Raw genomic sequence first — 57,671 nt, 5'->3', positions numbered from 1 at the left:
GCCTGGCCGTGGCGGTCGGCTTCCGGATGAACCTCTTCAACATCGGCGTCGAGGGCCAGTACCGGATCGCGGCCATCTGCGCCGCGTTCGTCGGCTCCCAGTTCGCCGCGCCCGCCCCGATCCAGATCCTCGTGATCATCGTGGTCGCGGCGGCCGTCGGCGGCCTGTACGCGCTGATCCCGGCCGTGATGAAGGTCACCCGCGGCGTGAACGAGGTCATCTCGACCATCATGCTCAACTACATCGCCATCAACCTGGCGGCGTTCCTCGTCCGCGGCCCGTTCACCGGCGAGCGCGCCAAGGGACAGCTCACGACGAGCACGCCCACGCTGCCCGAGTCGGCCTGGTTCCCCAACCTCAACGGGATCTTCGAGCTGCTCGGGCTGCCCGCGCCGCGCGGCGGCGGCCTGTGGGGCTTCCTGATCGTGGCGATCCTGCTCGGCGTGGCCGTCTGGGTGGTCCTGGAGCGGACCGGGTTCGGCTTCGACGTCAAGGCGAGCGGCCTCAACCCGTCGGCCGCGCTGGCCTCGGGCGTCAACCCGAAGAAGATGGTCATCGCCGCGATGGTGCTGTCCGGCGCGATCGCGGGCCTGATCGGACTGCCGGAGATCCTCGGCGACAAGCACAACTTCGGCTCGAACTTCACCCCCGGCCTCGGCTTCCTCGGCATCGCCGTCGCCCTGCTCGGCCGTAACCGGCCCGTGGGCATCGCGGTCGCCGCGCTGCTGTTCGGCTTCCTCGACCGGGCGCAGGGGCCGCTGCAGTTCGCCGACGTGCCGCCCTCGGTCATCGCGATCATGCAGGGCGCGATCGTGCTCCTGGTGGTCGTCGCCAACGAGATCACCAGCAGGATGGCGCTGCGGCGCGAGGAACGGCGGGCCGCGCGGCAGCTCGGCAGGGACACTCCGGTTGAGGTGGCAGCATGACGACCGTCGCGGGCTCGACCCGGATCCGCAAGTATCACCTGGCGCTCATCGGCGTCGCCGTCCTCGTCCTGCTCATGTCGCTCGTCCGGGTGATCTCCGGGCAGAACGACCTCACCTCCTCCGGCACGTTCGCCGCCGCGCTGATGCTGGCGGTGCCGATCGGGCTGGCCGGCCTCGGCGGGCTGTGGGCCGAGCGGGCCGGCGTGGTCAACATCGGCCTCGAAGGCATGATGGTGCTCGGCACCTGGTTCGCCGGCTGGGCGGGCTACCAGTGGGGGCCGTGGGCCGCACTGGTCGCCGGTCTGCTCGCGGGCGCGCTCGGCGGGCTCGTCCACGCGGTCGCGACCGTGACCTTCGGCGTCGACCACATCATCAGCGGCGTCGCCATCAACCTGCTCGGCCCCGGCATCACCCGCTTCCTGTCGGAGGTCTTCTTCAAGGAGGGCACCTCGGCGGCCGCGGCGGGTGCCGGCATCACCACCTCGCCGCCGCTGCAGTCGCAGGCGCCCACCCCGAGCCTGCCGCTGTTCTCCTCCGGCCCCGACTGGCTGGGCGGTCTGGAGCGCACCCACTGGTTCCTCGTGTCGGACGTGGCGGGGATCCTGCGCGGCCTGACGCACAATGTGAACGTGCTGGTCATCCTGGCCGTGCTGCTGCTGCCGCTGACGTTCTTCGTGCTCTGGCACACGGCGTTCGGCCTGCGCCTGCGCTCGGCGGGCGAGAACCCGTGGGCCGCCGAGTCGCTGGGCGTCAACGTCTACCTCATCAAGTACGTCGCGGTCGTCATCTCCGGCGCCTTGGCCGGGCTCGGCGGCGTGTTCCTGGTCTTCATCAGCACCAAGTACGTCGAGGGGCAGACCCAGGGCCGCGGCTTCATCGGCCTGGCCGCCATGATCTTCGGCAACTGGCGGCCCGGCGGGCTCGCGGCCGGCGCCGCGCTGTTCGGCTACGCCGAGGGCCTGAAGCTGCGCAGCTCGGATGCCGTCACCTCGATCCTGCTGTTCGGCGCCATCCTGCTGCTGATCTACATCGGCATGCGGATCCGGGCCATGCTCGCACCGGTCCAGGCCGAGGTGGTCGTCACCCGGACCCCCAAGGACTACACGGTGCTGGCCGGGGCCGCGGTGGCCGCCGTCGTGCTCCTGTGGCTCTGGATCGTGGTCGACAAGCTGCCGAACGAGTTCGTCTTCATCACGCCACACGTGCTCACGCTGCTCGTGCTCCTGGTCGCCTCGCAGCGCCTGCGGATGCCCAAGGCCGACGGCGTGCGCTACCGCCGGGGGGAGCAACACTGATGGGTACCGACACGAGTTTTGACTGGGACGGGCTGCGGGCCGCCGCCACGGAGGCCATGCACCGGGCCTACGCCCCGTACTCCAAGTTCCCCGTAGGGGCCGCGGCCCTGGTGGACGACGGCCGCGTCGTGACGGGCTGCAACGTGGAGAACGCCTCGTACGGGGTCGGCCTGTGCGCCGAGTGCGGCCTGGTGTCGGCGCTGCACGCCTCGGGCGGCGGCCGGCTGGTGGCCTTCACCTGCGTGGACGGCCACGGCGAGCTGCTGATGCCGTGCGGGCGCTGCCGGCAGCTGCTGTTCGAGTTCGGCGGCGCCGGCCTGCTGGTGGAGACCGTGGACGGACCGAAGCGGATGGACGAGATCCTGCCCTACGCGTTCGGCCCCGACGACCTGTCGCGCAGCTCCTGATGGACGCCATCGAGGTCATCGTCGCCAAGCGGGACGGCCGCGAGCTGACGACCGCGCAGATCGACTGGGTGATCGACGCCTACACCCGGGGCGAGGTCGCCGACGAGCAGATGTCGGCGCTGGCCATGGCGATCCTGCTCAACGGCATGGACCGCGGGGAGATCGCCGCCTGGACCCAGGCCATGATCCGCTCCGGCGAGCGCATGGACTGGTCCGGGCTCGACCGGCCGACCGCCGACAAGCACTCGACCGGCGGCGTCGGCGACAAGATCACGCTGCCGCTGGCGCCGCTCGTGGCCGCGTGCGGCGCGTACGTGCCGCAGCTCTCGGGCCGCGGCCTCGGCCACACCGGCGGCACGCTCGACAAGCTGGAGTCGATCCCCGGCTGGCGGGCCTCGCTGTCCAACGACGAGATGCTGGCGGTCCTGCGCTCCGCCGGCGCGGTGGTGTGCGCGGCGGGCTCCGGCCTGGCGCCCGCCGACAAGAAGCTGTACGCGCTGCGCGACGTCACCGGCACGGTCGAGTCGATCCCGCTCATCGCCTCGTCCATCATGTCCAAGAAGATCGCCGAGGGCACGGGCTCGCTGGTGCTCGACGTGAAGGTCGGCTCCGGGGCGTTCATGAAGACCACGGAGCGGGCCCGCGAGCTGGCCGAGACGATGGTCGCGCTCGGCACCGGCGCGGGCGTGCGCACGGTGGCGCTGCTGACCGCCATGGACCGGCCGCTCGGCCTGGCCGTGGGTAACGCGCTGGAGGTCGAGGAGTCGGTCGAGGTGCTCGCCGGGGGCGGGCCGGCCGACGTCGTCGAGCTCACCGTACGGCTGGCGCGGGAGATGCTGGAGGCCGCCGGGATCGCCGGCAAGGACCCCGAGCAGGCGCTCAAGGACGGCTCGGCGATGGACCACTGGCGCCGCATGATCGCCGCCCAGGGCGGCGACCCCGACGCGCCGCTGCCCCGGGCGGCCGAGACCATGACCGTCGCGGCCCCCGCGTCAGGCGTGCTGGCCGGCCTCGACGCCTACGCGGTGGGCCTGGCCGCCTGGCGGCTCGGGGCGGGCCGGGCCCGCAAGGAGGACCCGGTGTCGGCCGGCGCCGGCGTCACCCTGCACGCCAAGCCGGGCGACGTGGTCCGTGAGGGGCAGCCGCTCATGACCCTGCACGCGGACGAGGCCGCCCGCTTCGAGCGGGCCCTGGCGGCCCTGGAGGGCGGCTACGCGGTCGGTCCGGCGGCGGGGGAGCACCTGCCGCTGGTCATCGACCGCATCACGGCCTGACGCGACGCCCGCACGGGGTCGGCCCCGTCAGGACCCCGGCGGCTCAGGCGACGGGGACGGCCGTGCCGGCGAAGACCTCGGCGAGGACCGCGCGGTGGGTCGGCAGCGCCGCCGCGTGGCGGGTGCGCCCCTCGTCGGTCAGGCACACGAACACGCCGCGCCGGTCGATGTCGCAGGCGCCGCGCAGGACGAGCCCGGCCTTCTCCAGCCGGGCGACCACGCGTGACAGCGCGCTCTGGCTGAGGTGGACCTCGTCGCACAGCTCCTGGAGCCGCAGCTTGCGCTCGTGACCGGCGAGCCGGTCGAGCACCTCGAACTCGCTGGCGCCGAGCCCGTGCCTGTCGCCCAGCTCGCGCTCCAGCATGCACATGGTCCTGGCGTGCTTGGCCAGGACGTCATGCCAGATCCCGACGACGAAGTCCTCGTCCATGACGCGGAGGTTACCACCTCGCGAAATCCTATGCAATGGAATTAAATTCCCTTGCATTAGATGCGGATGCATGTAATGTTCTGGCTCATGTCGTCTTCCTCATCTCGTTGGGGCGCGCTCGCCGTGCTCTGTGCTGTGATCTTCCTTGACGCCCTTGACGTGTCGATGGTCGGCGTGGCGTTGCCCTCCATCCAGCACGATCTGAACTTGTCCACGTCCTCGCTGCAGTGGGTGGTCAGCGGCTACGTGCTCGGCTACGGCGGCTTGCTGCTGCTCGGCGGCAGGACCGCCGACCTGCTCGGGCGGCGCAGGGTGTTCCTGGTCGCCTTGGGCGTCTTCGCCGTGGCCTCGCTGCTCGGCGGACTCGTGGACGACGGGACCTTGCTGATCGCGGCCCGGTTCGTGAAGGGCGTGGCCGCCGCCTTCACCGCCCCGGCCGCCTTGTCGATCATCACGACGACGTTCCCCGAGGGACCGGAGCGCAACAGGGCGTTGAGCATCTTCACCGCCTGCGGCGCCAGCGGCTACTCCCTCGGACTGGTGATCTCCGGCCTGCTCACCGAGATCGGCTGGCGCTGGACCCTGCTGATGCCCGTGCCGATCGCGATCATCGCGCTCGTCGCGGCGCTGAAGCTGCTGCCCCGCGTCGCCGAGGACCGCGCCGAGGGCGGCCACGACCTGGTCGGCGCCGTGCTGATCACCGCCTCGATGCTGCTGCTCGTCTTCACCGTCGTGCAGGCGCCCGAGGCCGGCTGGGCCTCCGTCCGCACCATCGGCTCGCTCGTGGCCAGCGCCGCGCTGCTCGGCCTGTTCGTCCTCGCCGAGCTGCGGATGCGCCACCCGCTGGTGCGTCTCGGCATCCTGCGCTCCGGCTCGCTCGTCCGCGCCAACCTCGGCCTGCTCATCCTCATGGGCTCGTACGTGGCCTTCCAGTTCGTCGCCATGCAGTACTTCCAGAACCTGCTCGGCTGGTCCGCCCTCGGCACGGCCCTCGCCTTCCTGCCCGCCGGGCTGCTCGTCGCGGTGACCTCCACCAAGATGGGAGACTTCGCCGACCGGTTCGGCACCGGCAAGCTCATCGTCATCGGCGCCGCGGCGCTGGCCGGCGGCTACGCGATGTTCCTCGGCATCGACGAGCGGCCCAGCCTGGGCGGCCTGGTCATCCCGGGCATGCTGCTGCTGGGCGTGGCGTTCGCGCTGTCGTTCCCGTCGCTGAACATCCAGGCCACCAACGGCGTGGACGACGACGAGCAGGGCCTGGCCTCCGGCCTGCTCAACACCTCCGGCCAGGTGGGCGGCGCCATCGTGCTGGCCGTGGTCACCGCTGTCCTCACCTCCGGCCCGGCCGGCGGCCTGTCGATCGGGGCGCTGCGGTCCGCGATCGTGGTGTCGCTGGCCCTGGCCGTGATCGGGCTCGGGATCTCCGCCTTCGGACTGCGCCCCGCCAGGCCGGCCCTGGTGGAGGAGCCCGAGGTCAAGGCGTACGAGACGGTCTGACGGCCGAAGCGGCCGGGTGGGCTTCGCGGGGGCGCGGGCCGGGCATCCCCACGGTATGAGCACGTCATCCCCGGCCCGGCCGCGCCCGGCGGGAGACCGCCGCCTGCCGGGTGTCACCGGGCGGCTCCTCCCGCACCCCGTCCTGCGACTCCTCCGGCGGCCCCTGCCGCGGCTCCTCCCGCGGTCCTCCCCACGGCCCCTCCTGCGGGTCCTCGGAGGGCTCGCGGTCCTGGCCGCCGTGGCGTCCTCGGCCGCCTGCGGCGCCGGCCCCGGAGGCGTCGCGACCGCGACCGTCTCGCCCGAGCCCGGCGCCCCCGTACGGCCCGGTGGGACCACCACGACCCCCGGCCGGGCCACCACCGGTGGCCCGGCGGCGGCCACCCCCGGCGCGTCCGCCGCCTCCGCGCGCCCCGACGAGCTCGCCGCCACGGCCCGCCCGACCGGCACCGCCCCCGTGGAGGTCGAGCGCGACCGGGGCGAGCCCACCCTGGTGACCGGCGTCCGCACCGGGCGCCACGACGGGTTCGACCGCGTCGTGGTGGACGTCAAGGGCGGCCTGCCCGGCTACACCGTCCGCTGGGTGGACGAGCTGCAGCAGGACGGCTCCGGCAAGCCGCTCGCCCTGCGCGGCCACCCCTGCCTGTACGTCCTGCTCACCCCCGCCGAGGCGCACACCGAGGACGGCGCCCCCACCTGGACCGGCACCCCGATCGACCAGCCGCTCGGCAACGTCACCGGCATCCTCAAGGCGGGCGACTTCGAGGGCCGGGTGAGCATCGGGATCGTCGCCGCGTCGAAGACCCCCTTCCGGGTACGCGAGTACACCCGTCCTGACCGCCTGGTCATCGACGTGGCACACTGACACGGTGGTGAGAAGGATCGAAGGACCCACGCGGATCCCGGTGCCCGGCGGCAAGCTCATCGACGAGCACGTCGGCCGGGTCAACAGCGGCGACGAGGCGGTCTCCATCGCCCACATGGTCGCCCCGCCCGGCTGGGAGGAGCCCGCGCAGACCCCGTCGTTCACCGAGTACACCGTCGTGCTGCGCGGGACCGTCCTCGTCGAGCACGCCGAGGGCGTCATCGAGGTGGCGGCCGGGCAGAGCGTGGTGTCAGAGCCGGGCGAGAAGATCCGCTACAGCGCCGGGCCCGAGGGCGCGGAGTACATCGCGGTCTGCCTGCCCGCCTTCAGCCCCGAGACGGCCGGCCGCGACTGAGGCCCGTGTCCCGCCCGCGTGGCGGGGCACGCCGTACGTGCTCCCTGAGGCGGGGGAGAGGCCACATATCATGGCCTGATGAGCCCCACGATTGACGAGATCCGCCGGGCGCCCAAGGTGCTGCTCCACGACCACCTCGACGGCGGCCTGCGGGCCGAGACGATCGTGGAGCTGGCGCGCGAGGCCGGTTACGGCGGGCTGCCCACGACCGACCCCGGCGAGCTGCGGCAGTGGTTCGAGGAGGCGTCCGACTCCGGTTCGCTGGAGCGCTACCTCACGACGTTCGACCACACGGTGGGCGTCATGCAGACCCGCGAGGCGCTGGTCCGCGTGGCCGCCGAGTGCGCCGAGGACCTGGCCGCCGACGGCGTCGTCTACGCCGAGGTGCGCTTCGCGCCCGAGCAGCACACCACCGCCGGGCTCAGCCTCGACCAGGTGGTGGAGGCGGTGCTGGAGGGGTTCCGGGAGGGCTCGCGGGGCCGCGGCATCCGCGTCGGCACGCTGCTGACCGCGATGCGCCACGCCGCCCGCTCGATGGAGATCGCCGAGCTGGCCGTGCGCTACCGCGACGTCGGCGTGGTCGGCTTCGACATCGCCGGCGCCGAGGCCGGCTACCCGCCCACCCGCCACCTCGACGCCTTCGAGTACCTCCAGCGGGAGAACGCCCACTTCACCATCCACGCCGGCGAGGCGTTCGGGCTGCCGTCGATCTGGCAGGCCATCCAGTGGTGCGGCGCCGACCGGCTGGGGCACGGCGTGCGGATCATCGACGACATCTCCGTGGCCGAGGACGGCACCGCCAAGCTGGGCCGCCTCGCCGCGTACGTACGCGACAAGCGCATCCCGCTGGAGATGTGCCCCACCTCCAACCTGCAGACCGGCGCCGCCCGCTCGATCGCCGAGCACCCCATCGGGCTGCTGCGCCGCCTCTACTTCCGCGTCACCGTCAACACCGACAACCGGCTGATGAGCTCGACCTGCCTGTCCCAGGAGTTCGCCAAGCTGGCCGAGGCGTTCGGCTACGGCTGGGACGACCTCCAGTGGTTCACGGTCAACGCCATGAAGTCGGCGTTCCTGCCGTTCGACGAGCGGCTGGCGCTGATCAACGGCGTCATCAAGCCCGGCTTCGCGCGGCTGAAGTGGCAGCCGTGAGGCAGGCGTACCGGTCGAGGTCCGCGTTCATCCTCGGGTGGGTGTGGGTGGCGTTCGCCGCGCTGAACGTCTTCGATCTGATCGTCCGCTACAACGGCAAGGCGTCGCTGGTCGCGCTGGCCGTGCTCGCGGTGCTGACGGCGCTCGTGTACCTGGCCGCGCTCAGGCCGGTCACCCTCTTCACCGAGACCGCGCTCGTCGGCCGCAACCCACTGCGCACGACCACCCTGCCGTGGGAGTCGATCGAGGAGGCCACCGTCTCCCACTCCATCAACGTCCGCTACGACGGCCGGCTGCTGCGCCTGTGGACGCCGATCAGCGGCGCCCGCGAGCGGGCCAAGGCCCAGCGCCGGGGCGCGGCGCCGCCGCGGCGCGGCCGCTTCGACACCGAGCCGGTGCTGAGCCCGGCGGAGCAGGCCGCGGCGCAGGCGTTGGCCGGCAAGACCCACGCCGACTGGGTGGGGGAGCAGATCGCCGAGCGCGCCGAGTCCGCCAGACGGCGCGAGCAGGACGCGGGGCCGGTGCGCGTGTCGTGGGCGTTCGACTCGTTCGCGGCCCTCGCCGTCGCCCTGGTCATGGTGGTCGTCGCCGTGGTCGCGGGCTGACGGACCGCCCCCGGCGTTGACCCTGACACCGTGTGAGGCCCTACACCTGGGGAGGTCATGTTCGGCATCGGAGACTTCGCCAGGCTCGGGCTCGTGTCGGTGCGCATGCTGCGCCACTACGACGCCCTCGGCCTGCTGCGGCCCGCGCACGTGGACCCGGTCACGGGCTACCGCTCCTACGAGGCGGTCCAGCTCTCCCGCCTCAACCGCGTCGTCGCGCTCAAGGACCTCGGCTTCACGCTGGAGCAGGTCAGGGCGATCCTCGACGACGCGGTGAGCTCGGAGGAGCTGCACGGCATGGTGCGGCTGCGCCGCGCCGAGCTGGAGGCGCGCATCAGCGCCGACCGGGCCCGGCTGCGCGGCGTCGAGGCGAGGCTCCGCGCGATCGAGAAGGAGGGCGGCATGGGAGCCGTCGACGTGGTGGTCAAGAAGGTGCCCGCGACCAGGGTGGCGGAGCTGAGCGCGATCGCCGCGAGCTACGAGCCGGAGCACATCGGGCCGGTCATCAAGCCGCTCTACCGCGAGCTGGGCGCGCGGCTGGAGGCGGCGGGCGTCCCGGCGGCCGGCCCGGGCATCGCGTACTACCTCCCGGAGGAGGACGGCACGGTGCGGGTCCACGCCACGGTGCCCGTCGCGGCCGGGACCCCGACCGGTCATGATCTGCGGGTCGTCACCCTGCCGGGCGTCGGGACGGCGGCCACGGTCATCCACCACGGGTCCATGGACGGCGTGGGAGCGACGTTCCAGGCGCTGGCGCACTGGATCGAGGAGAACGGCTACCGGTCCCTGTCGCTCGGCAGGGAGGTGTACCTGGACTGCCCGGAGGAGGAGGACGCGTGGGTGACGGAGCTCCAGATCGAGGTGACGGCGGCGGACACGGCCCCGCGGACCTCGAACGCCACCGCGCCGAGCTGACCGGCCACTGCTACCGCATGCTCGGCTCCGGGTTCGAGGCCGAGGACGCGGTGCAGGAGACCCTGGTCAAGGCGTGGCGAAGCCTCGACCGCTACGACCCGGGCCGCGCCTCCCTCCGGTCCTGGCTGTTCGGCATCGCCACGAACGTCTGCCTCGACATGCTCCGCGGCCCCCAGCGGCGGGCTCGTGCCATGGACCTCGCCCCGGCGGCGGCGCCCGGCACGGGCCTGGGCGCGCCGCTGCCCGAGGAGCGGTGGGTCCTGCCCGTCCCCGACGGCCGCGTGCTGCCCGCCGACCCGGCCGAGCAGGCCGTCGCCAGGGAGACGGTGCGGCTGGCGTTCGTGGCCGCGCTGCAGCGCCTGCCGCCGCGGCAGCGGGCCGTGCTGATCCTGCGCGACGTGCTGCGCTGGCGCGCCGCGGAGGTGTCCGTCCTGCTCGGCGTGAGCGTCGCCGCGGTCAACAGCGCGCTGCAACGCGCCAGGGCCGTCCTGCCCGCCCCGCCGGACGGCTCGTCCGGGGAGGCGGACGGGGAGGTGGACGAGAAGCTGCTCGGCCGGTACGTGGACGCGTTCGAGCGGTACGACGTCGAGACCCTCGTCGCGCTGCTGCACGAGGACGCCACGATGTCGATGCCGCCGTACACGTGGTGGCTGCGCGGCCGGGACGCCGTCGGCGCGGTCCTGCGGGCGGCCGGGGCGCCCTGCGCGGGGTCCCGGCTGGTGCCCGCCGGGCGGGCGAACGGTGCCGCGGCCTTCGGCCAGTACCGGGAGGGGCGGCCGTTCGCGCTGGTGCTGTTCGAGACCTCGGGCGGGCTGGTCACGGGCCAGACCACCTATCTCGGGGACCGGCTGTTCCCGATGTTCGGCCTGCCGATGAGTTCGGCGCCCCGGCTCCGTACCCATGGGTGAGAGAAGGAGGAACCCATGACCATGCCCCACATCGTGGACCATCCCGACCGTCCCTACGTCGGCGTGATCAGGACCATCACCATGACGACCTTCGGCGAGGTGGCCGACCGCATCCCCGAGCTGATCGCCTGGCTGGGACGGCAGGGCCTCGCCCTGGCCGGCGCCCCGTTCCTCAGGTACCGGGTGATCGAGATGGCCGCCGACCGCCTGGAGGTGGAGGCGGGCGTGCCGATCGCCCGGCCCGTGGACGGGGCCCTGGCGGAGGAGGCCGGCTTCTTCGCCGCCGCGCTCCCGGCCGGGCGCTACGCCACGGTCACCCACCACGGGCACCCCGACCGCCTGGCCGGCGTCATCGGCGACCTGCTGGCTTGGGCGGACAAGGAGGGCCTGACGTGGGACCTCGCGGAGCGCGACGGTGTCGAGCGCTGGGGCTGCCGCCTGGAGCTCTACGAGACCGACCCGCGCGTCGAGCCCGACCCGGCGAACTGGGACACCACGCTGGAGTTCCGCCTCGCCTGAGCGCCACCACGGCACCCGCCCGCCCGCACCGGTGATCGAGGTCACGTCCCCCGGTCCGCCGGCTCGCCCGCCCGCCATGTCACAGGCGGGCGGGCTGTCTCGTCTCGGGTGACGGAGACAGACATGCGCGTCGGGAAGGTGATGGTCATGCGAGTGTTCGTGGCCGGCGGGGCCGGAGTGTTGGGGCGGCGGCTGCTGCCGCGGCTCGTGGCGCGGGGCCACGAGGTGACGGCGACCACGACCAGCCCGGCAAGGCTCAGCCTGCTGAAGCGGCTGGGCGCCGAGGCGGTCGTGATGGACGGGCTGGACGCGCGCTCGGTCGGTGAGGCGGTGGCCCATGCCCGTCCGGACGTGATCGTGCACCAGATGACGGCTATTTCCGGCAAGCCCGATATCAAGCACTTCGACCGCTGGTTCGCCGTCACCAACCGGCTGCGCACCGAGGGGACGGACCACCTGCTGGCCGCCGCCGAGGCGACCGGGGTGTCGCACGTCGTCGCGCAGGGCTACGCCTCCTGGAACGGCATCCGCCAGGGCGGATGGATCAAGACCGAGGAGGACCCGCTGGACCCCACCAGCACCGGCCAGGGGGCGCGGGCGATCCGGCACCTGGAGGACGTGGTGGTCAAGGCCGGGGGCGCGGTCCTGCGCTACGGCTCGTTCTACGGGCCGGGCGCCACGGACGACCAGGTCGAGCTGGTGCGCAGGCGGCAGTACCCGGTGATCGGCGACGGCGGCGGTTACAGCTCGTGGGTGCACCTGGACGACGCGGCCGGCGCCACCGTGCTGGCGGTGGAGCAGCGGGTCAAGGGCGTGTTCAACATCGTGGACGACGAGCCGGCCCCGGCCCGCGATTGGCTGCCCCATCTGGCGGTGTGCGCCGGGGCGAAGCCGCCCATGCGGATCCCCGTCTGGCTGGCCCGGCTGCTGGCCGGCCCGACGGCGGTCGCGATGATGACCGAGGGGCGCGGCTTCTCCAACGCCAAGGCCAAGCGCGAGCTCGGCTGGGAGCTGCGCCACCCGTCCTGGCGGCAGGGGTTCGAGGAGGAGCTGGCATGAGCAGGGCGCAGGAGTTCCAGGAGCTGCGGCCGTTGCTGTTCTCGATCGCCTACCGGATTCTCGGCAGCGTGAGCGAGGCGGAGGACGCGGTGCAGGAGACCTGGCTGCGCTACGCGTCCTCCGCGACCCGGCCCGCCTCGGTCAAGGCGTTCCTGTCGGCCACGGTGTCGCGGATCGCGATCGACGTGCTGCGCTCGGCGCGCGTGCGGCGGGAGGAGTACGCCGGGCAGTGGTTCCCCGAGCCGCTGCTGGCCGACCCGTACGAGGACCCGGAGCGGTCGGCGGAGCTGGCCGACTCGGTGTCGATGGCGGCCCTGCTGCTGCTGGAGCGGCTCAGCCCGCTGGAGCGGGCGGTCTTCGTGCTGCGGGAGGTGTTCGGGTTCGGCTTCGCGGAGGTCGCCTCGGCGGTGGGCCGCTCGGAGGCGGCGTGCCGCCAGCTCGCGGTGCGGGCCCGCCGCCACATGGACGCCGGACGCGCCCGGTTCGCGGCGGATCGCCGCGAGCGGGAGGAGCTCGCCGGACGGTTCTTCGACGCCTTCCAGAAAGGGGACGTCGACGGGCTGCGGGAGCTGCTGGCCGCCGACGTGCAGATGGCCGGCGACAGCGGCGGCAAGGCCCCGCTGTGGGGCAAGGGCGTCTTCGGCGCCGAGAACGTCGCCCGGACGCTGGCCTCGATCGTCGCGCCGTTCCTGCGGATCGGCGGCACGGTGGAGCCGCACGAGATGAACGGCCAGCCGGGCGCGATCTTCCGCGACCGCGACGGCAAGGTCGTCAACGCCCTGGCGCTCGACGTCCTGGACGGGCGGGTCCAGATGATCCGTGCCGTGATCAACCCCGACAAGCTGCGGCACCTGGGCCCGGTGGCGGATGCCTGGGCGGTCGTCCGCGAGGCCAACCAGGCCCGCCGGCCCATTCGATGACGAACAGGAGATCCTCACCATGATTCTGGTAACCGGTGGCACCGGCAACGTCGGCGCCGAGGTCGTCCGCCGGCTCCTCGACGCGGGCGAGAAGGTACGCGTCATGAGCCGCGACCCCGCCGCCCGCTCCTTCCCGGCGGACGCCGAGGTCCTGCCCGGCGACCTGACCCGGCCGGAGACCCTGACGCGGGCGCTGTCCGGCGTCGAGCGGGCGTTCCTGTTCCCCGTCTTCACCGGGGTCGGCGGATTCCTCGACGCGGCCCGGGACGCCGGTCTGCGGCACGTCGTGCTGCTGTCCTCGCAGACCGTCACGTTCTCCACGCCCGGGTGGATCGGGGAGCAGCACCTGCGGCTGGAACGGGCCGTCGAGGCGTCAGGGTTGCCGTGGACGTTCGTGCGCCCCGGCGCGTTCATGACCAACGACCTCGTCTGGGCGCCCCAGATCCGCGACGACGGGGTCGTCCGCGGTATACACGGCGAGTCCGCCCTGGCGCCCGTCGATCCGCGCGACATCGCCGCGGTCGCCGTGCGCGCCCTCCTCGACCGGCGTACCGGCGAGTCGTTCCTCCTGACCGGGCCCCAGGCGTTGACCCAGATCGAGCGCGTGCGGATCATCGCGGAGACGATCGGGCGGCCGCTGCGGTTCGAGGAGCTGCCCCGCGCGGAGTTCCGGGAGCGGATGCTGCGCCACGGGATGCCCGCACCGGTGGTCGACGAGCTCATCGACGGGTTCGCCGCGAGAGTCGGCGAGCCGGAGGAGGTGGTGCCGACGGTCGAGGAGGTCACCGGGCGGCCGGCGTTCACCTACGCCCAATGGGTGACCCACCGCGCGGCGGCGTTCGGCGCGACACCGGCCTGACACCGCCCGACCCCGACCGCCCCGGCCGGGCGTCCCAGGGGCGCGCGGCCGGGGTGCGGGGCGTCCGGCCGGGCGTCTCAGGGGCGCGCGGCCGGGGAGTGGCACGTCCGTCCGGCCGGGTGCGACGGTCGCCCGGCCGATCCGCGGACGTCAGTGCAGGTCGAGGGCCTTCGTCAGGTCGGCCCTGAGGGCGTCGAGGGCGCGGGCGGCTTCGGCGCGGGCCGTCGGTACGTCGTCCGTGACCGGGACCACCACCTCCAGGTAGCACTTGAGCTTGGGCTCCGTGCCGGAGGGGCGCACCACGACGCGGGCGCCGCCCGACAGCGTGTAGCGCAGGCCGTCGGTCGGCGGCAGGCCGCCGTCGCCGCGGCTCAGGTCGTCGGCCCGCTCGACCGTGCGTCCGCCAAGCGTGGCCGGAGGGTGGGTCCGGAGGCGGGCCATGGCGCCGGCGATCAGCGACAGGTCCTCGACCCGGGCCGAGAGCTGGGCCGTGGCGTGCAGGCCGTAGCGGCGGGCCTGGTCGTCCAGGAGGTCGAGGAGCGTGCGGCCGTCGCGCCGGGCCGCCGCGGCGATGGCCGCGACCGTGAGCGCGGCGCCGATGCCGTCCTTGTCGCGCACCGGCAGCCCCGCGCCGGACCCGACGCTGTAGCCGATGGCCTCCTCGTAGCCGAAGACCAGTCCCGGCCCCGCCTTGATGATCCACTTGAAGCCGGTCAGGGTCTCGCCGTAGCGGACGCCGTGGGCACGGGCGATCTTGCTCAGCAGGGTGGAGGAGACGATCGTGGTGGCCACCATGCGGTCGCCCGTGGTGTGGGTGATCACGTGTTCGGCCAGCAGCCCGCCCACCTCGTCGCCCGTCAGCATGCGCACCGAGCCGCCGGGCAGCGGGACGCCCACCGCGCACCGGTCGGCGTCGGGGTCGTTGGCCAGCACCAGGTCGGCCTCCATGCGCGCCGCCAGCGCGGACGCGAGGTCCATCGCGCCGGGCTCCTCCGGGTTGGGGAAGGCGACCGTGGGGAAGCCGGGGTCGGCGTTGCGCTGCTCCTCGACGGCCGTCGGGCTCTCGAATCCCGCCCGCAGGAAAGCGTCGGTCAGCGTGCCGCCGCCGACCCCGTGCAGCGGCGTGTACGCCACCCGCAGCTCACGGGCGTCGCCGAGGGGCAGGGCGGTGATCGCGTCGATGTAGTCGTCGACGATGTCCTCGCCCAGCTCCGTCAGCGTGCCCGGCGAGCCGAGCGGCAGCTCGTCGACGCGGCCCACGGCGTCGATCGCGGCGGAGATCTCGCTGTCGATCGGCGGGGTGATCTGCGAGCCGTCGCCCCAGTAGACCTTGTAGCCGTTGTCGCGGGGCGGGTTGTGGCTGGCCGTGACCATGACGCCGGCGTCGGCCTCCAGGTGGAGCACGGAGAAGGCGAGCACCGGGGTGGGCAGCGGGCAGGGCAGGATCGAGGCGTGCACGCCCGCGCCGGTCAGCACGGCCGCCGTGTCGCGGGCGAACACGTCGGAGTTGTGCCGGGCGTCGTAGCCGATGACCACGTGCCTGCCGGGGCCGAGCACGGCGGCCAGGCCGGCGGCGGCGCGCATGACGGTGACCCGGTTCATGCGGTTGGGGCCCGCGCCGAGCTCGCCCCGCAGCCCCGCCGTGCCGAACTCCAGCTTGCGCCCGAACCGGTCGAGCAGCGCCTCGGAGTCGCCCGAGTCGAGGAGGGCCGACAGCTCGGCCCGGGTCTCGGGGTCGGGGTCCTGGAGCAGCCACGCGCGGGCGGCCGCCACGAGGTCCTGGCCGGCGACCGGATCCGGCCCGGCGGCGGGACGCGGGGTCGTGCCCGGCTCCGGGGCCGGGCGCGGGTCCGAGGTGGGGCGGGGGCCGGGTGTCATGCGCGGGTCCGATGTCATAGCCGGTCGACGACCTTGGCGAGCAGGACGCCCATGCGGGCGGCCGTGGCGCGGCCGACCTCCAGGACCTCCTTGTGGTCGAGCACCTGGTCCGACAGGCCCGCGGCCGGGTTGGTGACCAGGGAGACGCCGAGCACCTCCAGCCCGGCCTCCCGCGCGGCGATGGCCTCCAGCACCGTGGACATGCCGATGAGGTCGCCACCGAGCGTGCGCAGCATGCGGATCTCTGCCGGCGTCTCGTAGGTGGGGCCGCGGAAGGCGACGTAGACACCCTCCGCGATGGACGGGTCCACCTCGTGGACGAGCGCCCGCAGCCGCCTGGAGTAGACCTCGGACAGGTCGATGAAGGTGGTGCCGGTGATCGGGTTGGCGCCCGTCAGGTTGATGTGGTCGCTGATCAGCACCGGGTCGCCCACCTGCTGCGTCTCGGGGCGCAGGCCGCCGGCGGCGTTGGTGAGGACGACCGTCCGGACGCCCGCCGCGGCGGCGGTGCGCACGCCGTGGACCACAGCGTCGACCGGCCGCCCCTCGTAGAGGTGGGTGCGGCCGAGGAGGACGAGCGCGTGCCGGCCGGCGCCGGTGCGGACGACGCGGATCCTGCCGCCGTGTCCGGCCACGGCCGGGGCCGCGAAACCGGGCAGGTCGGTGAGCGGGATCTCCGCCACGACCTCCCCGAGCGCGTCGGCGGCCGGGACCCAGCCGGAGCCCATCACGAGCGCCACGTCGAAGCTGTCGAGGCCGCTCGCCGCCTTCAGCGCCGCGGCGGCCTCATCGGCCAGTTTGTACGGGTCGTTGGTCACCTCAGTAGTTTAGGAGCAGCCTGTCGAGCACCCGCACGCCGAACTGGAGCGCGTCCACCGGCACCCGCTCGTCCACGCCGTGGAACATCGACGCGAAGTCCATGTCGCCGGGCAGCCGCAGCGGCACGAAGCCGAACCCGCGCACCCCCAGGTCGGCGAAGAAGGTCTTGTTGTCGGTGCCGCCCGACATGCAGTACGGCACCGCCCGCGCCGTCGGGTCCTCGGCCTTCAGGGCCGCGATCATCGACTCGACCAGGGCGCCGTCGAACGACGTCTCCAGCGCGATGTCGTGGTGGACGAACTCCCGGCGCACCTTCGGGCCGATGAGCTCGTCGATGGTCTTGAAGAACTCGTCCTCGTGGCCGGGCAGGAAGCGGCCGTCGATGACGGCGCTCGCCTGGCCGGGGATCACGTTGGACTTGTAGCCGGCGTCGAGCTGGGTGGGGTTGGCGGTGTGGTTGAGAGTGGCGCCGACGAAGCGGACCAGTGGCCCGATCTTGTCGAGGACGGGCGCGGGGTCGTTCTCGTCGAAGGGGATGCCGAAGGCGGCGGCGACCTCGGTGAGGAACGTGCGGACGGTCGGGGTGAGCGTGATGGGCCACTCGTGGGCGCCGACCCGGGCGACGGCCTTGGCGATCTCGGTGACGGCGTTGTCGGGGTTGAGCATGGAGCCGTGCCCGGCGGTGCCGTCGGCGATCAGCCGCATCCAGCCGAGGCCCTTCTGGGCCGTCTCGATGAGGTAGAGCCGCAGCGACGGGTCCACTTCCAGGGAGTACCCGCCGACCTCGCTGATGGCCTCGGTGACGCCCTCGAACAGCTCGGGGTGGTGCTTGGTGAGGTGCTTGGCGCCGTACACGCCGCCGGCCTCCTCGTCGGCGACCCAGGCGAAGACCAGGTCGCGGCGCGGACGGCGGCCGTCGCGGGTGAGCTGGCGCAGGACGGCGAGCATCATCGCGTCCATGTCCTTCATGTCCACGGCGCCGCGGCCCCAGATGTAGCCGTCGCGGACCTCGCCGCCGAAGGGGTCCACGGACCAGTCGGCCGCGTTGGCGGGCACCACGTCCAGGTGGCCGTGCACGAGCAGCGCGGGCAGCGACGGGTCGGTGCCCTCCACACGGGTGATCACGTTGCCGCGGCCGGGCTCGCTCTCGATGTAGGCGGCCTCGATGCCGACCTCGGCCAGCCGGGCCATGACCGCCTCGGCGGCCGCGCGCTCCCCGGGACCGCTGCCGTCGCCGTAGTTGCTGCTGTCGATCCGGATCAGCTCGGAGCAGAGCTCGGCGACCTCGTTCTCGGCGGGAGTGGCGGCAGGAGTGGCGGCGGGAGTCTCGGCGGGAGTCATGGTGTCCTTTCCAGGGTGAGAAGGCCGGACTTGCGGAGGTGGCCGCGCTTGTAGGCGCGGGTGATGAGGGTGACGTCGGTGCCGGTGACCTCGTCGAGGCCGCCGACGACACCCGTGAGCAGACGGTAGAGGGCGGCCTCGTGGGCCACCGCCACCTGCACGATGAGGGAGTGGGTGCCCGCCGTCGCGGCGCAGTAACGCACGTGGGGGTGGGCGGCCAGGGTGCGGCCGACCGCGTCCAGCCCGCCCGGGCGGACCTTGAGCCAGAGCTGGGCCTCCACCTCCAGGTCGAGCAGGGCCGGCTCGGCCTCGGCGCGCAGCAGCAGGAGCCGGCGTTCGAGGAGCGAGGCGACGCGCCGCCGGGCGGTGGGGACGGAGACGTCGAGCCGTTCGGCGATGGCGGTGAAGGCGATGCGGCCGTCGGTGACGAGCAGCGCGGCGATCTCCTGCTCCAGGGGCGACATGCCGTCCTCGTCGGGCAGCGGGTGGCTCGCGGCGGCCGGGCGCAGCTCGGCCACCTCCTGCTCGGTGAGGTACGGCGCGTGCCACTCGGCCACGGTCCGGAACGTGTGCAGCACGACCTGGGTCTGCGTCTGGAGGACGCCGTCGATCTCGGGCACCTGCGCGGAGATGATGTCGTGCAGCGCCTCGCGCGACGGCGACACGAGCTCGCAGCCGATGTCGGCGACGCCGGTGAGCGAGTAGACCGAGCGGGTGTCCGGCCGGTCGGCCAGCGACTTGGCGACGGACGCGGCCGTGCCGGGACGGACCTGGACGTGCAGGTGAACGGGGCGCCCGTGGCCGGAGCGGAGGTCGTCGTAGATCGCGGTGACGCGTATCGCGCCGTCGGAGATCAGGCGTTGCAGCCGGCGCGCGACCGTGCGCTCGTGCTCGCCGACCGCCCTGCCGATCTCACCCCACGTGGCGCGCGGGCTGACCTGGAGGGCGGCGACCAGCCTTCGGTCGAGAACGTCCACTCAGAGCCGTTTCTGTGTCGGGTTTGTAAATATATGCCTTGCTATTTGACTGTTTCGGTCGTCCAATTGCACAGTAAGCCATACCGCACCTTTCAGCAAAGGAGCCCCTGTGGCGACCTCCCCCGTTGCGCCGTCCCCTGTCGGCATCCCCCGAAGCCGCGTCCGTCAGCTCATGGCGGCCAGCGTCGGGAACGTCGTCGAGTGGTTCGACTGGTACACCTACAGCTTCCTGGCGATCTACTTCTCCAAGCAGATCTTCCCGGACACGGGCGACTCGCTCGTCCCCCTGCTCAGCAGCTTCGCCGTCTTCGCCGTCGGCTTCTTCATGCGCCCGCTGGGCGGGCTGGTCGTGGGCGCCTTCGCCGACCGGTTCGGCCGCAAGGCCGCCATGACGTTCACGATCATCCTGATGGGCGCCGGGTCGCTGCTGCTGGCGGTCACGCCGACGTACGCCGCGGCCGGACTGCTCGCGCCGATCATCCTGGTGCTCGCGCGGCTCATCCAGGGACTGTCGGTCGGCGGCGAGTTCGCCGCCGCCACCACGTTCCTCGTGGAGTCGGCGCCTCCCGGCCGCCGCGGCCTGTTCTCCAGCTTCCAGTACGTCAGCACCACGATCGGCCAGCTCCTGGCCTCCGGTCTGGCCGCCGTGCTCGCCAACGTGCTCAGCGACGGCGACATGAACTCGTACGGCTGGCGCATCCCGTTCGTGATCGGCGCCGTCATCAGCCTCGTGGGCCTGTGGATCCGCAAGGGCGCCGAGGAGACCAGCACGGTCGCCGAGGACATCCGTCAGGGCAGGGTCGAGCGGCCGAAGATGTTCGAGTTCCTGCTCCGTTACCCGACCAAGGCGGCGCTGATCGTCGGCATCACGGTCGCGGGCACCGTCTCCTACTACACCTGGACGACGTTCCTGCCCACCTACGCCCAGCTCACCGTGAAGTTCGACAAGGCGGCATCGCTGGAGGTCGGCACGATCTCGCTGCTCTTCTTCATGATCCTGCAGCCGCTGCTCGGCATGCTGTCGGACAAGGTCGGCCGCAGGCCGATGCTCATCACCTTCGGTCTGGGCTTCCTCATCCTGCCGGTGCCGCTGCTCGGCATGCTGTCGAACTCGTTCGCCAGCCTGCTGCTCATCCAGTGCCTCGGGATGGTCTTCCTCGCCTGCTACACGTCGATCGCGGCCGCGATCAACTCCGAGCTCTTCCCGACCCGGGTGCGCGCGGCCGGCGTGGGCTTCCCGTACTCGCTGACCGTCGCGATCTTCGGCGGCACGGCGCCGCTTATCGGCACGGCGCTGCAGGACGCCAAGGCGATGTACCTCTTCCCGTGGTACGTCTCGGCGCTGGCGCTGGTCTCCACCTGCGTGTACGTGTTCGCGCTGAAGGAGACGAAGGACCAGCCGCTCGCCTAGCTCAGCTGCCGAGGGACTTGCAGGGGCGGCCGCGGAGCCCCTTGACGTAGTCGTCGGGGGCGCCCGCCCGCTCCGCCGCGTCGGCCAGGATGCCGAGGTAGCGGGCGGAGGGCAGGCCGCCCTCGTAGCCGTTGAGGACGTAGAACCAGGGCACCAGGTCGCCGTCCAGGGTCTGCACCCGCAGCCGTACCTTGTGGTACAGGCCACGGACCGCGCCCTCCCACTGGTCGAGCGAGGTCTCGTCCACCTCGGGCACGTCGTACAGGACGACGAAGACGTGCTCGTCGGGGTCCTCGACGATGGTGGACAGCGCGCCTTCCCAGCCGATGTCCTCACCGCCGAACGTCAGTCGCCAGCCCTGCAGCCAGCCGACGCCCCGGATCGGAGAGTGCGGGGCGCGCATGGCCATCTGCTCGGGGTCCATGTTGCTGCCGTAGGCGGCGTAGACAGGCACAGCTGACAAGGGTAGCGCGGTGAGGACCGCCCCGTTCGTCGGCGGGCCGGACGATGCGGGAGAATGGTACACGTGACGAAGATCGTGATCATCGGCGGCGGACCAGGCGGATACGAGTCGGCCCTCGTGGCCGCGCAACTAGGCGCGCAGGTCACGATGGTCGAGCAGGACGGCCCGGGCGGCGCCTGCGTGCTGACCGACTGCGTGCCGTCCAAGACGCTGATCGCGACCTCCGTCCGCAAACAGGCCCTGCTCGACGCCCCGTCGCTGGGCGTGGGCTTCTCCGGCGGCGGCGACGGCGACATCGGCGCGGCGACCGTGGACCTGCCGCTGGTCAACAAACGCGTCAAGGAGCTGGCCCAGGCGCAGTCGGCCGACATCGCGGCGCGCGTCGCCGCCGAGGGCGTCGAGATCGTCAAGGCGCGCGGCAGGCTCGTCGACCCGCAGGTGGTCAAGGCGGGCGACCGCACGATCCGGGCCGACGTGGTGCTCGTCGCCACCGGCGCCACCCCGCGCGTCCTGCCGGGCGCCGAGCCCGACGGCGAGCGCATTCTCACCTGGCGCCAGCTCTACGACCTGGAGGAGCTGCCCGAGCACCTCATCGTGGTCGGCTCCGGCGTCACCGGCGCGGAGTTCGCGGGCGCCTACCGCTCGCTCGGCGCCGAGGTCACGCTCGTCTCCAGCCGCGACCGCATGATGCCCAACGAGGACGCCGACGGCGCCGAGGTGCTCGAAGAGGTCTACCGCCGCCGCGGCATGAACGTCATGGGCCGCTCGCGCGCCGCCTCCGTCAAGCGCACGGCCGACGGCGTCGTGGTGACGCTGGAGGACGGCCGCACCGCCGAGGGCTCCCACGCGCTCATGACGGTCGGCATGGTGCCCAACACGGGCGGCATGGGCCTGGAGGAGGCCGGGGTGCAGCTCGACCGGGGCGGCTTCGTCAAGGTCGACAAGGTCTCGCGCACCTCCGCGCCCGGCGTCTACGCCGCGGGCGACTGCACCGGCGTGCTCATGCTCGCCTCGGTGGCGGCCATGCAGGGCCGCATCGCCGTCTGGCACGCGCTCGGCGAGGCCGTCCAGCCGCTGCGGCTGGCCACCGTGGCCTCCAACATCTTCACCGACCCCGAGATCGCCGCCGTCGGCGTGGCGCAGCGGGCCATCGAGGCCGGTGAGATCGAGGCCAACGTCGTCAAGCTGCCGCTCGCGACCAACGCGCGGGCCAAGATGTCGGGCTTCAACGACGGCTTCGTCAAGCTGTTCTGCCGGCCGCACACCGGCATCGTGCTGGGCGGCGTGGTGGTGGCGCCGCGCGCGTCGGAGCTGATCCTCGCCGTGTCGGTGGCGGTCCAGCAGCGGCTGACCGTGGACCAGCTCGCGCATACGTTCGCGGTCTACCCGTCGCTGTCGGGGTCGATCACGGAGGCGGCCCGCCGGCTCATGCAGCCCGAGGCCGCCATCGGCATCTAGGCCCACAGCGAGGCGACGCGGGACAGGATCTCCTGGAGGTTGGCGGGGCTGGTCGCGAAGTTGAGCCTCGCGAACGAGGCCGTGTCGACCCCGGTGTGCTCGGAGAACTCGGCCCCCTCGCTGAGCTTCACCCCGGCCCGGCGCTCCAGCAGGGCGCCGGGACCGCCGTCGGCCGGCGGCATGCCGGCGAAGTCGAGCCAGGCGAGGTACGTCGCCTCCGGGGTGTGGTGGCGCAGGTCCCACGGCGAGGCCGCCGCCCACCGCGCGACCGCGCGCCGGTTGTCGTCGAGGGTCAGCATGAGCTGCTCCAGCCAGGCCTCCCCCTCCCGCCAGGCGGCCACGGTGGCGACCCGGCTGAGGACGCTCGGCGTGCCGAAGTAGTCCAGCGGGGCCTCGGCCAGCGACTTCCAGACGCGGTCCGGCCCGATGTGGGCGACGGCGCACCGCAGGCCGGCGATGTTGAACGCCTTGGTGGCCGACGTCGCGGTGATCGTCCGCGCCGCGGCGTCCGCGCCGAGCGAGGCGAACGGCACATGGCGGTGCGGCGAGAAGACCAGGTCGGCGTGGATCTCGTCGGCCAGGACCACCAGGTCCAGCTCCTCGGCCGCCTCGGCCAGCGGGGCGAGCTCCGCGCGCGTGAACACGCGGCCGGTCGGGTTGTGCGGGTCGACCAGGACGATCATCCTGCAGCCCTGCTCGCGCAGCCGGGCGGTCAGCCCCTCGGCCGCGAAGCCCCAGCCCGTCTCGCTCCACACCATCGGCAGGGGCACGATCCGGCGGCCCGAGCGGGCGATGCTCGCCAGGAACGGCGGGTAGGACGGCACGTGGATCGCGATGCCGTCGCCCGGATCGGTGGCGTGCTCGATCATGACCTGGAGGATCTGGATGAGGTCGGTGAACACGCGGGTCCGGCCGGGCCGCGGGGTCCATCCGTGACGGCCGGCCATCCGCTCCTCGAACGCCTCGACCACCGGATCCTGTCCGGGCCAGAACGGATACCCGAAGTCCTCGCGCTCGGTGACGCGGACGATGCTCTCGCGCACGGCGGGCGGGACCCCGAAGTCCATGTCGGCCACCCACGCGCCGATGGTGGCGGCGGGCAGCGATCCCCACTTCACGCCGTGCCCCGAGCGCAGGCGGGCGACGTCGACGGTCTCGAACGGCCCGCTCATCGGGGGAGTCCCGCCGGCTCGCCGGCCAGGAGGGCGTCGCGCAGGATCTCCATCTGGCCGTGGTGCTGCGCCAGCTCCTCGTAGACGTGGAGCAGGGCCGCGCCCTGGGTGAGCTCCCGGTCGGGGCCGAGGAAGGCGGCCGGCGGGGCGGCCCGCAGCGGCGCGTCCGGCTCGGCGGAGCGCACGTCCTCGGCGAGCTGTGCGCGCACCGCCGCCGCCCGGTCGAGCAGCGGGCGCACCGGGCCCGCGCTGCCGAACTCGGCGTCGCGGTCGCGGTCGACCGCACGCCCCGCGACCAGCGCGCCGGCCCAGTAGGAGACCACTCCGAGGCAGTGGGTGAGCAGCGCGTACGGCGAGTTGGCCCCCGGGAGGGCCGGCCTGGTGTTGGCCAGCTCGTCGCCCAGGCCGGCCACGATGCCGGTCATGCCGTCGAGGGCCCGGTTGGCGAAGTACAGGTAGTCGTCATCGGTGATCAAAGTGGCTCCTGGTCCGTGCGTCACCTGCTTGGCAGGTGACGCAAACATTGCGCCTCTCGGCCGTCACCTGTCAAGATGGTGACGTGAGCTTCGTCTTCGTCAGCGGCGACCTCGCGCTCGACCTCGCCGGCACGCTGAAGTGGCGGCGGAGCGAGCCCGAGGAGCTCCTGCGGACCCCCGCCGACCTGGCGCGATGGGCCGTCGAGGCGGGCGTGCTCACCGAGGAGCCCGCCCTCGACGTCGCGGACCTGCGCCGGCTGCGCGCGCTGCGCGAGGCGGTCTACCGGCTCGCCACCCACGGCATGCAGGGGCTGCCCTGGCCCGGCGACGACCTGCGCCTGGTCAACGAGGAGGCGGGCGGCACGCCGGCCCGGATGTCGCTGACCCCCTCCGGCGTCGCGCGGACCGGGGACGCCGGGGCCGTCGCCGCCGACGTGGCCCGCTCGGCGGTCCGGCTGCTGGGCGGGATCGACGCGCTGCGGGTCCGCGAGTGCGGCCGCGAGGCGTGCACCCGGGTCTTCGTCGACCGCTCCCGCGCCGGCAACCGGCAGTGGTGCGGCATGGAGGAGTGCGGCAACCGCGTCAAGGCGGCGAACTACCGCTCCCGCAAGAGCCGGGCGTCCACGGACCGCTGATTCGAGCAGCGGCACGCCCGGTAGTCATCCGGCGAACCGTACATTCCGGGCCCCCGAATCGTTGACGTTTGTTGGTATGGACAGCAAACTAATCCACGAGCTGGCGCAAGCCGTGGAAGGAGCCTCCATGCCGTACCGCCCCCCGCTGGTCGCGCACGAGTACTTTGTCGCCGACCCGCCCGAGCTGCCGGTGCGCGAGCACGGAGAGGGCGGCCTGTCCGCGGTGACCGCCGCCGAGCCGGTCGCCGTGGGCGAGGCGGGCGTCATGCTGAAGGCGACCACCAGCGCCGAGGAGACCCTGGTCGTGCAGGTCGGCGTGGCCGGTGAGGGGGTGATCCGGGTACGGCTGAGCGAGGACGCCGACGCCCGCCCCCGCTCCGAACGGGCCCTCACGCTCGTCACCCCCGGCACGTACGAGGGGGCCCGGGCCGAGGCGGTTCCCGGCGGCCCGATCGTCGTGGACGCCGGCTCGCTGCGGGCCGAGATCAGCCTGTCGCCGTGGCACCTGCGCTTCACCGACGCCTCCGGCCGGACCCTCGTCGAGCAGGACCGGGGCCACACCGACATCAGCGGGCGGATGCGCACACTGCCGTTCGGCCGCTCCGCCGCGGGCGGCGCGCCGGCCGCCTATCACGAGAGCTTCGGCGCGGCCCCCGACGAGGCGTTCGCCGGGTTCGGCGAGTCGTTCACGCCGCTGGACAAGCGCGGGCAGCGCCCGGTCATGTGGAACTTCGACGCCTTCGGCGCCGAGTCGCAGCGCGCGTACAAGAACGTGCCCCTGTACGTGTCGAGCAGGGGGTACGGCGTGCTGCTCGACAGCGGCGCCCCGGCGGAGTTCGACGTGTGCCAGTCCACCCACAGCGTCGTGCAGGTCCTCGTGCCCGACGACGTCCTCGACTACTACGTGCTGGCCGGGCCGACCCCGCCGGAGGTGCTCGACCGGTACGACCGGCTGACCTGCCGGCCCGCGCTGCCGCCGAAGTGGGCGTTCGGCACCTGGATCTCCTCGGGGTTCTTCGTGGACAGCCAGGAGCGGGTGCTCGCCCGGGCACGCACGATCCGGGAGCGGGGCATCCCGTGCGACGTGCTCCACCTGGACACGTACTGGCAGGCCGAGGGCCACTGGTCGGACCTGCGCTGGGACCCGGAGACGTTCCCGGACCCGGAGGCGATGCTCGCGGAGCTGGACGGCATGGGGTTCAAGGTCTGCCTCTGGATGAACCCGTACATCTCCCACCTCAGTCCCGCCTTCCTGGAAGCGGCCAACGCCGGATATTTCCTGAAAACGGCGGCGGGGGAGGCGTACGTCGCCGACTGCTGGCACGGCTCGTTCCCGCCCTGCGGCATCGTCGACTTCACCAACCCCGAGGCCGTCGCCTGGTTCCAGGGCCTGCTGCGCCCGCTCCTGCGGCAGGGCGTGCAGGCGTTCAAGACCGACTTCGCCGAGGGCGTGCCGCGCGACGCCGTCGCCTACAACGGCATGACCGGCACCGACCTGCACAACGTCTACACGCTGCTGTTCAACGACGCCGTCGCCGAGGTCACCCGCGAGGTCCACGGGCACGGTCTGGTCTGGGCGCGCTCGTCGTTCCTCGGCGGCCAGCGGCACAGCGCCCAGTGGGGCGGCGACACCTACACCAGCTACGCGGCCATGGGCAGCACGCTGCGCGGCGGTCTGGCGCACGGCCTGTCGGGCGTGCCGTTCTGGAGCCACGACGCGGGCGGCTTCACCGGCCGCCCCACCGACGACCTGTACGTGCGCTGGACCCAGTTCGGCGCGCTGTCGCCGCTGCTGCGCCTGCACGGCACGACCAGCCGCGAGCCGTGGGAGTTCCCGGCGGTCGAGAAGCACGCGGTCGAGGCGCTGCGGCTGCGCTACCGGCTCATGCCGTACCTGTACTCGGCGGCCGTCGAGGCGGCCAGGACCGGCGCGCCGATGATGCGCGCCCTGTGCGTGGACCACCCGGACGACCCGGTCGCCTGGCAGGCCGACCTGGAGTACCTGCTGGGGCGGGACCTCCTCGTCGCCCCCATGACCTCACCGGACGGCACGCGCCAGGTCTACCTGCCGCGTGGCGAGTGGGTCGACTACTGGACCGGCGAGGTGCTGGCCGGCCCCCGCTACGTCCCCGTCGCCAAGCCGCTGGAGCAGGTCCCGCTGTTCGTCCGGCACGGCGCGCTCATCCCGGTCACCGTCCCCGGTGACACGGTCGGCACGCCGGCCGAGCTCACCCTGGTCGCCTTCGGGGGCGGCGACAGCCGTACAGAGATCCACGACACCGATGGCGAGACCGTCGTCGTGGCCACCCGGGACGGCGACACGCTGCGCGTGGCCGTCACCGGACCGAAACGGATCGCCACGGTCGAGTTCGCCCCGGTGGAGGGCGCGCCCGGTCGGGCCGTCATCACTCAGGAGAGATCATGAACAAGTCGATGGGCGTCGCGGCGCTGGCCGCCGTGGCGCTGGTGCTCGCGGCCTGCGGAGGCTCGGGCGGCTCGGGCGACGGCGGCAAGAGCGCCGCGAGCGGCCAGCCGCGCGTGCTCAAGCTCTGGCACTACGAGACCGCCGACAGCGCCATGGGCAAGGCGTGGGCCGAGGCGGTCAAGCGGTTCGAGGCGTCGCACCCCGGCGTGACGGTGAAGTTCGAGGAGAAGGGCTTCGAGCAGATCCAGAAGACCGCCAGCATGGTGCTCAACTCCGACGAGGCGCCCGACGTCATGGAGTACAACAAGGGCAACGCCACCGCCGGCCTGCTGTCCAAGCAGGGGCTGCTGGCCGACCTGAGCGAGCAGGCCACCAAGCGCGGCTGGGACAAGCTGCTGCCGGGCGGCCTCCAGGTGACCGCGAAGTACGACGACCGGGGCGTCATGGGCTCCGGCAAGTGGTACGGCGTGCCGAACTACGGCGAGTTCGTGATGGTCTACTACAACAAGGAGCTGTTCGACAAGCACGGCGTCAAGGTGCCCACCACGTTCGACGAGCTCACGGCGGCCCTGGACACATTCGTCAAGGCCGGCGTGACGCCCATCGCCACGGCCGGCGCCGAGTACCCCGCCCAGCAGATCTTCTACCAGCTCGCGCTGACCAAGGCGCAGCGGCCGTGGGTTGACGCCTTCCAGTCGTACAAGGGCAAGGTGGACTTCCACGGGCCCGAGCTCACCTACGGCGCCCAGACCCTGGCCGACTGGGTGAAGAAGGGCTACCTCGACAAGAACTCGGCCGGGCTCAAGGCCGAGGACATGGGCGTGGCCTTCATGAAGGGCACGTACCCCATGATGATCAGCGGGAGCTGGTGGTACGGCCGGTTCGCCTCCGAGATCAAGAAGTTCGAGTGGGGCCACTTCCTGTTCCCCGGCGCCACCATGTCGCCCGGCTCCAGCGGCAACGTGTGGGTCGTGCCGGAGAAGTCGGAGAACAAGGACCTCGCCTACGACTTCATCGACATCACGATGAGCAAGGACATCCAGAACCTGCTCGGCAACTCCGGCGGCGTCCCGGTGGCCGCCGACCCCGCCGCGATCACCGACCCGAAGAGCAAGGAGCTCATCGAGAGCTTCAACAAGCTCACCTCCGCCGACGGCCTGGCCTTCTACCCCGACTGGCCGGCGCCGGGCTACTACGACGTGATGGTGGCCGGCGTGCAGAACCTCGTCAACGGCAGCAAGACGCCCGCCCAGGTGCTGGACGAGCTCGCCAAGCCGTACGAGGACAACCTCGCCGACATCGGCAACTAGATGCGCGCTCGCACCAAGGGCTACTGGTGGTACCTGGTCCCCAGTCTGGTCCTGTTCCTCGCCGTGATCGTGGCGCCGTTCCTCATGAACGTCGCCACGAGCTTCACCCGCTGGTCAGGCGTGGGCACGCCGCGCTGGATCGGCCTGGACAACTACACGCGGCTGCTGGGCGACGAGCGCTTCTGGCAGTCGTTCCAGCACAACGTCGGCCTCATCGTGGCCATGGCGATCGTCCCGACGGCGCTCGGCCTGGTGCTGGCGGCCGTCCTGTTCGACTACATCGGCCGCAGGTTCGGCTCCCGCACGGCGGCCGCGCTGCGGGCCGCGTACTACCTGCCGCAGGTGCTGCCCGTGGCGGTGGCCGGAGTCGTATGGGGGTGGATGCTGCACCCGTCGTACGGCGCGGTCAACCAGATCTTCGGCCTCAAGCTGGACTGGCTCGGCGACCCCGACCTCGCGCTGGCCACGGTGATGGCCGTCATGGTGTGGTTCCAGCTCGGCTACCCCGTGGTCATCTTCATGGCCGGGCTCCAGCGGGTGGACCCGGCCCTGCACGAGGCGGCGCAGATCGACGGGGCGTCGTGGTGGCGCAGGTTCTGGCACATCACGATCCCGCAGATCCGGCCGGAGACGTTCGTGGTGCTGCTGACCTGCACGATCGCGGCGCTCAAGGTGTTCGGGCCGATCTACGTGCTCACGCGCGGCGGGCCGGGCAACGCCACGATGGTGCCGTCGTACTTCTCGTACCTGAACTTCTTCCAGAAGAGCAACGTCGGGTACGGCTCGGCCATCGCCACGGTGCTGGCCCTGATCATCATCGTGGTGACGTTCCTGTTCCTGCGTGTGCAGGAGCGTGAGCGATGAGGGCGGGGCCGGGCCGGTGGGCCGTGCTGGCGGCGCTCGTCCTGCTGGCCGCGGTCATGCTGTTCCCGTTCCTCATCGTGGCGGTCAACGCGGTCAAGTCGCCGGCGGAGTACGGCGCGGAGGGGCCGCTGAGCCTGCCGGGCGAGCTGTACCTCCAGGGCATCGCCGACTTCTGGCAGCGTGTGAACTTCGGCGGCAAGCTCTGGAACAGCTTCGTCATCAGCGCCTCGGTGGCGGTGCTCGCCGTCGTGCTGTCGGTGCTCAACGCGTACGCGCTGGGCATCGGGCGGGTGCGCGGCCGGCTGTGGATCCTCGTGCTGTTCCTCGTGGGCAACACCCTGCCGCAGGAGGCGCTGGCCTACCCCCTCTACTACCTGTCGAAGGAGGTGGGCCTCTACGACTCCAAGCTCGCGGTGATCATCGTGTTCACCGCGATCCAGGCGGCGTTCGGCACCTACCTGCTCAGCGCCGTGCTCGGCCAGTTCCCCAGGGAGATCCTGGAGGCGGCGGCCATCGACGGCGCGGGCCGCTTCCGGGCCCTGTGGCGGATCGTGGTGCCCATCAGCCGTCCCACGCTCAGCGTCCTGGTGATCTTCTTCTTCATCTGGACGTGGAACGAGTTCTTCCTGCCGCTGATCTTCCTCATCTCCAACGACAACCAGACGGTGCCCGTCGCCCTCGGCGTCCTGCAGGGCGAGAAGTACATGGACGCCACCATGTCCAGCGCCTCGGCGCTGCTCGGCATCGTCCCGGCGGTCGCGTTCTTCCTGATCTTCCAACGAACGCTCACCCGAGGCGTCACGGTCGGCGCCGTCAAGTGAGCCTCCCGCTCTGGAGAATCCATGCCCCTACGCTTACGCCGCACCCCCCTGCTGGCCGCCCTCGCGCTGGCGGCGTCGTTCCTCTCCGCGCCCGCGCAGGCGGCCGACGAGCCGCCCTTCCGTGATCCGGCCCTGCCGCTGGAGCAGCGCGTCGACGACCTGCTCGGCCGGCTCACATTGCCCGAGAAGCTGGGCCTGCTGCACCAGTCGCAGCAGGCCATCCCGCGCCTCGGCATCCCGTACCACAAGAACGGCACCGAGGCGCTGCACGGCGTCGGCTGGTCCAACGACCTCGGCGACAGCTGGAAGCAGAAGTTCGCGAGCGGCACCGTCTTCCCGCAGGCCGTCGGGCTGGCCAGCACGTGGGACCCGGAGCTGGTCAAGCGGGTCGGCGCGGCCGTGGGCGACGAGGCGCGCGGCTACAACGCCGTCAACCCGACGCTGTGGGGCCTCCAGGTGTGGGCTCCGGTCGTGGACCTGCTGCGCGACCCGCGGGCCGGCCGCAACGAGGAGGGCTACTCCGAGGACCCGCTGCTGACCGGCGCCATCTCCACCGCGTACGGCAAGGGTCTGCAGGGCGACGACCCGTTCTACCTGAAGACCGCGCCGGTGCTGAAGCACTACCTCGCCTACAACAACGAGACCAACCGCGGCGTCACCTCCTCCAACCTGACGCCCAAGCTGAGGAACGAGTACTACCAGAAGGCGTTCCGGGCCGCGATCTCGGCCGACGCCGCGACCGGCGTGATGGCCTCCTACAACCTGGTCAACGGCCGGCCCAACCACGTCAACCCCGACCTGGACGAGGTCGTCCGGTCGTGGACGGGCAAGACGCTCTACAACGTCAGCGACGCCTGGGGCCCGTACGCGCTGACCGAGCAGGAGAAGTACTACGACGACAAGGCTGAGGCGTTCGCCTCCGTGCTCAAGGCCGGCCTCGACAGCTACACCGTGGACGACAGCAACGCGGGGCCGACCGCCCAGCTCCTCTCGACCGCCCTGGACCGCGGCCTCATCACCCAGGCCGACGTGGACGACGCCGTGCGGCACGTGCTGTCGATCAGGTTCCGGCTCGGCCACTTCGACCCGGACGGCGGGCCGTACAAGAAGATCACCAAGGACGTGATCGACAGCCCCGCGCACCGGAAGCTGAACCGCGAGACCGCCGGCAAGGCGGCCGTGCTGCTGCGCAACTCCGGTGTGCTGCCACTGGCGAGCCCGAAGAGCGCCGCCGTCGTCGGCCCGCTGGCCGACCGCCTCTACCGCGACTGGTACGGCGGGCAGGCGCCCTACCAGGTGACCCCGCTCGACGGGATCAAGGAGCGCGTCGCCGACGTCACGAGTGGCGCCGGGCTGGAGCGGATCGCGCTCAAGCACCTCGGCTCCGGCAGGTACCTCACCGCCACCGGCTCCGGCCCGGACGACAACGTCGCGCTCACCGACACCGCCCCCACCTCCGCCTCGCAGTGGGACCTGACCGACTGGACCGGCGGCGTGTCCACGCTGCGCAACGCGGGCAACGGCAAGCTCCTCGGCGGCGACTGGCGCTCTCTCGACACCGACGACGCCGAGCCCGACGGCTGGTACGTCCAGCAGCAGTTCGCCCTGGAGCGGCAGGCCGACGGCTCCTACCTGATCCGCTACGCCGGCTACGAGAGCGTCGAGGGCTGGTACGGCCTGCCCGACCCGTACGTGACCGTGAACGCCGACGGCACGCCCGGCCTGGCCCCGAAGGCGCAGGCGGCCCGCTTCGCCAAGGAGGTCGTCTCCGACGGCGTCGCCGCGGCGGCCGAGCAGGCCCGCAAGGCGGAGGTGGCGGTCGTGGTGGTCGGCAGCCACCCGTTCGTGGCGGCCCGCGAGTTCCACGACCGGGACGATCTTCAGCTCGGCGAGGGGCAGCGGCGGCTGATCGAGGCGGTCCGCAAGGCCAACCCGAGGACCGTGGTCGTCCTGGAGACCAGCTACCCCGTCATCGTGGACGCGCCGACGCTGCTGTGGACCACCCACGCCGGCGCCGAGACCGGCCACGCGGTCGCCGACGTGCTCTTCGGCGACGTCAACCCGGCCGGGCGGCTCACCCAGACGTGGTACGCCACCGACAAGCTGCCGAGCATCCACGACTACGACCTGGTCAGGACCGGCATGACGTACCTGTACCAGCGGGGCCGGCCGCTCTACCCCTTCGGCCACGGCCTCAGCTACACCACCTTCGGCTACCAGGGCCTGCGCGTCCAGGGCGAGCAGGTCAGCGTCAAGGTCACCAACACCGGCAAGGTGAAGGGCGAGGAGGTCGTGCAGCTCTACACCCACCAGCGGCGCTCCCGCTTCCCGCAGCCGGTCGAGCAGTTGCGCGGCTTCCAGCGGGTCGCGCTGGGCCCCGGCGAGAGCAGGACGGTGACGTTCCCCCTGAAGCGGTCCGACCTGGCCGTGTGGGACCACACGCGCGGCCGGTGGGTCGTCGAGACGGCCGCGCACGACGTGCTCGTGGGGTCGTCGTCCGAGCAGGTCCGCGCCCGGACGACGCTCCAGGTGACCGGCGAGACCGTCCCGGTCCGGGACCTCACGCAGGCCACGCGCGCCATGGACTTCGACGGCTACTCCGGTGTGGAGTTCGCCGACGAGTCGAAGGTCCGCGGGGAGGTCGTGGCCGGCTCCGCGGGGGACTGGATCTCCTTCACCGGCTCCTCCTGGGGGGCCCGCCTCACCGCGGGCGTCGCCTCGGTGAGCGGCGGCTCCGTCGAGCTGCGGCTCGGCTCGCCCACCGGCGCCCTGCTCGGCACCGTCCAGGCGCCGGCGACCGGCGACGTCTACCGGTACGGCACGGCGAGCGCCACGGTGAAGCCCGGCAAGGGCGACCTGTACGTCGTCTTCAAGGGCGACCTGCGGCTCAGGGACCTGCGCCTCACTCGATGATTGGTTGTGAGTCCAAACTATTGACCTGACGTGAGACGTGTGTGAGCCTCAAGGTCGAGGCTCATGCGCGAAGGCGAAGGCGACGGTCAGGGTCCCCCAGACCTGGTCGTGCATGGAGGCCATCCGGGCGGGCGGCACCTTTGGGCACGCGTGCCCGGAAAGGGTAACCCCCCATGCCAAGACGGTTGTTCAGCACGCTCCTGATCGTCGCCGTCGCCCTCGCGGCGGTCGTCGTCAGGATGGCGCCGGTGTCCGCCGTCGCCGCCGATCCCTACGCGTTCAAGAACGTCAGGATCGACGGCGGCGGCTTCGTCCCCGGCATCGTCTTCAACCCCACCGAGCGCAATCTCGTCTACGCCCGCACCGACATCGGCGGCGCCTACCGCTGGAACCAGTCCACCAAGTCCTGGACGCCGCTCCTCGACTGGGCCGGATGGGACAAGTGGGGCTACAACGGCGTGGTCAGCCTCGCCACCGACCCCGTCGACACCAACCGCGTGTACGTCGCGGCCGGCATGTACACCAACTCCTGGGACCCGAACAACGGCGCGATCCTGCGCTCTGCGGACAAGGGCGCGACCTGGCAGGCGACGCCGCTGCCGTTCAAGCTCGGCGGCAACATGCCGGGCCGCGGCATGGGCGAGGCGCTGTCCGTCGACCCGAACAAGAACAGCGTCCTCTACCTCGGCACCCCCAACGGCAACGGCCTGTGGCGCAGCACCGACTACGGCGCCACCTGGGCCAAGGTGACGAGCTTCCCCAACGCCGGCGACTACGCCCAGGACCCGAGCGACCCCAACGGCTACCTGAGCCACCGGCCGGGCGTGGTCTGGGTGACCTACGACCCGCGCTCCTCCGCCAAGGGCGCCGCCACCAAGACGATCTACGTCGGCGTGGCCGACAAGGCCAACAGCGTCTACCGCACCACCGACTCCGGCGCGACCTGGCAGCGGGTGCCCGGCCAGCCGACCGGCTACCTGGCGCACAAGGGCGTGCTCGACACCGCCAACGGCTACCTGTTCATCGCCACCAGCGACACCGGCGGGCCGTACGACGGGGCCAAGGGCGACGTGTGGCGCTACGCCACCGCCACCGGTGTCTGGACCCAGGTCAGCCCGATCCCGTCGTCCAGCTCCGACGACTACTTCGGCTACAGCGGCCTGACCCTGGACCGGCAGAAGCCGGGCACGCTCATGGTCGCCACCCAGATCTCCTGGTGGCCGGACGTGATCTTCTTCCGGTCCACCAACTCGGGCGCCACCTGGACCCGCGTGTGGGACTGGACCTCGTACCCCAGTCGCAGCTTCCGCTACAAGCAGGACATCTCCGAGAACCCGTGGCTGACCTTCGGCGCCAACCCGCAGCCGCCCGAGGTGGCGCCCAAGCTCGGCTGGATGACCGAGTCGCTGGAGATCGACCCGTTCGACTCCAACCGCATGATGTACGGCACCGGCGCGACGCTCTACGGCACCGAGGACCTCACCAAGTGGGACTCGGGCGGCCAGTTCACCATCAGGCCCATGGCCAAGGGCCTGGAGGAGACCGCGGTGCTCGACCTGATCAGCCCGCCCAGCGGCGCCCCGCTGGTCAGCGGCCTCGGTGACATCGGCGGCTTCCGGCACACCAACCTGGACGCCGTGCCGTCGATGATGTTCACCTCGCCTGTCTTCACCACGACCACCAGCCTGGACTACGCGGAGAAGTCCCCGTCGATCATGGTGCGGGCGGGGAACTTCAAGGACTCCGACCGTCCCAACGACAGCCACGTGGCCTTCTCCACGGACGGCGGCGCGAACTGGTTCCAGGGCACCGAGCCCGGCGGGATCGACGAGGGCGGCACGGTGGCCGCCGCGGCCGACGGCTCCCGCTTCGTGTGGGCGCCCAAGGGCGTCACCCCGGTCTACTCGGTGGGCTACGGCAACTCGTGGCAGCAGGCGCAGGGCCTGCCCACGGGCGCGATCGTCGAGTCCGACCGGGTCAACCCGATGACGTTCTACGGCTACAGCGGCGGGCGCCTCTACCTCAGCACCAACGGCGGCGCCACCTTCACCGCCACGGCCGCGACCGGCCTGCCCGCCACCGGCACGGTCCACGTCAAGGCGCTGCCCGGCAAGGAGGGCGACGTGTGGCTGGCCGGCGAGACGGGGCTGTTCCACTCCACGAACGGCGGCGCGGCCTTCACCCGGCTCGGCAACGTCGCCGGCGCGATCAACGTCGGCTTCGGCAAGGCGGCCCCCGGCCAGAGCTACCCGGCGGTGTTCGCGGTGGCCACGATCGACGGCGTCGCCGGCGTGTTCCGGTCGGACGACGCGGGCTCGGCCTGGGTGCGGATCAACGACGACAAGCACCAGTACGGCAACATGGGCGAGGCCCTGACCGGTGACCCGAGGATCTACGGCCGGGTCTATCTGGGCACGAACGGCCGCGGGATCATCTACGGCGACCGCACCGGCCCGACCCCGACGGCCACGCCCACGGTCACCCCGACCGTCACCCCGACCGCGACTCCCACGGTCACTCCGACCGTGACCCCGACGACGGGCAACGGGTGCGCCGCCACCTACACCGTCGGCAACCAGTGGCCCGGCGGCTTCGGGGCCGAGGTCACGGTCAAGAACACCGGCTCCGCGGCCACCACCGGCTGGAAGGTCACCTGGACGTACGGCGGCGACCAGAAGATCAGCCAGCTGTGGAGCGGCACGCTGAGCCAGTCCGGCGCCGCCGTCACCGTGACCAACGCGGGCTACAACGGCGCCCTCCAGCCGAACGCGACCACCTCGTTCGGCTTCAACGCCACCTTCACCGGCACCAACACCAATCCGGTCGTGACCTGCGCGGCGTCGTGACCTGACAGGGGTGACCGGGACGGCCCGGTCACCCCTTGACCGCTCCGACGAGCACGCCCTTGGTGAAGTGCCGCTGCACGAACGGGTAGACGAACAGCACCGGCACCAGCGCGATCACCACGATCGACATCTGGATCGCCAGGTTCGGCGGCGGGCTCTGCCCGGCGGCCACCACGTCGGCGCTCTGGCCCACGAACATCGACTGGCCCTGGTAGACGTACTGCCGCAGCACGAGCTGGAGCGGCCACTTGGCCGTGTCGTTCAGGTACAGCACGGCGTCGAAGAACGCGTTCCAGTACCCGACGGCGTACAGCAGCCCGATCACCGCGATCACGCCCCGGGACATCGGCAGCACGATCCGCCGCAGGATCGTGAACTCGCCCGCCCCGTCGATGCGCGCGCTGTCGGTGACCTCGCCCGGGATGCTCATGAAGAACGCCCGCATCACCACCAGGTTGAACGCCGTGACCGCCACCGGCAGGATCAGCGACCAGTACGAGTCGATCAGCCCGAGCCCGCTGACCACCAGGTACTTCGGGATCAGCCCCGGCCCGAACAGGAACGTCAGCAGGACCAGGAACAGCAGCGGCCGGTGCAGCAGCGAGCCGGGCCGCGACAGCCCGTACGCGGCGAGCGTGGTGACGGTCAGGCTGAGGAGCGTGCCCACCACCGTCACGCCCAGGCTCACCAGCACGGCCCGCGTCACCACGCCGCCGGCGAACAGCTCCTCGTAGGCGGCGAACGACAGCTCGCCCGGCACGGTCACCAGGCCGCCCGCCCGGGTGACCTCCTCCTGTGTCGACAGGCTGGTCACCACCACCATGTACACGGGGAAGACGACGGCGACGACGATCGCGGCCAGCACGGCCGTCTTCCCCGTCCGGCCGATCACGGTGGGCCGCTCCGCCCAGGATGCCGCATTCATGATCTCTTGTAGATTCCCTGCTCGCCGAACCGGTGGGCGACCTTGTTGGCCACCAGGATGAGGATGAGCCCGACCACGCCCTTGACCAGGCCCGCCGCCGCGCCGTAGCTCCACTCGCCGGTCAGCAGCGTGCGCCAGTAGACGAACGTGTCGAGCACCTCGGCCGCGTCGCGGCCCACCGCGTCGCGCTGGATGAAGAACTGCTCGAAGCCGACGTTGAGCGCGTCGCCCAGCCGCAGGATGAGCAGCAGGATGACCACCGGGCGCAGGCCGGGCAGCGTGACGTGCCACATGCGCCGCAGGCGGCCCGCGCCGTCCACCGCCGCCGCCTCGTACAGGTTCTGGTCGATCGCGGCGAGCGCGGCCAGGAAGATGATGGCGCCCCAGCCGGCGTCCTTCCAGATGGTCTCGCTGGTGACGAGCAGCAAGAACGTATCCGGATTTGTCATGATGTCGAGGCCGGAGCGGCCGTGGTCGCGCAGGATCTGCGCCAGCAGCCCGGCCCCGCCGAACATCTGCTGGAACAGCGTCACGACCAGCACCCACGAGAAGAAGTGCGGCATGTACACGATGCTCTGGAGCAGCAGCCGCAGCCGGGGCCGGATGACGCTGTCCAGCAGGAGCGCCAGCACGATCGGCACCGGGAAGTAGAAGACGAGCTGGAAGGCGGTGATGGTCAGCGTGTTGAGCGTCGCGTCCCAGAAGCTCTCGTCCAGCATCAGCCACTGGAAGTTCGCCATCCCCACCCACGGGCTGTCCTTGACGCCCACGTACGGCGAGTAGTCCTGGAAGGCGATCACGTTGCCGAGCAGCGGCACGTAGTGGAAGACGATCAGCAGCCCGATCGCCGGGACCGTCATCAGCAGGAGCTGCCAGTCGCGCCGCAGCCGGGCCCGCAGGCTCGCCGGCCGGGCTCCGCCCGTGCCGCTCGGTGCTGTGCTGTCCGGGGCGGCGGGCGCGGTCAGGTCCCCCGCCGCCCCGGAGTCTACGGAGTCCCTAAGCACGACCGTTGTCCTGCAGGACCTTCAGGTAGAACGCGCGGGCCTCGTCGCCGCCGTCGCGCCGCCACTCGGCCGCGATCTGCTTGACGTCGCTGACGGGCCGCCGCCCGCGCATGATGTCCGTGAACTTGTCCTCCGTCGGCACCTGCAGGCCCGCGTACTTGCCCGGCCGCTGGATCCTGATGCCGTCGAACGGGGTCTTCTCGATGTACGGGAACGAGGCGTTCTGCCAGGCCAGGTTGGCCTGCACCGCGTCCGGGAACGGCCAGTCCACGTACAGCGGGCGCCCGCCGAGGAAGCCGTAGGTGTAGGCGACCTCCTTGGTGCCGAGCTCGGTCGGCTTGGGCACGCCGTCGGAGCCGAGCTCGAAGTGCTTGCCCTTGACCCCGTAGGTGGACAGCTCGTACTCCCTGGTGCCGTACGGCGCCGCGCACCAGTCGAGGATCGACAGCAGCTCCTCCACCTGCGCCTTGGGCAGGCCCTTCTTGATGAAGGTGAAGATGCCGGCCGCGTTGTTGTGGTACATGATCGGCTTGCTGCCGTCGTGCGAGAAGAGGGGGAAGGCGCCCATCGCGAAGCCGGGGTTCTTGGGCCGGTGCTGCTGGAGCAGCTCCTTCCAGCCGCCGAAGCCGTCCCGGTAGATCACGATCTGGCCCGCGCCGATGAGCTCCTTCTCGTTGGCGCCCTTGCTGCTGGTGACGCTCGGGTGGATCAGCTCCTCGGCGAACAGCTTGCGCATCCAGGCGAGCATGAGCTCGAACTCGGGCGTCTCGTACTTGTGGACCAGCTTGCCGCCCTCGTAGCGCCACTCCTGCGGCACCTTGAAGATCGGCCAGGCCATCTCGTGGATGTCGCCGAACGCCCACCGCTTGGCCTTCGCGTCGGTGATCTCCTTGCCGAGCTGGTAGAGCTCCTCGGCGTTCTTGGGATTCTGGTTCCAGCCGTTCTTGTCGAACAGGTCCTTGCGGTAGAGCAGCCCGTACGGGTACGGCTCGGTGGGGTACGGCACCGCCATCAGTTTGCCGTTCCACACCGACCACTGCCAGGCGGCCGTGGGCAGGTTGGCCAGCAGCGCGTACGTCTTGACCCGGTCGCCCTGGAGGTACGGCGTCAGGTCCTCGAAGGCCTGGTCGACGGCCTTGTTGAAGTCGGCCATCTTCTCGATCTCCCAGTTCGGGATGACCATGAGGTCCGGGATGTCCCGGGCCGCGAGCCGGGCGATGGCCTTGTCGACGTAGGTGACGCCGTCGGTGATCTGGAACTCCACGGTGGCGCCGATGTCGGCGTTGACCGCCTGGAAGTAGGAGTTGCTCGCCAGGCCGGGCGGCGGAGGGCCCCACAGCGGGGTCATGGCCTTGTAGCTGCCGCCCTTGCCGGCCTTCCGGGTGAGCGCGGGCACCGGCTCGGCCGGGTAGGAGCTGAACCCGCCGCTGATGTCGGGGACGCCGGGCAGGTTGGACGTGGTGCCGGGCAGGTCGGGCTTGACTGCGGCGAAGGGCACGTAGGTGGGCGTGAGGGTCTTGAGCTTGTCCCCGGCGGCGGCGGTGGCGCCGCCGGAGCCGGGCCGGGGGGTGCTGGGCGCGCTGCAGGCCGACAGCATCCCCGCTGCCGTCAGGCCCACCAGTCCGAGGAATCCGCGCCGGGTGGTCGAAGCGCCTTGAGCGGTAAGTGTCACGGCGCGCTCCCTTCGCCTGTTCAGGGGTTGTCGAGGCAGGTGACATCGCGGTTAGAATTAGTTCGTCTTCCGACCAAACAAATTAGTGGAGTGTGACCGCGGCCACAAGGGAGCGCCCGGGTCACAGGTTGGTGAAGGGCGCCCGCGATACGGCATGCTGGGGACACCTCCTTGGCGGGAACGGGGCTGATTTTGATCACATCCACGACCGGCCCTCAGCCGGCCGACTTCGCCGATGTGCGCGCGACCAACCTCGCGGTGGTGCTGCGCTTCGTGCGCGAACACGCGCCGTGCTCGCGCGCCGACATCGCGGCCTCGACCGGGCTGAACAAGGCGACGGTCTCCAGCCTCGTCGCCGACCTCATCGACCGCCGTCTGGTGCGGGAGACCGGCCTCACCGAGAACCGCGTCGGCCGCCCGGCCACGATGCTCGTCCTCGACGGCTCGCCGTACGCCGCCATCGGCATCGAGATCAACGTCGACCACGTCTCCGCGGTCGCCACCGGCCTCGCGGGGGAGCGGCTGCTCACCTGGCGCCGCGCCTTCGCCGCCGGCGGGTCCGCCAGCCAGGACGTGGCCGCCGTCGCCGCCATCGTCAGGCGCGTCGTCGCCCGCATGGCCCGCGAGGAGCGGCAGGTGCTCGGACTGGCCGTGGCCGTGCCCGGCCTGGTCGACGTGCAGGGCGTCGTGCGCATCGCGCCCAACCTCGGCTGGCGCGACGCCGACCTCGCCGGCGACCTGGCCAAGGCGCTCCGCGACCCCGGCTTCGCCGTCCAGGTGGACAACGACGCCAACCTCGCCGCCCTGGCCGAGCAGCGCTTCGGCGCCCGCGCCGGCGCCGCCGACCTCGTCTACCTGACCGGCGAGATCGGGGTGGGCGCCGGCATCATCCTCGACGGGCGGCTGCGCCGCGGCGGCCTCGGCTACAGCGGCGAGATCGGCCACGTGCAGCTCGATCCCGACGGCCCCGCGTGCCGCTGCGGGCGCCGCGGCTGCCTGGAGGCCGTCGCCGGCATCGGCGCCATCCTGCGCCGCGACCTGTCGCCGAGCGAGATCCCCGTCGAGATCGAGGACGCCGTACGCTCCGCCCGCGCCGGCCACCCCGGCACCCTGGCCGCCCTCGACGCCGCCGGCCGCGGCCTCGGCCGGGGCGTGTCCGTCCTGGCCAACCTGCTCAACCCCGAGGTCGTCGTCCTCGGCGGCTACTACGTGCCGCTCGCGCCGTGGCTGCTGCCGGCGGTGCGGGAGGAGGTGTCGGGCCGGGCGATCGCGCCGGGGGGAGGAGGCTGCGAGGTCGTGGCCTCGACGCTCGGCCTCGACGCGGCGGCGCTGGGCGGCGCGGCCCGGGTGCTCGACTCGGTCGACTCGGGCCGGCTGCCCGGCGCAATATCGCGAATCTCCTGACCTGACTCTTGACCTCGGTCACGGGGACGGGCACCCTTCAGGGAACCCACCGAAATCCCCCCGTAACTTCCCCGGCCGGTCGTCGAAGCGCTTCGACAGTCTCAGAGGGATGGCCATGCACGAACCGTTCCGCGCCCCCTTGCGCGACCTCCCCCGCGACGTCTCCCACGACCTCCCTCCTGATCTCTCTGTCTTCCGGGACCCTGGCGCCCCGCTTCCGGAACGCGTCGCCGACCTGGCCCGCAGGCTCACCCTCGACGAGAAGCTCGGCCTGCTGCACCAGTACCAGGCGCCCGTCGAGCGGCTCGGCCTGGGCCCGTTCCGCACCGGCACCGAGGCGCTGCACGGGCTCGCCTGGCTCGGCCCCGCCACCGTCTTCCCGCAGGCCATCGGCCTCGCCTCCACCTGGGACCCCGAGCTGGTGCGCCGGGTCGGCGAGGCCACCGGCGACGAGGTGCTCGCCTTCCACCACAAGGACCCGTCCGGCGCCGGGCGCAACGTCTGGGCGCCGGTGGTCAACCCGCTGCGCGACCCGCGCTGGGGCCGCAACGAGGAGGGCTACTCCGAGGACCCCTGGCTGACCGGCCTCATGGGTGAGGCGTATGCCCATGGGCTTCGTGGGAGCGATCCCACGGTGCTGCGCACCGCCCCCACGCTCAAGCACTTCCTCGCGTACAACAACGAGACCGACCGCTGCTCCACCTCCAGCAACCTGCCGCCGCGCGTCCTGCACGAGTACGAGCTGCCCGCCTTCCGGCCCGCCATCGAGAGCGGCGCCGCCGTCGCCGTCATGCCGTCGTACAACCTGGTCAACGGCCGGCCCGCGCACCTCAGCCCGCTGATCGAGCGGGTCCTGCGCGCCTGGGCGCCCGACGACCTCCTCGTGGTCAGCGACGCCTACGCCCCCGCCAACCTGACCGGCGTCCAGGGTTACCACGAGACCCTGCCCGAGGCGTACGCGCACGCCGTCAAGGCCGGGCTCGACAGCTTCACCCAGGACGACGACCGGCCCGAGGCCACGCTCGGCCACCTCCGGGAGGCGGTGCGCCGCGGCCTGCTCACCGAGGCCGACGTGGACCGGGCCGTCCGGCACGTCCTGTCGATCCGGTTCCGGCTCGGCGAGTTCGACCCCGCCACGCCGTACGACGACGTCACCGAGGAGGTCGTCAACTGCCCCGCGCACCAGGACCTCGCCCGGGAGGCCGCGCGGCGCTCCATCGTGCTGCTGGCCAACGACGGGCTGCTGCCCCTCGGACCCGTCACCAGGGTCGCGGTCATCGGGCAGCTCGGCGACACGCTCATGGAGGACTGGTACAGCGGCACGCTGCCGTACTCCGTGACCGCCCGCGCCGGGCTGGCCGAGCGGTGCGCGACCGTGTTCTGCGAGGGCGTGGACCGGGTGACGCTCACCGCCGAGGCCGGGCCCGTGACCGCCGACCCGGCCGGCGGGCCGCTGAGCGTCGCGGCCGGCTCCGGAGGCTCGGCGGACCTGTTCGACGTGTTCGACTGGGGCGGCGGCGCCTACGCGCTGCGGGCCGCCGCCACCGGCCGCTTCGTGTCGGCCGAGGACGGGGTGCTCGTCAACGACCAGCCCGGCCCCAACGGCTGGGAGGTGCGCCAGACGTTCCGCGTCGAGGACCGGCCGCGCGGCCTGCTCGCCCTGCGGCACATCGCCACCGGCTGCTACGTCGGCCTCGGTGACGACGGCGTGCTCCGTCTCGTGGACGACGCCGACCAGGCCGCCTGGCTGGCCATGGACGTGGTCAGGAGCGGCGCCCGGCAGGCGGCGGAGCTGGCCGCGGGCGCCGACGTCGCCGTCGTCGTGGTCGGCGACCACCCGCTGGTCAACGGCCGCGAGACCGAGGACCGCACGAGCCTCGCCCTCGCCCCGGCCCAGGACGCCGTCCTCGCCGCCGTCCGCGCCGCCAACCCGCGCACCGTCATGGTCGTCACCAGCGGCTACCCCCTCACCTGGACCACCCCGGACGTGCCCGCCGTCCTGTGGTCGGCCCACGGCGGCCAGGAGTACGGCCACGCCCTGGCCGAGGTGCTGTTCGGCGACGCCGACCCCGAGGGCCGGCTCACCCAGACGTGGTACCGCTCGGCCCAGGAGCTGCCCGACCTGCTCGACTACGACATCATCACGGCCGACGCCACCTACCTGTACTTCCGCGGCACCCCGCTCCACCCGTTCGGGCACGGCCTCAGCTACACCACCTTCGGCTTCGCCGACCTGGGCGTCCGGCTCGTGGACGGGGTGCTGACCGCCGAGGTCACGGTCACCAACACCGGCGCCCGCGAGGGCGTCGAGGTCGTCCAGTTCTACACGCGCCAGCGGCGCTCCCGCGTCAAACAGCCGCTGCGCAGGCTGCGCGGCTTCGAGAAGGTGCGGCTCGCGCCCGGCGAGAGCCGCACCGTGACGCTCCGCCTGCCGGTGGAGGAGCTGGCGTTCTGGGACGTGACGCGGGGCCGGCTCGTCGTGGAGGACGCGCCGCACCGGCTCATGGTCGGCCGCAGCGCCACCGACCTGCGGCTGTGCGCCGACTTCGAGGTGCCCGGCGAGACCGTCCCGCCCCGCACCGGGCCCCTGCGGGCCGTGGACCACGACGAGTACGACGCGGTCGCGTTCGTGGACGCCGACCCGGTCGAGGGCGAGGCGGTCCGCTCGGAGGTCGAGGGCGCCTGGATCGCGTTCCGGCAGGTGGACCTGGCCGGCGCCGCCTCGTGCGCGGTGACGGCCGGCTCGGCCGAGGGCGGAGTGATCACCCTGCGGCTCGGTGACCCCCTCTACGGCGAGGCGCTGGCCGCCTTCCCCGTGCCCCGCACCGGCCGCCACGCCCTCCAGACCCTCACCGCACCGCTTGCGGGCCCCGGCGGGGTCCACGATGTTTATGTCGTGTTCGAGAACGACGGCGTCACGCTCGCCGGCCTCACCTGGGAGCCGGCCGGCCCGTCCATCGGCGGAGCGGGCGATTGAGCGGGCGCGCCGTCACCATCGCCGAGGTCGCCCGGCACGCCGGCGTCGCCGTCAGCACCGTCTCGTACGTGCTCAGCGGCAAGCGGACGATCTCGGCCGACACCCGCAGGCGGGTGCTCGACAGCATCAGCACGCTCGGCTACCACCCGCACGCCGGAGCCCGCTCCCTGGCCAGCAAGCGGTCCAACGTGATCGCCCTGGTGCTGCCGTTACGAGCCGGCATGCACGTGCCGGTCCTCATGCGCTTCGCCACCGCCGTGGTGACGGCCGCCCGCCGCTTCGACCACGACGTGCTGCTGCTGACGGCCGACGAGGGCCCCGAGGGCATCCGGCGGGTGGCGGCCAGCGCGCTCGTCGACGCCCTCGTGCTCATGGACGTCGAGCTGCACGACCGCCGCGCGCCGCTGCTGAGGGAGCTGGCCGAGCCCAGCGTGCTCATCGGCTTCCCCGCCGAGCCGGCCGGCCTCACCTGCGTCGACCTGGACTTCGCCGCCGCCGGCGCCCGCTGCGTCGCCCATCTCGCGGAGCGGGGACACCGGCAGATCGCGTTGCTGGGCGCCCCGCACGTCGTCTACGACCGGGGCACGGGCTTCGCCCGCCGTACCAGGGAGGGCTTCACCGAGGCGGTCGCCGCGCACGGGCTGGACGGGCTCGCGCTGCCGTGCGAGGAGACGTTCGACGAGGTCCACACGACCATCACCCGCCTGCTCACCGAACGGCCGGCGCTGTCGGGCCTGGTCGTCCACAACGAGTCGGCCGTCAACCACGTGCTCGGCGCGCTGCGCCAGCTCGGGCGGCGGGTGCCGGAGGACGTCGCCGTGGTCGCCATCTGCCCGGACGACGTGGCCGAACGCGCCAGCCCCCCGCTCACCTCGGTCCTGATCCCGGCGGAGGAGGTCGGCAGGGAGGCGGTGCGCCTGGTGATGGAGAAACTCGAAGGCCGCGAGGTCCCGGACGCCACCCTCCTCCCACCCCACCTCGCCATCCGCTCCAGCACCTGACCAGGCCGGGCGCTCCTCGGGGTCGGGGGACCGGCTGGGACGGCGGACCCGTGGCGGCCCCGGCCGGCTATGCCGCCACCCCCTCGTCCAGTTTCAGCCGGGAGCCGGTGAAGGAGGCCCGCAGGCGCCGATCGTGCGTCACGACGACCAGCGCGCCGTCGTAAGAGACGAGCGCCTCCTGCAGTTGCTCCACGAGCATCGGCGACAGGTGGTTGGTCGGCTCGTCCAGCAGCAGCAGGTCCACGGGCTCGCTCACCAGCCGTGCCAGCTCGATCCGGCGCCGCTGCCCGTAGGACAGCTCTCCGACGCGCAGCCCCAGGTCCGACGGCCGGAACAACCCCAGGGCGAGCAGCGCGTCCGCGTGCTCGTCCAGGCTCCCGAGCCGTCCGTGCGCGTAGGCCCGCAGCACGGTCCACTCCGCCGTCCCGGCCGGCCCGTCCTGTCGAAGACCCTTGGCCCTGCCGGCCGGCCGCACGTCGCCGGTGTCCGGCTCGTCCTGCCGGAAGAACCCGACCCGGCCGGCCCGCCGTACCTCGCCCGCGTCCGGCCGCAGCTCTCCGGCGAGTACGCGCATCAGCGTGGTCTTGCCCGCCCCGTTCGGGCCGGTGACGAGCAGCCGCTCACCGGCGTGGACGGCCAGGGACTCCAGGCGGAGCCGCCCCGTCACTTCCACGCCGTCGAGCGTGACCACTTCGGTCCCGGCAGCGGCTCCCGAGGTGGCGAGGGCGGCGGTGAAGCGCAGCGGCTCGGGCGGCGGCAGCGCCGGGCGCTCGGTGAGCCACCGTAGCCGCTGCTGGGACTGCCGGATGCGCCCGGCGGCCCCGTGTGTACGCGAGCGTGCCCGCCAGGTCCCGGTCCCCATGCCCGCCTTGGGCGTCTTGCGCGGGATCGCCGAGAGTCGCCCCGCGTTGGCCGCCACCAGCGTGGCATGCCGGTCCAGCTCCGTCTTCCACTCCTCGTGGGCCCGCGCCTGTGCGGCGCGTTCGGCGGCCTTGGCCGCCAGGTATCCGGCGTACCCGTCGCCGTAGCGGCGCACCTGCCCGTCGGCGACCTCCAGGATGGCGGTGGTCACCCGCTCCAGGAACACCCGGTCGTGCGTGATCGCCACGATCGTGCCCCGGTGGGCGCGCAGGCGCTGTTCGAGCCAGGCCACCGCCCGGTCGTCCAGGTCGTTGGTCGGCTCGTCGAGCAGCAGCAGCTCAGGAGCGGATGCCAGCGTGGCGGCCAGGGCGAGCCTGGAGCGTTCGCCACCGGAGAGCGTGCCCAGCGGGCGGCTCCGGTCCAGCCCGGGCAGCCCCAGCCCGTGCAGCGCGACGTCCACACGGGCGTCGGCCTCGTAGCCGCCCCGCGCCTCGAACTCCGCCACCAGGCGGGCGTAGACGTCCAGCGCCGGCAGGCCCGAGCAGGCCTCTGCCCCCGCGTGGACATCCTGGTCGGCGCGCGCCTCCGTGCCGGTCTCCGCGAGTGACCGCTCGGCCGCCCGCATCCGGGCTTCGAGCTCTCGCAGGTCGGCCAGCGCCAGATCGACGGCATCGGCCACCGTCGCGTGCGGCGGCAGCGCGAGCGACTGCGGCAGGTAGCCGACGCCGCCGGGCGCGACGACCACGAGCTCGCCGTTGTCCGGCCGTTCGGCGTCCGCCATCAGCCTGATCAGCGTGGACTTTCCCGAACCGTTGTCGCCGATCACCCCGATCCGCTCGCCGGACTTGATGGTGAGTGACACGCGGTCCAGGACGACGCGGGTGCCGTAACGCTTGGTGATCTCGGTCAGTGCCAGTTGGGCGGCGGTACGTATGGGGCCCATCTCCTCTTCTCGGCGCGGTTGACTCCTCGGGTCCACGGCTCGGCTCGTTCCCGACGCGTGGACTGACGCCCGCCTCAGCCCGGAGCCTGCCGGCTGAGGTGCTCCCAGGCCCGGTACTCCTCCGTGCGGGCCTGGTCCATCTGCTGGACCATGTCGTAGGAGGCGCCGCCGACGATCAGCCGCAGCGGCGGCTCCGCCAGGCCGGCCAGCTCCATGACCACCGGCGCTGCGGTGCTCGGGTCGGGACCGGCGTCCTCGCCCCACATCTCGGCCAGCCTGGCGCGCAGCGGCTCGTACTCCGGGAGCGGCTCTGTCGTCGTGGTGCCCCGCGTGAACAGGTCCGTGCCGTACCCGCCCGGCTGCACGATCGTCACTTTGATCCCGAACGGCGCCACCTCCATGGCCAGCGCCTGGCTCATCGAGTCGAGCGCGCTCTTGCTCGCCGCGTAGAAACCGACGGACGCGAACCCGCCGCCGGTCCCCATCGAGGTGACCTGCAGGATGTGGCCGGACCCTTGCGCCCGCAGGTACGGCACGACGGCCTGGGCCACCCAGACCGCGCCGAAGAAGTTCACCTCGAACTGGGCGCGGATCTGCTCCTCGGTGGCCTCCTCCACCATGCCGAACAGCATCGTGCCGGCGTTGTTGACCACGATGTCCAGCCGTCCGAACGCCTGCGCCGCCCGGCCCACCACGTCCCGCACGGCCGCGCGGTCGGAGACGTCCAGCGTCAGCCGTACGAGGCTGTCGGGGTGCGCGGCGGCGAGGTCGCCGAGCGGCCCGAGGTCGCGCGCGGCGGCCACGACGCGGTCTCCGGCGGCGAGCGCCGCCTCGGCGAAGGCCCGGCCCAGGCCTCTGGAAGCGCCGGTGATGAACCATACGCGGGGGGTTGTCACGTGGTCTCCTCGCATTCATGAGACGAGACGGTTCGCCTCGTGAAAGCAGAGTCTGCAGGCGTGACGGTCCGCTGTCAAGACGAGACGTATCGTCTCGTTTGGTGGTACGCTTGGGGCGTGCCCAACCCCAGAACACCCAACCCCGCCCGCCGCAACGAGCGATCCCGGCGGGCCGTCCTCGACGCCGCGCGCGATCTGGTCTCCGAGCTCGGTTACGCCAAGGTGACGATCGAGGCCATCGCCGCCCGGGCGGGAGTCGGCAAGCAGACCATCTACCGCTGGTGGCCGTCCAAGGGGGCGGTGATCTTCGACTCGTTCCTGGTGCTCAGCGAGGGCGGGGAGGGGGTGCGGCTGCCCGACACGGGCGACCTCGAGGCCGACCTCAAGATGGTCATGCGGGCGACCGTCGCCGAGTTCGCGGACCCGGCGTTCGAAGCACCCGTCAGGGCACTCAACATGGAGATCATCGGCGATCCCACCCTGGCCGCCATGTATCGCGAGAAGTTGGCCGGCCCCGTCGACGAAGCCAAGAAGGAACGGCTCCGCAGCGGCCAGCGAGCGGGCCAGCTGGCCGCGGACGCCGACCTCGATCTGGTGCTGGAAGTGCTGTACGCCCCTCTCTACCAGCGCTGGCTGCTCCGCTCCGGGCCGCTCACCCCGGAGTACGCCGACGCGCTCGTGGAGACCACCCTTCGCGCGTTCCGCCCCGAGTAGCCTGAGCGGCCATGCAGCCACCGACCCACCTGCACGACCTTCTGGTCGCGACGCTCTTCACCGAGGGGCTGGATGCCGAGATGGACCTGTGGGCGCTGGGATTCAGCGCCATGTGGATCACGGGCGCGGATCTCGACGCGCTCGCCCGGGACTTCCACCTGGACCTCGCCACCCGGGCCCCGTGCTACCTGAGCGAGATCCTCGATCACGCCATCGACGACGGGTCCCGGTGGGTGGCCGAGGTCAACGGCTGGATCGGCATCGTGCCGGCGCACGGCCACGGCGACTTCCTGCGCTCCATCACCGAAGGCGGCCGTCAGGCCCTCGGCCTCCTCATGGACATCAACTTCAACGCCTACTTCGACTACGCCCGCGACGGGCGCATCATCGCCTCCTTCGATCCACTTCTGCCAGAGAGGCGGTACGGAGACGCCCCGCACGCGCTCGATCACCTGATGGACGGACTGCGTTTCCAGATCAGCGATGACGACGTCCTCGACAATCCCGTGGAGGATCCGGAGAGCATCAGCTCAGCCCTGGCGCTGATCGGACGCGTCACGGGAACCGACATCGCCACCGACTGGTTCCTGGCACAGCACTCACGCATCAGCCCCGCCGCTTAGCCGGAGACACACACGCTTCGAGCGAACATGTGCGTCGGTCCTGAGCCAGTGGGCCGTCACCGCAACCAGATCGACAGCCCACAAGCCCTCACTGCCCGCAGGGGGCCGGCCATCGGCATGCCGCACTGCCGCAGGCCAGCGCACGCGAACTGATGTCGGTGGCAGTGATGCGGTCGAACGCCCGGTGAGCCAGGACGGCGGCGAGCACCCCCGTCCCTGTGCCCCAGCACGAGGCCTGGCAGGACCATGCTTGAGGTGCGTGGTGTGCTCCCCGAGCGTAGAGATTCTCGTCCAGGGTCCCGGACCAGCCGTCGAGCTCCAGCAGGTGCCACGATCTCGTGAACTACGACGAAGGTAGTAGTACCTGCTGAAGTGGTCGGGGAGCCTCACTCGGAGGATGATTGCATCTGCTGACGGCAACGGTCGGCAGACGGTCGCCGTGCCCGCCGTCGAAGGCTACGGCCGCAGGGTGAATGCGGGTACATGAGCTGGTCGGACAGCGCTGAAGTGGCGCCGGTCCAGGGTGAACACCTCCGAGATCTTCAAGCGTTCGGCTATCGCCACAACGGCGGCATCTGAGCCGCCGAGGACGCCCGCCCACCTGGACTGACCCGGTAGACGCAGTTCAGCTACGGCAGCACATCTGTACGGCGTTGCTGCGGTGGGCTGGGAGCATGCTTGATGTGCGTGATGTGCTCCCCCAGCCGCGGCAACCCGAACCAGGGCTCCCTCGGACGGAACCTCCCCGGCCGCGGCGGCCCGACCTGGCGGTGCGGCTCGTCAGGCGCCTGGTGTCCCGGCAGGTCAGCCGCCTGACGGGTCGGCTCGGAAGGCATCGGGGCGTCGTCCTGTGGCTGCTGCTCGCCGTCCCCGCCCTCGTCGGTGCCCTCGTCCTGGAGGGACGCGAGGCGCTCGTCTCGGCCGCCGGCCTGCCGCTGCTCGGCGTCGCCGTGACCGTGCGCCGGCGGTGGCCGCTCGTGGCGCTGGCCGTGCCCGTCGCGCTCGGGCTGGCGCTCGACGTCGAGCTGCTCGCCGCGCCGTACTGGCCGGCGCTCGCGGTCCTCGCCTTCCTGGCCGGCGGCCGGGTGGCGGCCCGGCCGGCGCTGTGGTTCTTCGCCGCCGTCGGGGCCGCGGGGCTGCCGCTGTGCGCGTTCCTGTCGCCGGACCGGCTGTGGGGCTGGTCATCGCTGCTGATCATCCTGCTGCTTGTCGTGGTGGTGCCGTGGCAGCTCGGCCGGTACCGCCGGCAGTACGCCGCCCTCGCCCGCGCCGGATGGCGGCTGGCCGACCGCATGGAGCGCGAGCAGCGGGCCGTCGCCGCGCAGGCCCGCATGCGCGAGCGGGCCCGCATCGCGGGCGACATGCACGACTCGCTCGGGCACGACCTGACCCTCATGGCCATGCGGGCCGCCGCGCTCCAGCTCGACCCCGCGCTGGACCCTCGGCACCAGGCCGTGGCGGCGGAGCTGCGTGCGGCCGCCGCCGAGGCGACCGAGCGCCTGCGCGACATCGTCGGAGTCCTGCGCACCGACGACGACCGGCCGGGCGACGATCAGCTTCACGACGGCGAGTACGACGGCGAGTACGACGGCGAGCACGACGGCGAGCGGGGCGACGAGCGGGGCGACGAGCAGGGGGACGACGGGAGCGGAGGTGGGCGGTCCGCCGCCGGGAGCCCGCTCGCGCTGGTCCGACGGGCCCGCGCCGCAGGTCTCGACGTCGACCTGGAACGCCTGGACGACCTCGCCGGCCTGCCCCCCATGACCGCCCTGGCCGCGCACCGCGTCGTTCAGGAGGCCCTGACGAACGCCGCCAAGCACGCCCCCGGCGCGCCCGTGCGCGTCCGGGTGTCCCGCGAGGGCGGCACGCTGCTCGTGACCGTCGCCAACGGGCCCGCCGACGCCTCCGGTCCCGTGGCGCGCGCCGTGTCGGGCGGTGCCGGGCTGGTGGGCCTGGACGAGCGGGTACGCCTGGCAGGCGGCGCGCTGCGCGCGGGTCCCGTACCGGGAGGAGGGTTCGAGGTCGTGGCCGAGCTGCCCACCGAGGCGAACGCGGCGGCGCGCCCGGCCGCCGAGCCCGTCCGCGGCACGTCCGCGACCGAGCTGGCCCGGGCGGAGCGGGAGGTGCGCCGCGGCCTGGCCCAGACCGTGATGGTGCCGCTGGCGGTGCTGGCCGGCATCCTGCTGCTGATGATCCCCGTCTGGCTGCTCAGCTCGTCGCTGTCCGTCCTGCCGCGCGGCACGTACGACGGGCTGACGGTGGGCGCCACGCGCGGTGAGGTGGAGGCGCATCTGCCCGCGGTGACCATGGACGGCCCGCCCGACGGCGCCCCGCCGCCCCCGGCCGGTGAGAGCTGCGTGTACTACACCGTGCGGGCCTTCGACGACGACGCCTACCGGCTGTGCTTCGCGGGCGACCGGCTCCGTTCCAAGGCCGTGGTCGGCCGGCGGGAGTGAGGGCGGAGACGCGACGGCGGGAGTGAGGGCGGAGACGCGACGGGCGCGCCCCCCGGAGGGGACGCGCCCGATCATGCGGTGAGACGTGCCGGCTTACCAGTCGCCGCCGCCGCCGAAGTCGCCACCACCGAAGTCGCCGCCGCCGCCGAAGTCGCCCCAGCCGCCGCCACCGCCGCCGAGGTCTCCGCCACCGCCGAAGTCGCCGCCGCCGCCGCCGAAGTCACCGCCGCCGCCGTCGGAGTAGCCCTCGGCGTAGCCGGCGCCGTAGCCGCCGTAGCCGCCGTGGAACATGCTGCCCATCATGGTGCCGATGAACATGCCGGTCATGATGTCGCCGAAGCCGCCGTAGTAGCCGTAGGCGTACGGCTGGTAGGCGGGGCCGGCGTCGTAGTAGGGCCGGCGCTCGCCGTTGACCATGACCTCGCGCATCTGCGGGTCGAAGCCGCGCTCGACGGCCTCGGCGTCGGCCGCACAGGCGGGCACGTCGCGCACCGCGCCGCCGGCCGGGGCCCAGCGGACGTCGCGCACCGACGGGCCGTGCTGCGGGTTGAAGAAGCAGGGCGCGCGCCGCTCGGGCACGGGCTGGTTGTTGACCCTGGCCTTCACCACGGCCAGCGCGTAGCGGCCGTCCTCCAGCGTCTGGGTGACCTCGCGCACCTGGTCGGCCCGCTGGACCGCGGCGAGCTGCGTCTTGGCCTTCTCGTAGGCGTCGAGCGCCTGCTGCCACTCCTGGATGTTGGCGCCGCCCTGACCGGCCAGGGTGACGTCCGTGTCGAGCCCGGTGATCTCCTCGCCGAACTTGGTGACGTCCTCTTCGACGGTCTGCTTGACCGCGGCCAAGTCCTTGGCGTCCTGGATGGCCTGCTTCTTCTTCTTGTTCTTGGAGTAGAGGAAGTAGCCGCCGCCGCCGACCAGCGCGATCGCGCCGAGGCCGACGAGCACGCCGGAGCCGCCGCCGTCGCCGCCCACCGGGCCGGAGTCGAGTGCGGACCTCTTGCCCTCGGCCATCAGGTTGACCCGGGAGACGAAGTCGTCGATGCCGGCGGCCATGTCGTCCTTGTGGTTGCGCACGGCCAGCTTGGACAGCCGGTCGGTGGCGCCGGACCCGCCGAAGTTGGACATGGCGAACATCGAGGTGCCGTCGAGCACGACCACGGTCACCTGGCCGCCGCCCTTGGCCTGAACGGTGGCCTGGCCGAGCCCGCTGACGTACCCCTTGGGGTCGGTCACGGAGCCGTCGGGCAGCGCGGCGACGTAGACGTCGCTCTTGGAGTCCTTCAGCGTCTCGCGGATGGCGGACTGCTGGTCCGACGTCAGCGGCGAGCCGGACTCCACGTAGAGGGGGTCCTTCTTGTCCTTCCAGTAGGACACGACGGACTGCGCGTCAGGCGGCGCCGCCGCCGCGGTTGCCGCGGGGGAGAGTGCGAGAACGACGAGCAGACCGGCGAACAGAGCCGCGATCGCGGCCCCGGTTCGGCGCAGCGAATGGGTCATGGGCAGCAAGCCTCCTTCGCCCTTGAGGACGAACGGGCGATCGGCGAAGTTCCTCACTGGGGCACGTTACTTGTTTCGTACGGACGGGCGCGCCGCGTGACGGCGCCTTCCCGGGACCCTCTACCCGGAGGTCCGCAGGTCAGGCGTCCTTGATCTCGCAGATTGTCGCGCCGGAGGTGACCGCCTGGCCTACTGCGGCGCCGAGGCCGGTGATCGTGCCGGACTTGTGGGCGGCCAGCGGCTGCTCCATCTTCATGGCCTCCAGCACCACGACGGTGTCGCCCTCGGCCACCGTGTCACCGTCGCTCGCGACGACCTTGACGATCGTGCCCTGCATGGGGCTGACCAGCGCGTCGCCGCCCGCCGCCGTCTTCTGCGCGCCGCCGCCGCGCTTGGGACGCCGCCCGGCGGCCGGGGAGGAGGCGGTGGTGGTCGCGCCGAGGCCGGCGGGGAGCACGACCTCCAGGCGCTTGCCGCCGACCTCGACCGTCACGCTCTCGCGGGCGGCGGGCTCGGCGGCGGCCTGCTCGCCGTCGTACGGCGCGATCGTGTTGTCGAACTCGGTCTCGATCCACCGCGTGTGGACGGAGAACGGCTCGGCGGTGAAGGCCGGGTCGGACACGATCGCCCGGTGGAACGGCAGGACGGTCGGCATGCCGCCGATCTCGAACTCGGCCAGGGCACGGCGGCTGCGCTCCAGCGCCTCCCGCCGGGTGCGTCCCGTGATGATCAGCTTGGCGATGAGCGAGTCGAACGTGCCGGGCACGGTCATCCCGGCCTCGTAGCCGGAGTCGAGCCGGACGCCCGGCCCGGACGGGGCGCGCAGCACGGTCAGCGTGCCGGGGGCGGGCAGGAAGCCGCGGCCGGCGTCCTCGGCGTTGATGCGGAACTCGATCGAGTGGCCGCGCAGCACCGGGTCGTCGTAGCCGAGCGGCTCGCCGTCGGCGATGCGGAACATCTCGCGCACCAGGTCGATGCCCGACACCTCCTCGGTGACCGGGTGCTCGACCTGGAGGCGGGTGTTGACCTCCAGGAAGGAGATCGTTCCGTCCTGGCCGACGAGGAACTCGCAGGTGCCCGCGCCGACGTAGCCGGCCTCCCGCAGGATGGCCTTGGAGCTGGAGCGGAGGATCTCCATCTGCTCGTCGCTGAGGAACGGCGCGGGCGCCTCCTCGACGAGCTTCTGGTGCCGGCGCTGGAGGGAGCAGTCGCGGGTGCTGACGACGACCACGCCGCCGTGCCGGTCGGCCAGGCACTGGGTCTCGACGTGGCGGGGCCGGTCGAGGTAGCGCTCGACGAAGCACTCGCCGCGGCCGAAGGCGGCCACGGCCTCGCGCACGGCCGACTCGTACAGCTCGGCGACCTCCTCGATGCGGCGGGCCACCTTGATGCCGCGCCCGCCGCCGCCGTACGCGGCCTTGATGGCGATCGGCAGGCCGTGCTCCTCGGCGAACGCGACGACCTCGCCGGCGCCGGAGACGGGGTCCTTGGTGCCGGCGACCAGCGGGGCGCCGACCTTCTGCGCGATGTGCCTGGCCCGCACCTTGTCGCCGAGCGCGGCGATGGCGGCGGGCGGCGGGCCGATCCAGGTCAGGCCCGCGTCGATCACGGCCTGCGCGAAGTCGGCGTTCTCGGACAGGAAGCCGTATCCGGGGTGGACGGCGTCGGCGCCGGAGCGGCGCGCGACGTCCAGCAGCTTGCCGATGTCGAGGTAGGTCTCGGCGGGGGACCGGCCGCCCAGCGCGTACGCCTCGTCGGCCGTTCTGGCGTGCAGGGAGTCGAGGTCCTGGTCGGCGTAGACGGCCACGCCGGCGATGCCGGCGTCCTTGCAGGCGCGGGCCACGCGCACGGCGATCTCGCCGCGGTTGGCGATGAGAACCTTCTGCACCGACGTTCGTCCTTCCTCGACGGGCACTCAACGGAGTCTAGGTGCCGGCCACCGGCTCCCCCCAGGTGCCCCGAGCCGCACGGGGAAACCGAATGATCCTCTGGACGACCATAGCCGCTCGGCATAACAGGGGCGATGGGCCCCCGCGGCGCGCCTATGGTGAGTGCGCTATCACGACGATCCAGGAGGTATGCATGGGCCAGAACCTGCTCGGTGGCGACCCCGCGGAAATGCAGTCGATGGCGACGCAGTTCACCCAGCAGTCGGAGGCGGTGCGCACCACGATGACCGCGCTCGACCGCGAGGCGGCGAAGGTCGGCACGGCCTGGACCGGCCAGGGTGCCATCCATTTCCAGGGAGCCTGGCAGAACTACCGGACCGCCTTCCAGCGGATGACCGAGGAGCTGCAGGAGGCCGCCCGGGTCATCAACACCTACCGCGGCAACATCGAGTCCGCGACCCGCTGATCGAAGAGCTTCGCGAAGGCCCCGGCGCGAGCCGGGGCTTTTTCGTTGTGTACGGAAGCATGCGTGAATGGGGCGATGCCGTGAATCTGCGGTAACGAACCCGATGCCGCTGGATCACGAATTCATCAACACCGGGCACCGGATCTCGCGGGAGGGCGGAGGGCCCGGGCACCGCCGGGCCCGTCACCTGGATGTCCGTGAAAGGTCGCCCGCGCGTGGCCTCGCGAAGGGCTTCTCGCTCACGGAAGCGTCGGCGGGCGATTGCCGGACGCCGGACCGAAACTACTGATACAAAAGTGACAGAATTCGGCTAAATATGCCTCACGTCATGCTTTGACCTGAAGGGAAGTAAGATGCACCCTCTGCGGCCGGGGGACCCTGAGCGGTTGGGCGAGTACGCCGTCATCGGGCGGCTCGACGGGAGCCCGCGAGGCACCACCTTCCTCGGCCAGGAGGCCGACGACGCGTCCCTGCGGGTGATCAAGCTGCTGCCCCCTGCGCCGGGGGCGGGACCGGAACAGGCGCAGCGGTTCACCGCCGTCCGGCGTATTTCCTCCGCGTCCGTGGCCAAGGTGCTGGACGCCGGCCTGCACGAGGAACGACCGTACGTCGTCCGGGAGCACATCGAGGGCCGCAGCCTCGCCGAGGCCGTCGCGGCCGACGGCCCGATCACCGGCGACGCCCTGGAGCGCATCGCGGTGGGCGTGCTCACCGCCCTGACCGCCGTCCACCTGGCCGGCATCACGCACCGCGGCCTCACGCCGCACAACGTGATCCTCGGCACGGACGGCCCGGCGGTGACCGACGTCGACCTCGGCGAGGCCGCCGGTGACATCGATTACCGCGCGCCCGAGCAGATCAGGGGCCTGGGGTACGGCCCGTACGCCGACGTGTTCGCCTGGGCGGCCGTCGTCGCCTTCGCGGCCACCGGCCGGCCTCCCTTCGGCCACGAGGAGGAGGCGGTGCTCAACGGCGCGCCGGACCTCGACGGCCTGCCGGAGCCGCTGCGCCGGGTGGTGCTGACGGCGCTGTCCAAGGAAGTGGCGCAGCGCCCGACCACCTACACCGCGTTGCTCCAGCTCCTCGGCGACAAGGGGAGCGAGGACGGCGCCGCCGTGCAGGCGGGCGGCATCGCCCCGGTCGCGCCGGTGCCGCCGCAGGAGCGGACCGAGCTCCTGCCGCCCGCGCAGCTGCCGCTCGAAGGGGTGCCCGTCCAGCAGCCCGGCGCGTGGGGTCCGCCCTCCGCGCATCAGCCGCCGCTGGAGGGCGTGCCCGTCCAGCAGCCGGGCGCCTGGGGTCCGCCGCCCGAGCAGCAGGCCGGACCCTCGTGGGGGCCGCCGCAGGACCAGCAGCAGGTGTGGCGCGTCCCGCAGCAGGGGGAGAGGACGACCGTCCGACGCAGGCCGTTCCCGGTCGGGCTCGCCGCGGCGGTCGCCGCCGTCGTGCTCGTGTCGGGTGTGGGCCTGTGGGGGGCGAGCCAGTACGCGGACGTGCGCCTTCAGACGGTCGCCGCGGGCTCCGCGACGCCGACCGGCGACAAGAACGTGCTGAGCGGCCTGGGCAAGGCGCTGGGGCCGCAGCAGGAGGTGGGGCAGCCCGGGCAGCCGGGGCAGCCCGACCCACAGCAGTCGCAGCCGGAGGTGACGGTCCCCTGGGCCGACACGCCGAGTGCCGATCCGACGGGGATCGCGCCCATCGAGCTGACGACGGACTGGCCGTCGGACGGCGCGCCCACGCCGGAGCTGAGCTCGGTGCCGACGCCCGCGCCTGTCGTCACGCAGCCGGTCACGCCGCCGACGGGCCAGCCCACGGTCAGCCAGCCCACGGCGAGCGCGGAGCAGACCAGGTCGCGGTCCGCCAGGCCCACTCAGGAGCAGTCGCCGACCAAGGAGCCCGAGCGCAGCAAGGACCCCCAGCCGACGAAGGAGCCCACCAAGGAGCCGACGAAGGAACCGACGAAGGAGCCGAGCAAGGAGCCCACCAAGGAGCCCGAGCCGACGAAGGAACCGACGAAGGAGCCCACCAAGGAGCCGACGAGGGAGCCGGAGCCGACGCCCACGAAGACGACCCAGGCTCCGAAGCCGACGCCCACGAAGACGACCCAGGCTCCGAAGCCGACGCCCACGAAGACGACCCAGGCTCCGAAGCCGACGCCGACCAAGACCACCGAGGCTCCGAGGACGAACCCCCACAGCCCCACCTCGGTGTGCGGCTCCGGGTATTACGTCCAGCGGTCCAGCTCGTTCGCGGGCGGTACGACGTACCAGCTCTACAACAACAGCAGCGGTCAGAACTGTGTGGTCACGCTCAAGACCACGGACATCGGCAAGAAGACCCCCGTCAGCGCCACCTTGGACGTGCAGGGCGGCGGCAGCAAGAGCGACAGCGGCAACTTCGACTACTACGCCGGCCCGGTGTATCTCCCGGCCAAGGGCAAGTGCGTGAAGTACTCCGGCAGCGCCGGCGGCGGCAGCACCAGCGCCGGCTGGGCCAACTGCGGCTGAGCCGCCCGTCCGGGCACGCCGGGCGGCGCGGCCGGGAGGGTCAGTCCTCC

At 72.2% G+C, this 57,671-nt stretch carries 47 protein-coding genes (1 of these 47 running past the window's edge); 32 read left to right on the top strand and 15 right to left on the bottom strand.

The features are described 5' to 3' along the window. The 4 genes in view from ABZS51_RS21275 to ABZS51_RS21260 are tightly spaced (each overlapping or abutting the next) and all read left to right on the top strand, a layout consistent with a single transcriptional unit that may run on beyond the window. Positions 1 to 926: the 3' portion of an ABC transporter permease gene (locus tag ABZS51_RS21275; RefSeq protein ID WP_310708337.1), read on the top strand. It extends 214 nt beyond the left edge of the window; the window shows 926 of its 1,140 coding nt (coding positions 215-1,140); the start codon falls outside the window, past its left edge; its stop codon occupies positions 924 to 926. Beyond that, positions 923 to 2,221 (top strand): ABC transporter permease, encoded by a 1,299-nt coding sequence (locus tag ABZS51_RS21270; RefSeq protein WP_355443555.1) that lies wholly within the window; start codon positions 923 to 925, stop codon positions 2,219 to 2,221. The genes ABZS51_RS21275 and ABZS51_RS21270 overlap by 4 nt, the downstream gene beginning before the upstream one ends. Beyond that, entirely contained in the window at positions 2,221 to 2,628 is a 408-nt protein-coding gene (locus tag ABZS51_RS21265; RefSeq protein ID WP_310708335.1) for a cytidine deaminase, read from the top strand. The genes ABZS51_RS21270 and ABZS51_RS21265 overlap by 1 nt, the downstream gene beginning before the upstream one ends. After that, positions 2,628 to 3,902: a thymidine phosphorylase gene (locus ABZS51_RS21260; RefSeq protein WP_355443552.1), complete on the top strand. Its 1,275-nt coding sequence runs from the start codon at positions 2,628 to 2,630 to the stop codon at positions 3,900 to 3,902. Before ABZS51_RS21265 ends, ABZS51_RS21260 begins: the two co-directional genes overlap by 1 nt. A gap of 43 nt (positions 3,903 to 3,945) precedes the next feature. Here the strand turns inward: ABZS51_RS21260 and ABZS51_RS21255 are convergent, their stop codons facing one another. Then, on the bottom strand, positions 3,946 to 4,332 hold the full coding sequence (locus tag ABZS51_RS21255; protein ID WP_355443549.1) for a MarR family transcriptional regulator: 387 nt from the start codon (positions 4,330 to 4,332) through the stop codon (positions 3,946 to 3,948). Between the two features lie 135 nt (positions 4,333 to 4,467). Between ABZS51_RS21255 and ABZS51_RS21250 the strand changes: the two genes are divergently transcribed. The 11 genes from ABZS51_RS21250 to ABZS51_RS21200 all read left to right on the top strand — a co-directional run bounded on the left by ABZS51_RS21250 (position 4,468) and on the right by ABZS51_RS21200 (position 13,983). After that, positions 4,468 to 5,829, top strand: a complete 1,362-nt coding sequence (locus ABZS51_RS21250) for an MFS transporter (protein ID WP_355443546.1) — start codon at positions 4,468 to 4,470, stop codon at positions 5,827 to 5,829. A 55-nt stretch (positions 5,830 to 5,884) separates the two neighbouring features. Further along, on the top strand, positions 5,885 to 6,691 hold the full coding sequence (locus ABZS51_RS21245) for a hypothetical protein (protein ID WP_355443543.1): 807 nt from the start codon (positions 5,885 to 5,887) through the stop codon (positions 6,689 to 6,691). 4 nt (positions 6,692 to 6,695) lie between these two features. Continuing rightward, positions 6,696 to 7,046, top strand: coding sequence for a cupin (locus ABZS51_RS21240; RefSeq protein WP_310708330.1), 351 nt, complete (start codon positions 6,696 to 6,698; stop codon positions 7,044 to 7,046). Positions 7,047 to 7,124: 78 nt separating this feature from the next. After that, the gene (locus ABZS51_RS21235; protein ID WP_310708329.1) at positions 7,125 to 8,198 is read left to right on the top strand and encodes an adenosine deaminase; all 1,074 of its coding nucleotides are present in this window, start codon (positions 7,125 to 7,127) and stop codon (positions 8,196 to 8,198) included. Then, a complete protein-coding gene (locus tag ABZS51_RS21230) occupies positions 8,195 to 8,803 on the top strand; it encodes a hypothetical protein (RefSeq protein ID WP_355443540.1) in 609 nt (202 codons plus the stop codon). Before ABZS51_RS21235 ends, ABZS51_RS21230 begins: the two co-directional genes overlap by 4 nt. 57 nt (positions 8,804 to 8,860) lie before the next feature. Further along, positions 8,861 to 9,718, top strand: coding sequence for a MerR family transcriptional regulator (locus ABZS51_RS21225; protein WP_355443537.1), 858 nt, complete (start codon positions 8,861 to 8,863; stop codon positions 9,716 to 9,718). Beyond that, positions 9,640 to 10,626 (top strand): sigma-70 family RNA polymerase sigma factor, encoded by a 987-nt coding sequence (locus ABZS51_RS21220; RefSeq protein WP_355443534.1) that lies wholly within the window; start codon positions 9,640 to 9,642, stop codon positions 10,624 to 10,626. Before ABZS51_RS21225 ends, ABZS51_RS21220 begins: the two co-directional genes overlap by 79 nt. 15 nt (positions 10,627 to 10,641) lie before the next feature. Beyond that, positions 10,642 to 11,145 (top strand): GyrI-like domain-containing protein, encoded by a 504-nt coding sequence (locus ABZS51_RS21215; protein ID WP_355443531.1) that lies wholly within the window; start codon positions 10,642 to 10,644, stop codon positions 11,143 to 11,145. 147 nt (positions 11,146 to 11,292) lie between these two features. Continuing rightward, positions 11,293 to 12,204: an NAD(P)-dependent oxidoreductase gene (locus ABZS51_RS21210; protein WP_355443528.1), complete on the top strand. Its 912-nt coding sequence runs from the start codon at positions 11,293 to 11,295 to the stop codon at positions 12,202 to 12,204. Continuing rightward, positions 12,201 to 13,124 carry an RNA polymerase sigma-70 factor gene (locus tag ABZS51_RS21205; protein ID WP_355443525.1) on the top strand — a complete coding sequence of 308 codons (924 nt, stop codon included), beginning with the start codon at positions 12,201 to 12,203 and terminating at the stop codon, positions 13,122 to 13,124. The genes ABZS51_RS21210 and ABZS51_RS21205 overlap by 4 nt, the downstream gene beginning before the upstream one ends. A gap of 19 nt (positions 13,125 to 13,143) precedes the next feature. Then, positions 13,144 to 13,983, top strand: a complete 840-nt coding sequence (locus ABZS51_RS21200) for an NAD(P)H-binding protein (protein ID WP_355443522.1) — start codon at positions 13,144 to 13,146, stop codon at positions 13,981 to 13,983. Between the two features lie 150 nt (positions 13,984 to 14,133). Here ABZS51_RS21200 and ABZS51_RS21195 read toward each other — a convergent pair whose 3' ends face one another. The 4 genes from ABZS51_RS21195 to ABZS51_RS21180 are packed head-to-tail and all read right to left on the bottom strand — an operon-like array spanning position 14,134 to position 18,998. Beyond that, positions 14,134 to 15,879, bottom strand: coding sequence for a phospho-sugar mutase (locus ABZS51_RS21195; RefSeq protein WP_355443519.1), 1,746 nt, complete (start codon positions 15,877 to 15,879; stop codon positions 14,134 to 14,136). Next, positions 15,876 to 16,679, bottom strand: coding sequence for a purine-nucleoside phosphorylase (locus ABZS51_RS21190; protein WP_355443516.1), 804 nt, complete (start codon positions 16,677 to 16,679; stop codon positions 15,876 to 15,878). The genes ABZS51_RS21195 and ABZS51_RS21190 overlap by 4 nt, the downstream gene beginning before the upstream one ends. Before the next feature lies 1 nt (position 16,680). Beyond that, a complete protein-coding gene (locus ABZS51_RS21185; RefSeq protein ID WP_355443513.1) occupies positions 16,681 to 18,021 on the bottom strand; it encodes a M20/M25/M40 family metallo-hydrolase in 1,341 nt (446 codons plus the stop codon). Further along, positions 18,018 to 18,998, bottom strand: a complete 981-nt coding sequence (locus ABZS51_RS21180) for an Lrp/AsnC family transcriptional regulator (RefSeq protein WP_355443510.1) — start codon at positions 18,996 to 18,998, stop codon at positions 18,018 to 18,020. The genes ABZS51_RS21185 and ABZS51_RS21180 overlap by 4 nt, the downstream gene beginning before the upstream one ends. Before the next feature lie 109 nt (positions 18,999 to 19,107). On the opposite strand from ABZS51_RS21180, the gene ABZS51_RS21175 reads away from it, so the two are divergent. After that, positions 19,108 to 20,409, top strand: coding sequence for an MFS transporter (locus tag ABZS51_RS21175; RefSeq protein ID WP_310708319.1), 1,302 nt, complete (start codon positions 19,108 to 19,110; stop codon positions 20,407 to 20,409). 1 nt (position 20,410) lies between these two features. Here ABZS51_RS21175 and ABZS51_RS21170 read toward each other — a convergent pair whose 3' ends face one another. Next, positions 20,411 to 20,863 carry a gamma-glutamylcyclotransferase gene (locus ABZS51_RS21170; RefSeq protein ID WP_355443507.1) on the bottom strand — a complete coding sequence of 151 codons (453 nt, stop codon included), beginning with the start codon at positions 20,861 to 20,863 and terminating at the stop codon, positions 20,411 to 20,413. A gap of 72 nt (positions 20,864 to 20,935) precedes the next feature. Here ABZS51_RS21170 and ABZS51_RS21165 point away from each other — a divergent pair, with 72 nt between their 5' ends. Next, positions 20,936 to 22,330 carry an NAD(P)H-quinone dehydrogenase gene (locus tag ABZS51_RS21165; RefSeq protein ID WP_310708317.1) on the top strand — a complete coding sequence of 465 codons (1,395 nt, stop codon included), beginning with the start codon at positions 20,936 to 20,938 and terminating at the stop codon, positions 22,328 to 22,330. On the opposite strand, the gene ABZS51_RS21160 is transcribed toward ABZS51_RS21165, so the two are convergent. Continuing rightward, complete coding sequence (locus ABZS51_RS21160) at positions 22,327 to 23,502, bottom strand: aminotransferase class I/II-fold pyridoxal phosphate-dependent enzyme (RefSeq protein WP_355443504.1); 1,176 nt, start codon at positions 23,500 to 23,502, stop codon at positions 22,327 to 22,329. The two genes, ABZS51_RS21165 and ABZS51_RS21160, sit on opposite strands and share 4 nt — an antisense overlap. Continuing rightward, positions 23,499 to 23,978, bottom strand: a complete 480-nt coding sequence (locus tag ABZS51_RS21155; RefSeq protein ID WP_355443501.1) for a DinB family protein — start codon at positions 23,976 to 23,978, stop codon at positions 23,499 to 23,501. Before ABZS51_RS21155 ends, ABZS51_RS21160 begins: the two co-directional genes overlap by 4 nt. 83 nt (positions 23,979 to 24,061) lie before the next feature. Here ABZS51_RS21155 and ABZS51_RS21150 point away from each other — a divergent pair, with 83 nt between their 5' ends. From ABZS51_RS21150 to ABZS51_RS21120, 7 genes are all read left to right on the top strand, one after another. Then, on the top strand, positions 24,062 to 24,613 hold the full coding sequence (locus ABZS51_RS21150; protein WP_355443498.1) for an ABATE domain-containing protein: 552 nt from the start codon (positions 24,062 to 24,064) through the stop codon (positions 24,611 to 24,613). A 127-nt stretch (positions 24,614 to 24,740) separates the two neighbouring features. Beyond that, a complete protein-coding gene (locus ABZS51_RS21145; protein ID WP_355443495.1) occupies positions 24,741 to 27,038 on the top strand; it encodes a TIM-barrel domain-containing protein in 2,298 nt (765 codons plus the stop codon). Next, positions 27,035 to 28,348 (top strand): extracellular solute-binding protein, encoded by a 1,314-nt coding sequence (locus ABZS51_RS21140; RefSeq protein ID WP_355443492.1) that lies wholly within the window; start codon positions 27,035 to 27,037, stop codon positions 28,346 to 28,348. Before ABZS51_RS21145 ends, ABZS51_RS21140 begins: the two co-directional genes overlap by 4 nt. Further along, positions 28,349 to 29,212, top strand: coding sequence for a sugar ABC transporter permease (locus ABZS51_RS21135; RefSeq protein WP_310708311.1), 864 nt, complete (start codon positions 28,349 to 28,351; stop codon positions 29,210 to 29,212). It abuts the gene before it with no gap. Beyond that, entirely contained in the window at positions 29,209 to 30,033 is an 825-nt protein-coding gene (locus ABZS51_RS21130) for a carbohydrate ABC transporter permease (RefSeq protein WP_310708310.1), read from the top strand. The genes ABZS51_RS21135 and ABZS51_RS21130 overlap by 4 nt, the downstream gene beginning before the upstream one ends. Before the next feature lie 21 nt (positions 30,034 to 30,054). Beyond that, positions 30,055 to 32,946 (top strand): glycoside hydrolase family 3 C-terminal domain-containing protein, encoded by a 2,892-nt coding sequence (locus ABZS51_RS21125; RefSeq protein ID WP_355443489.1) that lies wholly within the window; start codon positions 30,055 to 30,057, stop codon positions 32,944 to 32,946. 173 nt (positions 32,947 to 33,119) lie between these two features. Beyond that, entirely contained in the window at positions 33,120 to 35,792 is a 2,673-nt protein-coding gene (locus ABZS51_RS21120; protein ID WP_355443486.1) for a cellulose binding domain-containing protein, read from the top strand. 28 nt (positions 35,793 to 35,820) lie between these two features. Here the strand turns inward: ABZS51_RS21120 and ABZS51_RS21115 are convergent, their stop codons facing one another. The 3 genes from ABZS51_RS21115 to ABZS51_RS21105 are packed head-to-tail and all read right to left on the bottom strand — an operon-like array spanning position 35,821 to position 39,393. Next, positions 35,821 to 36,717, bottom strand: coding sequence for a carbohydrate ABC transporter permease (locus ABZS51_RS21115; protein WP_355443483.1), 897 nt, complete (start codon positions 36,715 to 36,717; stop codon positions 35,821 to 35,823). Then, positions 36,714 to 37,721 (bottom strand): ABC transporter permease subunit, encoded by a 1,008-nt coding sequence (locus tag ABZS51_RS21110; protein ID WP_355443480.1) that lies wholly within the window; start codon positions 37,719 to 37,721, stop codon positions 36,714 to 36,716. Before ABZS51_RS21110 ends, ABZS51_RS21115 begins: the two co-directional genes overlap by 4 nt. Next, entirely contained in the window at positions 37,714 to 39,393 is a 1,680-nt protein-coding gene (locus tag ABZS51_RS21105) for an extracellular solute-binding protein (RefSeq protein WP_355443477.1), read from the bottom strand. The genes ABZS51_RS21110 and ABZS51_RS21105 overlap by 8 nt, the downstream gene beginning before the upstream one ends. Before the next feature lie 192 nt (positions 39,394 to 39,585). Between ABZS51_RS21105 and ABZS51_RS21100 the strand changes: the two genes are divergently transcribed. From ABZS51_RS21100 to ABZS51_RS21090, 3 genes are all read left to right on the top strand, one after another. Then, a complete protein-coding gene (locus ABZS51_RS21100; protein ID WP_355443474.1) occupies positions 39,586 to 40,797 on the top strand; it encodes an ROK family transcriptional regulator in 1,212 nt (403 codons plus the stop codon). A 115-nt stretch (positions 40,798 to 40,912) separates the two neighbouring features. After that, positions 40,913 to 43,774 (top strand): glycoside hydrolase family 3 C-terminal domain-containing protein, encoded by a 2,862-nt coding sequence (locus ABZS51_RS21095; protein WP_355443471.1) that lies wholly within the window; start codon positions 40,913 to 40,915, stop codon positions 43,772 to 43,774. Further along, positions 43,771 to 44,775 (top strand): LacI family DNA-binding transcriptional regulator, encoded by a 1,005-nt coding sequence (locus ABZS51_RS21090; RefSeq protein ID WP_355443468.1) that lies wholly within the window; start codon positions 43,771 to 43,773, stop codon positions 44,773 to 44,775. Before ABZS51_RS21095 ends, ABZS51_RS21090 begins: the two co-directional genes overlap by 4 nt. A gap of 67 nt (positions 44,776 to 44,842) precedes the next feature. Here ABZS51_RS21090 and abc-f read toward each other — a convergent pair whose 3' ends face one another. Beyond that, complete coding sequence (gene abc-f, locus ABZS51_RS21085) at positions 44,843 to 46,579, bottom strand: ribosomal protection-like ABC-F family protein (protein WP_355443465.1); 1,737 nt, start codon at positions 46,577 to 46,579, stop codon at positions 44,843 to 44,845. A gap of 74 nt (positions 46,580 to 46,653) precedes the next feature. Then, positions 46,654 to 47,475, bottom strand: a complete 822-nt coding sequence (locus tag ABZS51_RS21080; RefSeq protein ID WP_355443462.1) for an SDR family NAD(P)-dependent oxidoreductase — start codon at positions 47,473 to 47,475, stop codon at positions 46,654 to 46,656. A 117-nt stretch (positions 47,476 to 47,592) separates the two neighbouring features. Between ABZS51_RS21080 and ABZS51_RS21075 the strand changes: the two genes are divergently transcribed. The 3 genes from ABZS51_RS21075 to ABZS51_RS21065 all read left to right on the top strand — a co-directional run bounded on the left by ABZS51_RS21075 (position 47,593) and on the right by ABZS51_RS21065 (position 51,268). Then, positions 47,593 to 48,189 (top strand): TetR/AcrR family transcriptional regulator, encoded by a 597-nt coding sequence (locus ABZS51_RS21075; protein WP_355443459.1) that lies wholly within the window; start codon positions 47,593 to 47,595, stop codon positions 48,187 to 48,189. An 11-nt stretch (positions 48,190 to 48,200) separates the two neighbouring features. Beyond that, complete coding sequence (locus tag ABZS51_RS21070) at positions 48,201 to 48,812, top strand: DUF6461 domain-containing protein (RefSeq protein ID WP_355443456.1); 612 nt, start codon at positions 48,201 to 48,203, stop codon at positions 48,810 to 48,812. 770 nt (positions 48,813 to 49,582) lie between these two features. Continuing rightward, on the top strand, positions 49,583 to 51,268 hold the full coding sequence (locus tag ABZS51_RS21065) for a histidine kinase (protein ID WP_355443453.1): 1,686 nt from the start codon (positions 49,583 to 49,585) through the stop codon (positions 51,266 to 51,268). A gap of 93 nt (positions 51,269 to 51,361) precedes the next feature. Here ABZS51_RS21065 and ABZS51_RS21060 read toward each other — a convergent pair whose 3' ends face one another. Then, positions 51,362 to 52,762 (bottom strand): hypothetical protein, encoded by a 1,401-nt coding sequence (locus ABZS51_RS21060; protein ID WP_355443450.1) that lies wholly within the window; start codon positions 52,760 to 52,762, stop codon positions 51,362 to 51,364. Between the two features lie 139 nt (positions 52,763 to 52,901). Beyond that, positions 52,902 to 54,650, bottom strand: a complete 1,749-nt coding sequence (locus ABZS51_RS21055; protein WP_310708296.1) for a biotin carboxylase N-terminal domain-containing protein — start codon at positions 54,648 to 54,650, stop codon at positions 52,902 to 52,904. Between the two features lie 194 nt (positions 54,651 to 54,844). On the opposite strand from ABZS51_RS21055, the gene ABZS51_RS21050 reads away from it, so the two are divergent. Then, entirely contained in the window at positions 54,845 to 55,117 is a 273-nt protein-coding gene (locus ABZS51_RS21050; protein ID WP_310708295.1) for a WXG100 family type VII secretion target, read from the top strand. Between the two features lie 353 nt (positions 55,118 to 55,470). Continuing rightward, positions 55,471 to 57,621: a serine/threonine protein kinase gene (locus tag ABZS51_RS21045; protein WP_355443446.1), complete on the top strand. Its 2,151-nt coding sequence runs from the start codon at positions 55,471 to 55,473 to the stop codon at positions 57,619 to 57,621. The last annotated feature ends 50 nt before the right edge of the window (positions 57,622 to 57,671 follow it).

The organism is Nonomuraea sp. NPDC005501 (genome assembly GCF_040605905.1).
Taxonomy (GTDB): domain Bacteria; phylum Actinomycetota; class Actinomycetes; order Streptosporangiales; family Streptosporangiaceae; genus Nonomuraea.
This window is presented reverse-complemented; position numbering and strand designations above follow the sequence as displayed.

Excerpts from the sequence above, each read along its gene's own strand:
- ABZS51_RS21215 (WP_355443531.1), top strand. The coding sequence starts at position 10,642 with ATGACCATGCCCCACATCGTGGACCATCCCGACCGTCCCTACGTCGGC.
- ABZS51_RS21045 (WP_355443446.1), top strand. The coding sequence starts at position 55,471 with ATGCACCCTCTGCGGCCGGGGGACCCTGAGCGGTTGGGCGAGTACGCC.
- ABZS51_RS21210 (WP_355443528.1), top strand. The coding sequence starts at position 11,293 with ATGCGAGTGTTCGTGGCCGGCGGGGCCGGAGTGTTGGGGCGGCGGCTG.
- ABZS51_RS21115 (WP_355443483.1), bottom strand. The coding sequence starts at position 36,717 with ATGAATGCGGCATCCTGGGCGGAGCGGCCCACCGTGATCGGCCGGACG.
- abc-f (WP_355443465.1), bottom strand. The coding sequence starts at position 46,579 with ATGGGCCCCATACGTACCGCCGCCCAACTGGCACTGACCGAGATCACC.
- ABZS51_RS21270 (WP_355443555.1), top strand. The coding sequence starts at position 923 with ATGACGACCGTCGCGGGCTCGACCCGGATCCGCAAGTATCACCTGGCG.
- ABZS51_RS21255 (WP_355443549.1), bottom strand. The coding sequence starts at position 4,332 with ATGGACGAGGACTTCGTCGTCGGGATCTGGCATGACGTCCTGGCCAAG.
- ABZS51_RS21120 (WP_355443486.1), top strand. The coding sequence starts at position 33,120 with ATGCCAAGACGGTTGTTCAGCACGCTCCTGATCGTCGCCGTCGCCCTC.
- ABZS51_RS21185 (WP_355443513.1), bottom strand. The coding sequence starts at position 18,021 with ATGACTCCCGCCGAGACTCCCGCCGCCACTCCTGCCGCCACTCCCGCC.
- ABZS51_RS21140 (WP_355443492.1), top strand. The coding sequence starts at position 27,035 with ATGAACAAGTCGATGGGCGTCGCGGCGCTGGCCGCCGTGGCGCTGGTG.
- ABZS51_RS21260 (WP_355443552.1), top strand. The coding sequence starts at position 2,628 with ATGGACGCCATCGAGGTCATCGTCGCCAAGCGGGACGGCCGCGAGCTG.
- ABZS51_RS21125 (WP_355443489.1), top strand. The coding sequence starts at position 30,055 with ATGCCCCTACGCTTACGCCGCACCCCCCTGCTGGCCGCCCTCGCGCTG.
- ABZS51_RS21135 (WP_310708311.1), top strand. The coding sequence starts at position 28,349 with ATGCGCGCTCGCACCAAGGGCTACTGGTGGTACCTGGTCCCCAGTCTG.
- ABZS51_RS21245 (WP_355443543.1), top strand. The coding sequence starts at position 5,885 with ATGAGCACGTCATCCCCGGCCCGGCCGCGCCCGGCGGGAGACCGCCGC.
- ABZS51_RS21060 (WP_355443450.1), bottom strand. The coding sequence starts at position 52,762 with ATGACCCATTCGCTGCGCCGAACCGGGGCCGCGATCGCGGCTCTGTTC.
- ABZS51_RS21265 (WP_310708335.1), top strand. The coding sequence starts at position 2,221 with ATGGGTACCGACACGAGTTTTGACTGGGACGGGCTGCGGGCCGCCGCC.
- ABZS51_RS21205 (WP_355443525.1), top strand. The coding sequence starts at position 12,201 with ATGAGCAGGGCGCAGGAGTTCCAGGAGCTGCGGCCGTTGCTGTTCTCG.
- ABZS51_RS21225 (WP_355443537.1), top strand. The coding sequence starts at position 8,861 with ATGTTCGGCATCGGAGACTTCGCCAGGCTCGGGCTCGTGTCGGTGCGC.
- ABZS51_RS21095 (WP_355443471.1), top strand. The coding sequence starts at position 40,913 with ATGCACGAACCGTTCCGCGCCCCCTTGCGCGACCTCCCCCGCGACGTC.
- ABZS51_RS21195 (WP_355443519.1), bottom strand. The coding sequence starts at position 15,879 with ATGACATCGGACCCGCGCATGACACCCGGCCCCCGCCCCACCTCGGAC.
- ABZS51_RS21160 (WP_355443504.1), bottom strand. The coding sequence starts at position 23,502 with ATGAGCGGGCCGTTCGAGACCGTCGACGTCGCCCGCCTGCGCTCGGGG.
- ABZS51_RS21235 (WP_310708329.1), top strand. The coding sequence starts at position 7,125 with ATGAGCCCCACGATTGACGAGATCCGCCGGGCGCCCAAGGTGCTGCTC.
- ABZS51_RS21050 (WP_310708295.1), top strand. The coding sequence starts at position 54,845 with ATGGGCCAGAACCTGCTCGGTGGCGACCCCGCGGAAATGCAGTCGATG.
- ABZS51_RS21070 (WP_355443456.1), top strand. The coding sequence starts at position 48,201 with ATGCAGCCACCGACCCACCTGCACGACCTTCTGGTCGCGACGCTCTTC.
- ABZS51_RS21130 (WP_310708310.1), top strand. The coding sequence starts at position 29,209 with ATGAGGGCGGGGCCGGGCCGGTGGGCCGTGCTGGCGGCGCTCGTCCTG.
- ABZS51_RS21145 (WP_355443495.1), top strand. The coding sequence starts at position 24,741 with ATGCCGTACCGCCCCCCGCTGGTCGCGCACGAGTACTTTGTCGCCGAC.
- ABZS51_RS21200 (WP_355443522.1), top strand. The coding sequence starts at position 13,144 with ATGATTCTGGTAACCGGTGGCACCGGCAACGTCGGCGCCGAGGTCGTC.